Annotated in this window: 47 protein-coding genes; 15 read left to right on the forward strand and 32 right to left on the reverse strand. The window is 32.7% G+C overall.

What is annotated here, in order from left to right; genetic code table 11:
* Positions 1 to 357: 357 nt before the first annotated feature.
* The gene (locus HNQ90_RS13730; protein WP_144117922.1) at positions 358 to 2,793 is read left to right on the forward strand and encodes a helix-turn-helix domain-containing protein; all 2,436 of its coding nucleotides are present in this window, start codon (positions 358 to 360) and stop codon (positions 2,791 to 2,793) included.
* A gap of 43 nt (positions 2,794 to 2,836) precedes the next feature.
* On the opposite strand, the gene HNQ90_RS13735 is transcribed toward HNQ90_RS13730, so the two are convergent.
* From HNQ90_RS13735 to HNQ90_RS13750, 5 genes are all read right to left on the reverse strand, one after another.
* On the reverse strand, positions 2,837 to 3,691 hold the full coding sequence (locus HNQ90_RS13735) for a T9SS type A sorting domain-containing protein (RefSeq protein WP_144117921.1): 855 nt from the start codon (positions 3,689 to 3,691) through the stop codon (positions 2,837 to 2,839).
* A 12-nt stretch (positions 3,692 to 3,703) separates the two neighbouring features.
* Positions 3,704 to 4,432 (reverse strand): SUMF1/EgtB/PvdO family nonheme iron enzyme, encoded by a 729-nt coding sequence (locus tag HNQ90_RS17895; protein WP_338081404.1) that lies wholly within the window; start codon positions 4,430 to 4,432, stop codon positions 3,704 to 3,706.
* Positions 4,433 to 4,447: 15 nt separating this feature from the next.
* Positions 4,448 to 5,158: a hypothetical protein gene (locus tag HNQ90_RS17900; RefSeq protein ID WP_206669659.1), complete on the reverse strand. Its 711-nt coding sequence runs from the start codon at positions 5,156 to 5,158 to the stop codon at positions 4,448 to 4,450.
* 164 nt (positions 5,159 to 5,322) lie between these two features.
* Entirely contained in the window at positions 5,323 to 5,463 is a 141-nt protein-coding gene (locus HNQ90_RS13745; protein ID WP_172625922.1) for a hypothetical protein, read from the reverse strand.
* A gap of 137 nt (positions 5,464 to 5,600) precedes the next feature.
* Positions 5,601 to 9,494, reverse strand: a complete 3,894-nt coding sequence (locus tag HNQ90_RS13750; RefSeq protein WP_144117920.1) for a hybrid sensor histidine kinase/response regulator transcription factor — start codon at positions 9,492 to 9,494, stop codon at positions 5,601 to 5,603.
* A 231-nt stretch (positions 9,495 to 9,725) separates the two neighbouring features.
* On the opposite strand from HNQ90_RS13750, the gene HNQ90_RS13755 reads away from it, so the two are divergent.
* Positions 9,726 to 10,226 carry a DinB family protein gene (locus HNQ90_RS13755; protein WP_144117919.1) on the forward strand — a complete coding sequence of 167 codons (501 nt, stop codon included), beginning with the start codon at positions 9,726 to 9,728 and terminating at the stop codon, positions 10,224 to 10,226.
* 75 nt (positions 10,227 to 10,301) lie between these two features.
* On the opposite strand, the gene HNQ90_RS13760 is transcribed toward HNQ90_RS13755, so the two are convergent.
* From HNQ90_RS13760 to pepT, 10 genes are all read right to left on the reverse strand, one after another.
* Positions 10,302 to 10,538 carry a DUF6095 family protein gene (locus tag HNQ90_RS13760; protein ID WP_144117918.1) on the reverse strand — a complete coding sequence of 79 codons (237 nt, stop codon included), beginning with the start codon at positions 10,536 to 10,538 and terminating at the stop codon, positions 10,302 to 10,304.
* Positions 10,522 to 11,343 (reverse strand): N-acetylmuramic acid 6-phosphate etherase, encoded by an 822-nt coding sequence (gene murQ, locus HNQ90_RS13765; RefSeq protein ID WP_144117917.1) that lies wholly within the window; start codon positions 11,341 to 11,343, stop codon positions 10,522 to 10,524. Before murQ ends, HNQ90_RS13760 begins: the two co-directional genes overlap by 17 nt.
* A gap of 62 nt (positions 11,344 to 11,405) precedes the next feature.
* Entirely contained in the window at positions 11,406 to 12,221 is an 816-nt protein-coding gene (locus tag HNQ90_RS13770; protein WP_144117916.1) for a DUF4249 domain-containing protein, read from the reverse strand.
* 4 nt (positions 12,222 to 12,225) lie between these two features.
* Positions 12,226 to 14,601 carry a TonB-dependent receptor gene (locus HNQ90_RS13775; protein WP_144117915.1) on the reverse strand — a complete coding sequence of 792 codons (2,376 nt, stop codon included), beginning with the start codon at positions 14,599 to 14,601 and terminating at the stop codon, positions 12,226 to 12,228.
* A 73-nt stretch (positions 14,602 to 14,674) separates the two neighbouring features.
* Complete coding sequence (locus tag HNQ90_RS13780; RefSeq protein ID WP_144117914.1) at positions 14,675 to 16,885, reverse strand: NADP-dependent isocitrate dehydrogenase; 2,211 nt, start codon at positions 16,883 to 16,885, stop codon at positions 14,675 to 14,677.
* A gap of 832 nt (positions 16,886 to 17,717) precedes the next feature.
* Positions 17,718 to 18,068: a 50S ribosomal protein L19 gene (rplS, locus tag HNQ90_RS13785; RefSeq protein WP_144117913.1), complete on the reverse strand. Its 351-nt coding sequence runs from the start codon at positions 18,066 to 18,068 to the stop codon at positions 17,718 to 17,720.
* A gap of 281 nt (positions 18,069 to 18,349) precedes the next feature.
* Positions 18,350 to 18,679, reverse strand: a complete 330-nt coding sequence (locus HNQ90_RS13790; protein WP_144117912.1) for a hypothetical protein — start codon at positions 18,677 to 18,679, stop codon at positions 18,350 to 18,352.
* 14 nt (positions 18,680 to 18,693) lie between these two features.
* The gene (gene trmD / locus HNQ90_RS13795; protein WP_092853521.1) at positions 18,694 to 19,371 is read right to left on the reverse strand and encodes a tRNA (guanosine(37)-N1)-methyltransferase TrmD; all 678 of its coding nucleotides are present in this window, start codon (positions 19,369 to 19,371) and stop codon (positions 18,694 to 18,696) included.
* 98 nt (positions 19,372 to 19,469) lie between these two features.
* Positions 19,470 to 19,694, reverse strand: coding sequence for a hypothetical protein (locus tag HNQ90_RS13800; protein WP_144117911.1), 225 nt, complete (start codon positions 19,692 to 19,694; stop codon positions 19,470 to 19,472).
* Positions 19,695 to 19,776: 82 nt separating this feature from the next.
* Positions 19,777 to 21,021, reverse strand: a complete 1,245-nt coding sequence (pepT, locus tag HNQ90_RS13805) for a peptidase T (RefSeq protein ID WP_144117910.1) — start codon at positions 21,019 to 21,021, stop codon at positions 19,777 to 19,779.
* A 180-nt stretch (positions 21,022 to 21,201) separates the two neighbouring features.
* On the opposite strand from pepT, the gene HNQ90_RS13810 reads away from it, so the two are divergent.
* Positions 21,202 to 22,233 carry a quinone-dependent dihydroorotate dehydrogenase gene (locus tag HNQ90_RS13810; RefSeq protein WP_144117909.1) on the forward strand — a complete coding sequence of 344 codons (1,032 nt, stop codon included), beginning with the start codon at positions 21,202 to 21,204 and terminating at the stop codon, positions 22,231 to 22,233.
* Here the strand turns inward: HNQ90_RS13810 and HNQ90_RS13815 are convergent, their stop codons facing one another.
* Together HNQ90_RS13815 and HNQ90_RS13820 are read right to left on the reverse strand one after the other, a co-directional pair.
* A complete protein-coding gene (locus HNQ90_RS13815; protein ID WP_144117908.1) occupies positions 22,234 to 23,415 on the reverse strand; it encodes a zinc-dependent metalloprotease in 1,182 nt (393 codons plus the stop codon).
* A gap of 108 nt (positions 23,416 to 23,523) precedes the next feature.
* Entirely contained in the window at positions 23,524 to 24,459 is a 936-nt protein-coding gene (locus HNQ90_RS13820; RefSeq protein WP_172625921.1) for a T9SS type A sorting domain-containing protein, read from the reverse strand.
* 109 nt (positions 24,460 to 24,568) lie between these two features.
* On the opposite strand from HNQ90_RS13820, the gene HNQ90_RS13825 reads away from it, so the two are divergent.
* The 8 genes from HNQ90_RS13825 (at position 24,569) to HNQ90_RS13860 (ending at position 38,564) form a co-directional block, all read left to right on the forward strand.
* On the forward strand, positions 24,569 to 25,432 hold the full coding sequence (locus HNQ90_RS13825; RefSeq protein WP_144117906.1) for a hydroxymethylglutaryl-CoA lyase: 864 nt from the start codon (positions 24,569 to 24,571) through the stop codon (positions 25,430 to 25,432).
* Between the two features lie 183 nt (positions 25,433 to 25,615).
* Positions 25,616 to 26,812 (forward strand): DUF4856 domain-containing protein, encoded by a 1,197-nt coding sequence (locus tag HNQ90_RS13830; protein ID WP_144117905.1) that lies wholly within the window; start codon positions 25,616 to 25,618, stop codon positions 26,810 to 26,812.
* A 44-nt stretch (positions 26,813 to 26,856) separates the two neighbouring features.
* Positions 26,857 to 27,951, forward strand: coding sequence for an imelysin family protein (locus HNQ90_RS13835; RefSeq protein WP_144117904.1), 1,095 nt, complete (start codon positions 26,857 to 26,859; stop codon positions 27,949 to 27,951).
* A 111-nt stretch (positions 27,952 to 28,062) separates the two neighbouring features.
* Complete coding sequence (locus HNQ90_RS13840) at positions 28,063 to 29,424, forward strand: HTTM domain-containing protein (protein ID WP_144117903.1); 1,362 nt, start codon at positions 28,063 to 28,065, stop codon at positions 29,422 to 29,424.
* Positions 29,405 to 31,828, forward strand: coding sequence for a TonB-dependent receptor domain-containing protein (locus HNQ90_RS13845; protein WP_144117902.1), 2,424 nt, complete (start codon positions 29,405 to 29,407; stop codon positions 31,826 to 31,828). The genes HNQ90_RS13840 and HNQ90_RS13845 overlap by 20 nt, the downstream gene beginning before the upstream one ends.
* 88 nt (positions 31,829 to 31,916) lie before the next feature.
* Positions 31,917 to 34,673: an outer membrane beta-barrel protein gene (locus HNQ90_RS13850; protein ID WP_144117901.1), complete on the forward strand. Its 2,757-nt coding sequence runs from the start codon at positions 31,917 to 31,919 to the stop codon at positions 34,671 to 34,673.
* Between the two features lie 219 nt (positions 34,674 to 34,892).
* Positions 34,893 to 36,365 (forward strand): IMP dehydrogenase, encoded by a 1,473-nt coding sequence (guaB, locus tag HNQ90_RS13855; RefSeq protein WP_144117900.1) that lies wholly within the window; start codon positions 34,893 to 34,895, stop codon positions 36,363 to 36,365.
* Between the two features lie 342 nt (positions 36,366 to 36,707).
* Complete coding sequence (locus HNQ90_RS13860; RefSeq protein WP_144117899.1) at positions 36,708 to 38,564, forward strand: B12-binding domain-containing radical SAM protein; 1,857 nt, start codon at positions 36,708 to 36,710, stop codon at positions 38,562 to 38,564.
* Between the two features lie 156 nt (positions 38,565 to 38,720).
* Here HNQ90_RS13860 and HNQ90_RS13865 read toward each other — a convergent pair whose 3' ends face one another.
* From HNQ90_RS13865 to HNQ90_RS13920, 12 genes are all read right to left on the reverse strand, one after another.
* On the reverse strand, positions 38,721 to 39,425 hold the full coding sequence (locus HNQ90_RS13865) for a hypothetical protein (RefSeq protein WP_144117898.1): 705 nt from the start codon (positions 39,423 to 39,425) through the stop codon (positions 38,721 to 38,723).
* A 10-nt stretch (positions 39,426 to 39,435) separates the two neighbouring features.
* Entirely contained in the window at positions 39,436 to 40,443 is a 1,008-nt protein-coding gene (locus HNQ90_RS13870; RefSeq protein WP_144117897.1) for a DEAD/DEAH box helicase, read from the reverse strand.
* The gene (locus HNQ90_RS13875; RefSeq protein WP_144117896.1) at positions 40,428 to 41,993 is read right to left on the reverse strand and encodes an ATP-dependent nuclease; all 1,566 of its coding nucleotides are present in this window, start codon (positions 41,991 to 41,993) and stop codon (positions 40,428 to 40,430) included. Before HNQ90_RS13875 ends, HNQ90_RS13870 begins: the two co-directional genes overlap by 16 nt.
* A 300-nt stretch (positions 41,994 to 42,293) precedes the next feature.
* Positions 42,294 to 42,863 (reverse strand): type 1 periplasmic binding fold superfamily protein, encoded by a 570-nt coding sequence (locus HNQ90_RS13880; protein ID WP_144117895.1) that lies wholly within the window; start codon positions 42,861 to 42,863, stop codon positions 42,294 to 42,296.
* An 18-nt stretch (positions 42,864 to 42,881) separates the two neighbouring features.
* Positions 42,882 to 45,281 (reverse strand): TonB-dependent receptor, encoded by a 2,400-nt coding sequence (locus HNQ90_RS13885; RefSeq protein WP_144117894.1) that lies wholly within the window; start codon positions 45,279 to 45,281, stop codon positions 42,882 to 42,884.
* Positions 45,282 to 45,360: 79 nt separating this feature from the next.
* Positions 45,361 to 45,693, reverse strand: coding sequence for a hypothetical protein (locus HNQ90_RS13890; protein WP_144117893.1), 333 nt, complete (start codon positions 45,691 to 45,693; stop codon positions 45,361 to 45,363).
* Positions 45,693 to 45,995 carry a DUF6787 family protein gene (locus tag HNQ90_RS13895; protein WP_144117892.1) on the reverse strand — a complete coding sequence of 101 codons (303 nt, stop codon included), beginning with the start codon at positions 45,993 to 45,995 and terminating at the stop codon, positions 45,693 to 45,695. Before HNQ90_RS13895 ends, HNQ90_RS13890 begins: the two co-directional genes overlap by 1 nt.
* Positions 45,996 to 46,029: 34 nt before the next feature.
* Positions 46,030 to 46,467 carry a DUF6146 family protein gene (locus tag HNQ90_RS13900; protein WP_144117891.1) on the reverse strand — a complete coding sequence of 146 codons (438 nt, stop codon included), beginning with the start codon at positions 46,465 to 46,467 and terminating at the stop codon, positions 46,030 to 46,032.
* A 222-nt stretch (positions 46,468 to 46,689) separates the two neighbouring features.
* Positions 46,690 to 47,325 (reverse strand): DUF937 domain-containing protein, encoded by a 636-nt coding sequence (locus HNQ90_RS13905; RefSeq protein WP_144117890.1) that lies wholly within the window; start codon positions 47,323 to 47,325, stop codon positions 46,690 to 46,692.
* 125 nt (positions 47,326 to 47,450) lie between these two features.
* Complete coding sequence (locus HNQ90_RS13910; RefSeq protein ID WP_144117889.1) at positions 47,451 to 48,401, reverse strand: D-2-hydroxyacid dehydrogenase; 951 nt, start codon at positions 48,399 to 48,401, stop codon at positions 47,451 to 47,453.
* Between the two features lie 131 nt (positions 48,402 to 48,532).
* Positions 48,533 to 49,597, reverse strand: coding sequence for a 3-phosphoserine/phosphohydroxythreonine transaminase (gene serC, locus HNQ90_RS13915; protein ID WP_144117888.1), 1,065 nt, complete (start codon positions 49,595 to 49,597; stop codon positions 48,533 to 48,535).
* 180 nt (positions 49,598 to 49,777) lie between these two features.
* Complete coding sequence (locus HNQ90_RS13920; RefSeq protein WP_144117887.1) at positions 49,778 to 50,836, reverse strand: acyl-CoA reductase; 1,059 nt, start codon at positions 50,834 to 50,836, stop codon at positions 49,778 to 49,780.
* A gap of 99 nt (positions 50,837 to 50,935) precedes the next feature.
* Here HNQ90_RS13920 and HNQ90_RS13925 point away from each other — a divergent pair, with 99 nt between their 5' ends.
* The 3 genes from HNQ90_RS13925 (at position 50,936) to HNQ90_RS13935 (ending at position 52,582) form a co-directional block, all read left to right on the forward strand.
* The gene (locus tag HNQ90_RS13925) at positions 50,936 to 51,289 is read left to right on the forward strand and encodes a 4Fe-4S dicluster domain-containing protein (RefSeq protein WP_144117886.1); all 354 of its coding nucleotides are present in this window, start codon (positions 50,936 to 50,938) and stop codon (positions 51,287 to 51,289) included.
* 133 nt (positions 51,290 to 51,422) lie between these two features.
* A complete protein-coding gene (locus tag HNQ90_RS13930) occupies positions 51,423 to 51,923 on the forward strand; it encodes a hypothetical protein (protein WP_144117885.1) in 501 nt (166 codons plus the stop codon).
* A gap of 53 nt (positions 51,924 to 51,976) precedes the next feature.
* A complete protein-coding gene (locus HNQ90_RS13935; RefSeq protein ID WP_144117884.1) occupies positions 51,977 to 52,582 on the forward strand; it encodes a thiamine diphosphokinase in 606 nt (201 codons plus the stop codon).
* 2 nt (positions 52,583 to 52,584) lie between these two features.
* Here HNQ90_RS13935 and HNQ90_RS13940 read toward each other — a convergent pair whose 3' ends face one another.
* Positions 52,585 to 54,045 carry a carboxypeptidase-like regulatory domain-containing protein gene (locus HNQ90_RS13940; protein ID WP_144117883.1) on the reverse strand — a complete coding sequence of 487 codons (1,461 nt, stop codon included), beginning with the start codon at positions 54,043 to 54,045 and terminating at the stop codon, positions 52,585 to 52,587.
* A 199-nt stretch (positions 54,046 to 54,244) separates the two neighbouring features.
* On the opposite strand from HNQ90_RS13940, the gene HNQ90_RS13945 reads away from it, so the two are divergent.
* Positions 54,245 to 54,643, forward strand: coding sequence for an ACT domain-containing protein (locus tag HNQ90_RS13945; RefSeq protein ID WP_144117882.1), 399 nt, complete (start codon positions 54,245 to 54,247; stop codon positions 54,641 to 54,643).
* Between the two features lie 148 nt (positions 54,644 to 54,791).
* Here HNQ90_RS13945 and HNQ90_RS13950 read toward each other — a convergent pair whose 3' ends face one another.
* On the reverse strand, positions 54,792 to 56,015 hold the full coding sequence (locus tag HNQ90_RS13950; RefSeq protein WP_144117881.1) for a tRNA modification GTPase: 1,224 nt from the start codon (positions 56,013 to 56,015) through the stop codon (positions 54,792 to 54,794).
* Positions 56,016 to 56,192: 177 nt separating this feature from the next.
* Positions 56,193 to 57,407, reverse strand: coding sequence for an RsmB/NOP family class I SAM-dependent RNA methyltransferase (locus HNQ90_RS13955; protein WP_144117927.1), 1,215 nt, complete (start codon positions 57,405 to 57,407; stop codon positions 56,193 to 56,195).
* Positions 57,408 to 57,671 lie beyond the last annotated feature (264 nt).

Here is a 57,671-nt window from a genome sequence, read left to right on the forward strand (position 1 = left end):
ATTAGCGCCGATGGTACTACATTTGTGGGAGAGTAGGTCGTTGCCTTTTTTAATCCTCAACATTTATTTGTTGAGGATTTTTTTTGCGCTAAACTCAAGTAGAATTGGAATAGCTTAGCCTATCCACTAACTTGGGCGGATAGCTGCGGGAGCGATAGAAACGGCATCCTTTTTATGGCTCGATACGTACTGCTGTTTGTTGGGAGATAGGGTTTTACAGATGGCAACGCCGCTTACTCCTCTCAATTACATAATAAAAAGATATAGTGGATAGCGCGGTTTTAATTTTTATTTAGAACCCGCCATAATAATAATTCAATATTAGTATCTTAAACCTCTAAAAAAGTTAATTGTTTGATGAGTGAAAATAAGGAATTAGATTTGGCTTGGTCGTTTGTTAACGATACCAACCGATCCATTTTTTTAACGGGTAAAGCGGGTACTGGTAAAACTACGTTTTTACATCGTTTAAAAATGAGTTGCCTAAAGCGTTTAGTAGTAGTTGCGCCTACAGGTGTTGCGGCTATAAATGCAAAAGGTGTTACTATACATTCTTTTTTTCAGATGCCTTTTGGTCCTATTTTGCCAAATGAAGATTTAAATGCTGGTAAAGGTTTTAATAGGCGATTTAACAAAACTAAAATTAATATTATTAAATCGATGGACCTTTTGGTTATTGATGAGATTAGTATGGTTCGCGCCGATTTGTTAGATGGTATTGATAAAACGTTACGTAGGTTTAGGGATCGTAATAGGGTTTTTGGTGGTGTTCAAGTTTTAATGATTGGAGATTTACAACAATTATCGCCAGTTATAAAAGAGCAAGAATGGGAATTGTTAAAACCGTTTTATGCTAATGGTTTCTTTTTTAGTAGTTTGGCTTATAGACAGTGTAATGCTGTAACCATTGAGTTGAAGCATATATATAGACAGGAAAACCCCAAGTTTATTGAAATTTTAAATGAAATTAGAAACAATAGGCTAAGTGAAGCGGCTGCGGCGGAGCTAAATAAACGTTTTGTTCCTGATTTTACGCCAAAACCGGATGCTGGGTACATTTCTTTAACAACACATAATAATAAGGCTGAATCAACAAATAGGGCGGAGTTAGCCAAATTAACCACTAAAACACATACTTATAATGCTGTGGTGGATGGTAAATTTCCGGAATATGCGTATCCTAATAATGTGGCATTAGAGTTAAAGGTTGGGGCTCAAGTTATGTTTGTAAAGAATGATAGCAGCCCCGAAAAGCGTTATTTTAATGGTAAAATAGGTAAGGTTATTTTGTTGGATAAGGATGAAGTGGTTGTGCATTGTCCGGATGATGATTTTAACATAAATGTTACGACAGAGATTTGGGAGAATATTAATTATACTGTTGATGCCGAAACTAAAGCTATAACAGAGGAAAAGATAGGGAGTTATACCCAAATGCCTTTGCGTTTAGCTTGGAGTATAACCATACATAAAAGCCAAGGGTTAACTTTTGAAAAGGCCATTATTGATGCCCAGGGTGCTTTTGCACATGGGCAAACTTATGTGGCGCTTAGTAGGTGTAAATCGTTAGAGGGTTTAGTACTTAAAAGCAAAATTAATTCAAGCCAAATTATAAGCGATGGTAATGTTACCACATTTAATGAAAATGCAGAGCAGAATGCTCCAGATGATCTTGTTTTAGTTGATTCTCAAAAGAGTTTTCAGTTAGATTTAATTGCTGAAGTTTTTGGGTTTTACCCATTTCTATATCCTATAAATAGGATACTAGATATTTTTTATAAAAATAGAACTGTTATAAAAGGTGCTATTGATGATGCTTTTGTTCCTATAAAAGACACTGTTACTAATGTTTTAAAAGTAGCAAATGGATTTAATGCGCAATTAAAAACACTTGCAGAATCTGATACTTTACCGGAGCAGAGTGCTATTATACAAGAACGATTTATAAAGGGTGTACACTATTTTTTAGATATTTCGGAATCAAAAATAGCTGAGCCTTTACAGAGTTTTACTTTTACTACCGATAACCAAGCTGTAGGCAGCGAAATTACAAAGCATCTAGATGCTTTAGAGGATTTATTGGCTGTGAAATTGCATTACTTTAAAGGACTATCGTCTGGTTTTACTGCAAAAGAAATTTTAGAGCTTCGTGCTAAATCTGTATTTATTGGTAAAGAGAAGCCCAAGAAGGCTAGAAAAACGGTTGTTGAAGGGACTAGTAATGTTGAGCTTTTTGAGAAATTACGAATCCTTAGAAATGATATCGCTAAAGAGAAAGACTTAATTCATTACCAAATATTTGCACAAAAAACATTATACGAAATGTGTGAAGTTTTGCCTACTAATACTGCCGAATTATTGAAGGTTAATGGCATGGGTAAAACGCGTGTTGATAAATATGGAGCCGCTATTTTAAAGGTTATTAAAGCCTATTGTGATGAACACGATATTGAAACTTCTGAGGAAGTAGAATTGTTTGAGGAATCGAAACCAAAGCGAGTAAAGGGCGATACCAAAAAGGAATCTTTACAGCTTTTTAAAGCGGGTAAAACCATTACTGAAATTGCTAATAGTCGTGAATTGAATGAGAACACTGTTTTTGGACATTTAGCGAGTTTTATTGATACCGGTGAAATTAAGGTAACCGATTTAATGTCGAGAGAATTTTATAACGAACTAAAAGCAATAATCCCCAAAACTAAATTTGAAAACCTATCTGATTTAAAACATCAGTTAGATGATAAATATAGTTATGGAGAGTTGCGGTTGGTTATTAACGATATATCTAAGTGACATTTTAGTTTTGTAAACTGAATGTTTCTGTTAGTTTTGATTTTTACCGCTTAATTATTAACTTTTTTGAAACGCCTCCGTTTTCGGAGAAAATATTCAATAGGTAAATGCCATCTGATAAGTGACTAACATTAATAGTATTATCGTTATTTAAGTTAATCTTTATTTCTTGTCCTGATACATTGTACAAAGTGATAGAAGTAATACGAGTCTGGTTATTGGGCTTAATATTTACAATGTTACTTGCTGGGTTAGGGTAGAGTAGTACATCCATCTCTATAAGTTTCTCAATGATATCGAGAGTGAGTGCAGAGGTTAATTTGTTTACTGCAAAGCCATCTCCGTTACCACCATTGTAAAGTGTTAGCATAAGCCCAGATAGATAATTGTTAGAACTTAATAGGTTAGCAAAACCATCGCCGTTGCCACCATTAAAAATTTGTAGCATAAACCCTTTTAGGAATAGATTTTCTTTAACCAAAAATGTTGAGCCATCCCCACTATTTCCTGTGTATAGAATACTTAAATCGTTACCATTTAATATGGTTTGATATAGTTTATTGGAAAATCCATCGCCGTTATTTCCTTTGTATAGACTTGCAATTAAGCTTCCTTTTAATACCAAAGCAGCTGTTTTACTAGAAAATCCATCGCCTGTATTACCATTGTAAATTCGGAAATTTGAACTTGATAGTACCATTTGATTCCGTTGACTATCAAAGCCATCTCCAGAACTTCCTTGGTACAGCACCGAAAAAGAGGCGATTTCTCCGGAAAGCTTACTGCCAATAAGGTAAGAGTAGTCACTGCCATCATCTATTCCACCTGTATATTGAGCGTTAAGTTGATGCCCTATTAGTAGCAATGTGGTTATTGCAAATAATTTTTGAATTGTCATGTTTCCAATGAATTAATCTTCTGTTCTTACCCCACGAAATCCAAGTCTATTATTAGACCCTGCAAGTGATGAAGCAGCATCATATCTATCGGATACTCTAATAAATGCAATACCATTAAAAAATGAACCACCTTTATATCCTATACCTGTATTGTCTGTGGGCCATGAGGTAACATTGGCTAGTCCGTTTACTAATATTTCGCCATCTCCGTGTACGGATGTAAAAGCCCTACCTTCTGGGTTACCAACCGTTATACAACGCTCGTATAAATTTCCGGTTAATTCCATTATACCGTAATAACTACCACCTGTCTCTTCTCTTGTTTTATTTAAAGCACTTGCCGCTAAAGCTCCCACTCTTTTAGGGCCAGATGTAGTACCATTGGTACTACTATAATGAGCATTTCCGGTGTTTACTGCTGGATTTGTAACTAATTCATTGGGCTGAGATATATTAACTATATTATAATCATTGTCGGCAATATTACTATTTCCCCAAGCAAATTCATCGGCCTTTGGGGTAATAGGTCCTCTACAGGATTTTTCGTATTCTAATTCTGTCATGGGTCTAAGTCCAGACCAATCTAAATAGGCATATAATATATAATTGTTTACATAATTAAGTGGTAGGTCTGGCGATGTTGTTGTAGCCGCAGTACTGCCTTCTTCCCAAGCAATTGTATTCCTGTTAAACTCAGTGTCTTGGTTTTTACCGGAAGCTCCCGTAATATCATTTTCAATTTTCTGTGCAGGGGTTTACGTGTTAAAAAAACTAACATATTGGCCTTGAGTCATTTCATATTTCATGCAATAAAAGGATTGATAACCTTTTGGGAATGCTGCCGGAATAGGGCCTAATTGGTCACCAGGAGCTGATCCATCTGCAGGATTATTATAATAAAGGTTCCCTATGCCTCCATTTACTGTTATCGCATTTTCGGATTCTACTCGATATGGATTATTTGTGGTCCATGAATAAAATTTGCCCACCTCTGTTCCTGGGCTTCCTAGAGAAAATGGTCCTTCTGGTACGTATACCATCTCTAGAGCAAAAACTTGTATGTCTATTATATCGTTCGGGTCTATAGAACCGTAGTCCCAACGCAGTCTTATGCCTTGTAAATCTAAATCGCCACTACCATCGCTATCTCTATAAATAAAGGCACCAACACCATCTTCGGTGATATCAATAGTACTGCCGGATGCAGCCACAAAATCGGTTTGTGCTAATTGGGCGTGCTGCCAATCTCCACTATTTACTCGGTATTTAATAAATACCCATGCGGCATCCCAATTAGAAGGTCCTGCACTTAAGCGCCAAGAGTTCTCCCAACTTAAATCGAACTCGATTTGCACCCATTCTGGTTCGTTAAGATTTTCCAAAGAAATATTACTTACTGTAATATTGTTAGCATTACTTAATAGGCAAAAAAGCAATGCTAATGTTAATGTAAATTTTAATTTCATTTTAATAAATTTATTTGATTAATTTATATTTGAATATTAAAAAGTAGACTAGGGGGGAGAGTTGGAGCAAAAAAAGTGTTGTTGGTTTTAATTTTAAAAAAGGGAATAAATCCAACGGTTACATCTTCATTATCCCCAATTTCCTCACTTGATTAATAGCATCTTTATTTCTTCAATTTTATCGATTTTATAATTTTATTGTTAAGCATGATATTTAATAAATATTGTCCTTTTTTTAAATGATCTATACTTAAATAGATGTTTTGGTTTTCATCTGTATTTAAATCATTGGATTTATTAGTCATCACAATTATTAATTCATTTGTAAAAAAGCAATGATGTTAAAGACATCTTGGTTGTAAAATTATAAGTAAAGTAAATGTTTGGATATCAAATATGTAACAAAGTATGCTACATATGTAACATGGTCTTAAAACCCTTGTTACTGTTGGCTTGAAACGTATTCTGAAGGTGTGCAATTATACGTATCTTTAAAACATTTTATAAAATACGACGGTGTATTAAAACCAATTTGATAGCCAATTTCTGAAATAGATAGGTCTGAATTTAGTAGTAATTCTTTACCACGTTTTAAGCGTTCGGTTCTAATTAGTTCGGTGGTTGATTGTCCAGTAAGGGCTTTTAATTTTCTATGAAGTTGCATTCTACTCATAAGCATTTTGTCGCTAAAAACTGCCGATGTAAATGCTGAATCTGTAATGTTTTCGTTTAAAACGTTTTTAAGTTTAATTAAAAATTTTTCTTCAATTGTTGTGGTTGCAATATCTTTTAACTCTAAACTTTTGGTATAGCGTTGTTGCAGTTGTTGCCTTAATGTAATAAGGTTTTTTACCTTAATTTTAAGTGTTTCGGTGTTAAAGGGTTTTACAACATAATCGTCTGCTCCAGTTTTTAAACCTTCAATTTCATTGTCGTTTCCACTTTTGGCGGTTAGTAAAATTATAGGAATGTGGCTTGTGCGTTCGTCTTGCTTTAAGGTATTACATAATTCTATGCCGTTTGTTTTAGGCATCATAATATCACTTATAATAATGTCTGGTATAAATTTAATAGCTTTTTTAATTCCAGATTCGCCATGTATAGCTTCTTCAATGGTATATAAATCGTTAAATATGGATTTTAGAAATATGCGAATATCTTCATCATCTTCAACAATTAGCATTAATGGTTTGTTGGATGGTTTGGTTATATTATTTAAATGAGAGGCTGGTAATGTTTCATTTTTAGAAGGAAGACTATCTTCTGTAATTTCAGAAGAATTAAAGAAAGAACGCTCAATTGGAAGGGTGATTGTAAATTGAATGTCGTCTTTGTTTAATGCATTAGCAACAATGTTACCGTGCGATAGTACAATGAGTTCTTTTACTAAGGATAAACCAATACCAATGCCATCGGAAGATTTACTATTTTGGTAGTACCGCTGAAAAAGCTTAGCAATATCTTCAGTTTTTATAGTATTCCCGTTATTAATAACCGTAATAATAATTTGTCCTTTTTGAATAGAAACATCAAAATTAATAGTGCCATCCTTGGGAGTATATTTTATGGCGTTTGCTAATAAGTTAGTCACTATTTTTTCGATAACATCCTTATCGTACCAAGCATTTTCTATAGCAACTATATTATATGAGAAATTAATATCTTTTTCTTTTGCTTTAAATTGAAATGCTTTTACTAATTGTTTTAGAAAAACACCCAAATTACCTTGACTTACCGATAAGGTTAAGTTACCTGTTTCTAGTTTAGATAAATCGAGTAGCTGGTTAACTAAGTTTAAAAGACGTTTAGAGTTTCGTTGTACTAACTCTAATTCTGTTTTATCGGACTTTGATAGTTTTGGATTGCCTAATTGTTTTTCAATAGGGCCGGTTATTAAGGTGAGTGGTGTTCTAAACTCATGAGATATATTTGTGTAAAGTTTAGTTTTAAAGCCGTTTAATTGTTTTAAGCGTTCGGTTTCTTTATGTTCAAATTGCAATTGCATTTTTATAAGCCAGCGCCATTTAAGATATTTATAAACTGCAAACGCTATAAGAATACCTAAAATAACATATGCCATAATGGCTAAGTTGCTTAAATACCACGGTTTTTTTATGGTAAATGAATAGGTAGCAGGTTCGTAATTCCAAATGCCATCATAATTACTTGAGATCACTTGAAATGTATACGTGTTAGGAGGTAAATTGGTATAATGCGCTATGTTAGTGTTTCCTGAAGCTATCCAGTTTTTATCATGATTTACGAGTTTGTATTTAAAGGCATTACGTTCGGGTTGCGAAAAATGCAGGCTAGAAAAGGTAAACGTTATGGTATTATCGTTATGTTTTAATCTTAAATTTTCAGTGAGGTCTCTAGGTTTAGAGAAGATTTCTAATTTAGAAATTATAGTTTTAGGTTTTACCGTGTTAAAAGTTAGTTGCCCAGGATGAAACCAATTAATGCCTTCTAAGCCACCAAACATTAAAGTACCTTTTTTGTCTAAATAATACGCGCCTGTATTAAATTCTTTAGCCTGTAAGCCATCATAAGTACTAAAGTTTTCGAATTGTATTTTACCATTAATTTTTTTTAATTGGCTTAGGCCATTATTTGTACTTATCCACAAATTTTGGTGTTTGTCGGGTAGAATTCCGTAAATAACATCGTTAGGTAAGCCTTCGTCTACAGAATAAATGGTAACTGTATTTTTTAGGGTATTATATTTCTTTAATCCATTTCCAAATGTGCCCACCCAAAGTATACTATCGTTGCTGTAAAGTGATTTTATTTTGTTTGATATAAGGTCTATTTTGTTAATAGCTTCTGTTTTTGCGTTAAGCTTATATAAACCGTTATCATCTGTTCCTATCCAAATATCATTTTTATTATCAATAGTTAAATCTCTTATATTGTTGGACTTTAATTTTGAGTTTTTGGTGTTGTACTGTTTTAAAATGCCTCTTTTTTTATCGAATAATAAAACACCATGACGTTCTGTACATAACCAAGCTTGGTTGTTATTTGCTTTAATGATACGCCAAATTGTAAAATCTGAAATTTCGGGATAGAATTTATAATTCCCGTTACTTTCAATAATATTTAGTCCGTATCCTTGGTGCCCAATCCATAGGTTGTTTTCTATAAAGTTTAGGCTAATTATTCTATTACTGGCTAACGGTGTGTTTTTAGTTGTATAGGTTTTATAAGTATCTGTTTTTAAGTTTACAACGGTTAAACCTTTACCAGAAGTTCCAATCCAAATATTATCGAGACTATCTGTGGTTATGCATCTAACCATATTAACATTTACCGTTTTTGGAACTTGGTTATTTGTTAAAATATTGAATTTTATTAAGTGTGTATCGTAATAACTAGCCCCTGTACCATCGGACCCAAACCAAATAATTCCTGTAGCATCTTCGTATAGGCAGAGCATATCGTTATAATGAATTGCAAACGGATTGTTTTTGTTGGCCTTAAAGTTTTTTATGCTATTAGTTCTAAAATCTATAAGATATACACCGTTACCGTAGGTGGCAATCCATAGCCTATTTCTGCTATCAATTAATAAGTCTTCAATATTTAGGTTTTTGGGAAGTTCTGCCGATTTAAATTGGGTGAAAGTATCACTGTCTTTAGATTTAAAAAATAGACCTGAGCCAAAAGTTCCCAACCAAATGTCGTTCTTTTCGTTTGTTTTTAAAACGCTAAAGTTTGTGGATGGAGTGGTTGTAACCTTTATGTTGTTATAGGTGTTATCTTTATTTAAGCTATATACATTACCTGCGGTGGCAACATATAAGCTGTTTTCATGTTCGAGGATATTGTATACGGTTTTGTGTACTTCTTCATTTTTAAAAACTTGAAGGGTATCTTTAGTTTTTGCATCAATTTTATAAAGGCCTTTATCAAAAGAGCCAATAAATAAATTTAAGTCCTTATCTTGAAAAACGATACTCGCTTCAAATGGGAGTTTTATAGGTTTAAAATCGTCGGTATTAGGTTGGTAAAGTTCTAATTTACCCGAGTGTGTAATAATCCAGAGTCTGTTTTGTTTGTCTATGTAAAGTTTACCAAGTCTACTAAAAGTTGCTCTGGTAATATCTTCAAACTGTTTGTTGTAATGTTTAAAGTCTCTACCGTTATATTTATTTAAACCATCTTGGGTAGCCAACCATAAATATCCAATACTATCTTGTGCGATACTAATAACGCTATTTTGAGATAAACCATCATTGATAGATAAGGTCTTAAAAGAAAATTGTTTTTGAGGATAAATAGGGTTTAAATACGAATCAATACTATCTTGTGCATTTAAAAAACAGCAGCAAAACATTACCAGTACAAAGGGTATATAAACGATTGTTTTATAACAATGACTTACCAAACCAGAGATAGAATTAGAGTTTTATTGTTTTGTTAACTAGCTGTTTTTATTCAAAACAAGGTAGTGATATTTTTTAACTAAGTAAAATTCAGTTATTTAAAATTTAGTGTAAGGAAATAGTAAAAGGAAGACTAAAGGCGCATTAGATTATTTAAATTTATTTTAACTATTTTAGTGTCCATGAACGTTATTGTTGAATCTACTTTAAAAACTCTCCTAAAATCACAAATTTTATTAGATAATTTATCTAATGAGCAATTGTGTAATGCTTCGGTACCGCCTTATCATTCTAGTATTGGTACACACATTAGGCATATTTTGGACTTTTATGATTGTATTTTAAATGTGAATTCTGAAAACCAAATAGATTTAACAGCAAGAAGTAGAAATAAGGCCGTGGAAGCCGATTGTTGTTGTGCGAGAGATTACCTTAATTTTATTATTGATAAATTGAATACTATTGCGTTTAATATAGCGGACAATGTAATTGTTATTGATGATTTAGGATTAGGAAAAACAGAAATACCCTATACTTACGGCGCATTATTAGCACAGGCCAATAGCCATACCATACACCATTATGCTATTATAAACTATATTTTTGATAGTCTAGGAATTGTTTTAAATGATTCTGATTTTGGATATAACCCAACAACACCTAAACAAGTTACTTTAAAGTGATTTTTAGCAAAAGAATGTTTTCGATACGCTTTTTTTTAAATAGCAGTCGAACTGAAAACACGAAATAAACTAAGCTTACTTCTTTTTGAACATACTGTTCATTATTAATTTGATGCCTTTAAAAATTAGAAAAATAGCAAAGGCACAAATTAAACATCCTATTACCAAAAGCGGAATGTAAAGTTTATCATCTGGTTTACTAAAAGCAAAACTTAGTAAAACAGGTCCCATAAGCAGACTTAATGCTGCAAAAATTAGTGTTTTTATGCCTTGAAATAATACGGTTTTATCTGTTTTATGCTCTTCCATCATTATAATATTTTACAGCGTTTCTAACGCTTTTATGTTCGTTTAATAGTTTTAAAGCTTCGGTTTCAGAAACATTAATTTCTTTCATAATCATTCTAGCACCTCTGTCCACAAGCTTGTTATTGCTTAGTTGCATATCTACCATTTTATTACCTTTTACATGACCTAATTGAATCATGGTTGAAGTGGTAATCATATTAAGTACCAATTTTTGTGCTGTTCCAGCTTTCATTCTAGAACTGCCTGTTACAAATTCTGGACCGACAACCACATCTATAGGGAATTTTGAAACATTAGAAAGTGGACTATTTTTATTACAAGAAATACAGCCAGTAATAATGTTGTTTTCATTACACTTTTCTAAAGCAGAAATAACATAGGGTGTTGTTCCTGAGGCAGCAATACCAATTACTACATCTTTAGAGTTTATTTGATGTTCCTGTAAATCTTTCCAACCTTGAGTTTTGGAATCTTCAGCAAATTCTACCGCTTTTCTTATAGCCAAATCGCCGCCAGCAATTAGCCCGATAACTAAATCGTAAGGTACCCCAAATGTAGGAGGACATTCTGATGCATCAACAACCCCAAGTCTGCCACTTGTCCCAGCGCCCATATAGAATAAGCGTCCGCCATTTTTTAGTTTATCTACAATTTGAACAACAAGGGCTTCTATTTGCGGCAATGCTTGCTCAACAGCATACGGTACGGTTTTGTCTTCCTTATTGATGTTAATTAGCAATTCCGAAACACTCATTTTTTCTAAATGGTTGTGATTGGAATCTTGCTCGGTGGTTTTTATGAAATTCATGGGTTAAAAATACATAAAAATTTAGTGGACTAAATAGGAAATGGTTATAGTTTTATACAAGGTTATTGAACAACGTAGTTAAATGTATCCACTCTTGAAACTCTAAAATAACCCAATGGATAGTTATCCGGATTGGTTTGATTTATGCAATTACCTCTTACAGTTGCAGGTTGGGTTTGAAAAGGATCTCCAGAATCATCATCGGTTTGTTGTAATAAAATATTAAAAAACTCGTAGGTGCGTTGAGAAATACCGGAATTTCTAATAACAAGGGTATCCCCGGCTTTTAAATCTTCATCAGAATAAAAAGCGAAAATTTCATTACCATCTGTAAACTCATCATCATAAACTTCAAGAGACGCTGTTTCTCTATCTACAACAAAAAAGTCGAACAGGTAGTAGTTTTGTACATCTGCCGGATCTTGATAATAGGCTTTTATTTCTATTTCTTCTCCAGAAAAACCGCCATCGTTTTTTTGCTCTACATATTCAATAGGCACAACCGAGGTCATGGTTTCTGTGGCCATGTAAGTTTCGTTGTTATAAAGGATGGTTAGCGTATAGTCTTCGTTTTCTTTAGGTTTAAAATCAATATTTATATATTTTCCAGTGGCGTCTTCTTCGGTAAAATTAAATACTTCATTGCTTGAATCTGTAACTGTTACTGTGGCTCCGGTTGCAGGAGGAATAGTATCGCTAAAATAAGGCGCTGTTAGGCTAAGTTGTATTAACTGTGTACTTCCTGTTGTTTCAGTATTCCAGAGTATGGACGCATCAATTACTAATCTTGGGTCGGCTGTATTTAAATTAACATCAATTACATCTTCACAGGATGTAACTAGTAAACTAATAATGAATATTATAACTATTTTTCGCATATTCTTAAAGTTTAAAATTATATGATATTGATGGAACAATACCAAAAATAGATAATCTGGTTGCTTCATTAGCATTTGTAGTCTCGTTTTGTCCAAATGAAATGGAAGCCGCATTTCTTCGGTTATAAATATTATAAAAGCCAAATACCCATTCGCCTTGCCAACCTTTAGTTTTATTAGGTTTAGGTTTGTAATTTAGAGCTATATCAAGTCTGTGGTATGCCGGAAGACGATCTGAATTTCTGTTACTGTAATTGGGGATACTTAATCCGTTGTAACTATATTGGCCATTTGGAAAAGTTGCAGGCTGTCCTGTTTGAAACAAAAAATTACTACTTATTTTCCATTTTTCATTCCATTGATAATTACCTGTTATGGAAATATCATGGGTTTTATCAAAAGGTGTTTTATACCAATTTCCGTTATTTATACCTATTTCGTTAGCTGTTCTTCCTGGAGTTTGTTGCTCAGACCTAGATAGTGTATAGGCCAACCAACCTTTAAATCGACCTTCGTTTTTTCTAAGTAAAAGTTCCAACCCGTAGGCTCTAGATTTTCCGTTTAGTATAACCTGCTCAATAGCATTATTAGCTATTAAATTTGCACCATCAATGTAGTCTATTCTATTTTTAACATCTTTATAAAAGCTTTCCAGTTCTAAAGAATAGGCATTATCATTAAAGTTTTTAAAATACCCAACAGCATATTGGTCAAGTAATTGCGGTTTTACATATTTACCACTTGGTGTCCAAATATCCAAAGGAGTAGGAGAGCTGGTGTTAGAAAGCAGATGTATATATTGAGCCATACGGTTATAGCTCAGTTTTACAGAACTTTTGGTATTTAGTTGGTAGGATAAAGAAGCTCTAGGTTCAAGATTATAGAAACTTTCAATAACATCGCTACGTTTATAAGTTTCTGTTGCTATAGGTTCTGCTTTTTCATAAATTTTAAAATCGTCATTAAATAAAACAGCTTGGTCATTCTCGTATATATTTAATTCATCCTGTCCTAAACGCGTAAAACTACTAAGTCTTAGGCCGTATGATAGGGCTAATTTATCTGAAACCTTATGTTCGGCATCTAAATAAAGCGCATTTTCAAAGGCGTATTTGTCTGTTAGCTTAAAAGGATTAATTCCTGAAGATTCTACTGTTGGAGTAATTTCACCTGGATTAAAACGGTAATAAATACTGTTTAAACCATATTGTAGTTTAATTTTATTGCTTAGGTAATGCTTAAAATCATATTTTAAATTGAAATTCTGAATGCCAGAAACCCAATCGAATTCAACAAAATTCAATCTTAAATTATAGTCGTAATCCGAATAAATTAACGAAAGGTTTGAAAATAATTTATTTGAAAATAAATGATTCCAACGAAAGTTTATAACGGCATTACCGTAAGTATTCTCAAAAGTATCTTCAATTTTAAAAACATCTCTTCCAAAGTATCCAGAAAGGTAAATGTTATTATTATCGTTTAATTTATAGCTAAGTTTTGTGTTAAGGTCATAAAAGTAGGCCTTGTTATCAATATCGAAAAGTGGTAAAAATAAGTGTGCGTAACTAGAGCGTCCGCCTAAAAGAAAGGAACCTTTATCTTTTTTTATAGGACCTTCAACAAGTAGTCTGCTAGATACAATACCAATACCACCGTTTGCATGAAACTCTTTGCTATTACCTTCTTTTTGATAAATATCTAAAACCGATGAAACCCTACCGCCATAACGCGCAGGAATACCACCTTTATAAAGTTTTAAATCTTTAATAGCATCTGGATTAAAAACAGAAAAGAAACCAAATAAATGCGAAGAGTTGTAAATTATGGCTTCGTCTAAAAGAATTAAGTTTTGATCGGCTGCACCACCACGAACATTAAAGCCCGAGGCACCTTCGCCGGCAGAAGTAACTCCGGGTAGTAAGGTAATGGCTTTTATAATATCGGATTCGCCAAGTACAACCGGAATTTCTTTAATGGTACCAGAAGTGAGCTTGTTAACACTCATTTGTGGCGTTCTAATATTTAGTTTTTCAATGTTTTCTGTAATAACAACTTCGTCTAAGCTCTCTAAGGCATCAGCAAGATTAAAATTTTTAGTAATGTCTTCTGTTAAGGTTATGGTTTCAGATATTGTTGAATAACCTAGATAACTAATTACTATAGTGTAGGTACCTTCAGGAACGGTTATGGAGTAAAATCCGTACTCGTTTGTGGTTGTTCCTGCGGAAATTTCGGGGAAAATAATATTTACACCAATTAGGGTTTCATTGCTTTTTTCTTCGGAAATGGTTCCGCTTAAGGTATATTTTGATTGTGCATTAAGAGGATTGATAGCTAAACTTAGTGCGCAAATACACCAACAAAAGAAGTATTTCATTTAACAGCTTTTTTTATAAAAGTATAAAAAAAGCTCCTAAAAGGAGCTTTTTTGAAATTACATTAAGATTAAATTAACTTAAGATAGCATTAAATGTCTTGCTAGGTCTCATTACATTGTTAATTAAATCTTCATTAGGTTCGTAATAACCACCAATATCGGCAGGTTTACCTTGAATATCGTTTAGTTCTTTAACTATTGTATTTTCGTTTTCTACCAGTTGTTTAGCAATAGGTGTAAACTCAGCTTTTAAATCGGCATCATCGTTTTGATTTGCTAATTCTTGGGCCCAATACATAGCAATGTAAAAATGACTCCCTCTATTATCTAACTCGCCGGCCTTTCTTGATGGGCCTTTGCTATTTTCTAATAATTTATCGGTAGCATCATCTAATGTTTTACCTAAAACTTTAGCTTTTGCGTTGTTGTTTACTAAACTAAAATGCTCTAAAGAAACGGCTAATGCTAAAAACTCTCCTAAAGAATCCCAACGTAAATGGTTTTCTTCAACTAACTGTTGTACGTGTTTTGGAGCAGATCCACCAGCACCGGTTTCAAATAAACCACCACCATTCATTAAAGGCACAATAGATAACATTTTTGCACTAGTACCTACTTCTAATATTGGGAATAAATCTGTTAAGTAATCGCGTAATACATTTCCAGAAACAGATATAGTATCTTGTCCCTTTATTAATCTTTCGCAAGTAAACTTAGTTGCTTCAATAGGTGTTAAGATTCTTAAATCTAAACCAGAAGTATCATGGTCTTTTAAATATGTATTTACTTTTTTAATGATTTCTACATCATGTCCTCTGTTTTCATCTAACCAAAATACAGCAGGAGTATTAGAAGCTCTTGCACGTGTGACAGCTAATTTTACCCAATCTTGGATTGGTGCATCTTTAGTTTGGCACATTCTCCAAATATCACCTTCTTCAACTTTGTGCTCTAATAACGTGTTTCCAGAAGCATCAATTACTTTAACTGTTCCATTTGATGGAATTTCGAAAGTTTTATCGTGAGAACCATATTCTTCAGCTTTTTGTGCCATAAGACCAACATTAGGAACAGTTCCCATAGTTGTAGGATCGAAAGCACCATTCTTTTTACAGAAATCAATAGTTGCCGAGTAAATACCAGCATAACTACTATCTGGAATTACAGCTTTTGTATCTTGAAGTTTACCATCGGCATTCCACATTTGTCCAGAAGTACGAATCATTGCAGGCATAGAGGCATCAATAATAACATCACTAGGTACATGAAGGTTGGTAATACCTTTATCTGAATTTACCATGGCTAAATCAGCACCATGATCTAAAGCGTATCTTATATCCGTTCTTATTTCTTCGCGTTTATCTTCAGATAATTCACCTAATTTTTCAAGCAAGTTTCCAAAACCATTATTAACATCAACTCCAATCTCATCGAATGTTTTTCCATGTTTTTCAAATAAATCTTTGAAGAACACACGAACGGCATGACCAAAAATAATAGGGTCACTTACCTTCATCATGGTAGCTTTCATGTGTAATGAAAATAAAACACCTTTATCTAAAGCATCTTCTACTTGTTCTTCTAAAAATTCTAATAACGCTTTTTTGCTCATTATTGTAGCATCAATAATTTCACCTTTAAGTAAAGCAAAACTATCTTTTAAAACTGTAGTGTTTCCGTTATCGTCAATATGCTCTATAGTAATACTAGTGGCATCGTTTAACGTAACCGACTTTTCGTTACTAGCAAAGTCACCTTCGCTCATAGTAGCTACATGAGTTTTAGAATCGCTAGTCCAAGCCCCCATAGAATGTGGGTTTCTTTTAGCGTAATTTTTAACTGCTTTAGGAGCACGTCTATCACTGTTCCCTTCACGTAATACAGGGTTTACAGCACTTCCTTTAATTTTATCGTAACGTGACTGGATATCCTTTTCGGCATCAGTACTAACTTCGTTAGGATAATCAGGAATGTTAAATCCTTTGTCTTGTAATTCTTTAATCGCAGCCTTTAATTGCGGAACCGAAGCACTAATATTAGGTAATTTAACAATATTAGCTTCTGGCTTTTTAACAAGCTCACCTAGTATTGCTAAATCGTTTGGGACACGCTGGTCTTCATTTAAAAAATCTGGAAACACAGCTAAAATTCGTGCTGCTAAAGAGATATCTTTAGTTTCAATATTAATACCCGAAGATTTAGCAAACGCTTGAACAATAGGTAATAAAGAGCGTGTTGCTAAAGCTGGAGCTTCATCAGTTTTTGTGTAAATGATTTTAGACATTGGTGTCGCTTTTTTTTGAATTATTATTTTAGTTAAGTCTCGAAAACGTAGTACGATAACGTTTTCGCGTGCGAATATACAAAAAATGACCTTTTAAAATGGTCAATTTTGAGTTGAAAATAAAGAAAACAATAACTTTTAAAGTAAAATCAATATAGCGTAGTGTGAGTGCTAATTTGATAAAAAACAAAAGCCATATCACTGCAGAAATTAATCTCCTTTGATATGGCTTTTTAGAAATAACTTTACAAGTCCTAATAAGTAATACTACTTACTTGTGTTTAAAATATTCATCTAAACCCCTTCGGTACAAGTATTTGTTATTTCAATGAAACATAATTGTAATTTTCAAAATGTATTGACCTATTACTACTATGTTTCTGTAATTGTTTTCTTGATGCTATTAACGTATTCTTCACTTTCGTGTTAAATCTGCTATTAGCATTGCTTGCATTACAGTAATCACTTTCGGTTTTACTGCTTTTTAAGCTTTCCATTATACTAGTTTGCATCTGCTTGTACGAATGCCACTTTTTATAATGTCATGGTTTTTTATAGTCTCACGAATACACGTGGTATAATTAAACCTCAAAAACAATTTTATAAGAACGTTACCTTATTTAGAAAGTTATGCAAATTCGTTGTTGAAGCGAAACCAACCAAGGTTGTCATTTATTTCTGTAGTAAATATACCATCACAATTCAATAAAAACAAATTATTAACAATTTAGATATCAACTAGTTATCAACCGTACTTATTAACAATAGTTAATAAAAAAAGCCTTGAGAGGTCTCAAGGCTTTTAAATACTGCTAATGCAGGTAAACTGTTATTAACGTCTACGCTCTGTAATTCTAGCTTTTTTACCTGTAAGGCCTCTAAAGTAGAATATACGTGCTCTACGTACTTTACCACGTTTGTTAACTTCTATTTTTTGTAATGCAGGTAAATTAACTGGGAAGATACGCTCTACACCAATAGTTCCTGACATTTTTCTAATTGTAAAAGTTTCTGAAGTTCCAGATCCTCTTCTTTGTATTACAACACCTCTAAAAAACTGCGTACGTACTTTTTCGCCCTCTCTAATTTCGTAGAATACTGTTATTGTATCACCAGCTGAAAATTCTGGTAAATCTTTTCTTGTTACAAACTCGTCTTGTACAAATTTTACTAAAGATTCCATATCTTTAAATTTAATTATAATTAATTCAGAACAACATTCACGATTCTCGCCAGAGGTTAACCCGAAATTGGGTGCAAAAATAACTATTAATTAGTAACCTGCAACGTTTTATTTATATTTTTTTTGGGTGTTTCTTTTTGCATTATAATACGTGTAAACTTTATGTTTGGTAAAAGCAAAAAGTCAGGCTATCCGCTATATCTTTTGGTTTTTTAGTAAACCAAAAGGATGCCGCTACTATCCTTAACACAGTGTAGCACAGAAAAAAAGCCTTTAGTTGCTTAGTTAAGTCTATCTGTGCTATGCTTACCAAAATGATTTAAAGCTAATAGTAATAAACCAACTCCAAAAATAAAAATAGAAAAGGCGTTAAAAAAATGCAGTGTAACTTGGGCATTAAGTATGGCTTCTGTTCCGTTTTGGGCGGCAATTGCATTATAAATGTATCCGCCAACAAAACCAATAATATTAAGTAAACTTCCAACACATAAGAATACTGTTGCTGTACTCTTTTTTTTAACTAGAATAATTATGCTTGCTACTAGTATAATGAGTTGTACAAGACCATTAATTATACCTGCTATAGCAAATTGCATTTGTATATTATCCATGTTTTCTGGTTGGTTTAATCGTCCAATAAATCTGGTCTGCGCTCCTTAGTTCTTAGGTAGGCTTGTTCTTCCCGCCATTTTTCAATTTTTGGTAAGTTACCGCCAAACAATAATTCGGGTACTTTCCAACCTTTATAGTCTCTAGGTTTTGTATAAATAGGTGGTGCTAATAATCCATCTTGAAACGAATCGGTTAGGGCAGAGGTTTCATTGCCCAATACACCCGGTATTAAACGTATAATAGAATCGCACAATACAGCAGCTCCTAACTCGCCACCAGATAATACATAATCGCCAATAGAAATTTCGCGTGTTATAAAATGATCGCGCACACGTTGGTCCACACCTTTATAATGACCGCATAAAATAATTATGTTTTCTTTCATCGATAAATGGTTGGCAATACCTTGTTTTAAAGTTTCGCCATCTGGAGTCATATAAATGACTTCGTCGTAATGGCGTTCTGCTTGTAAAGCCGAAATACATTTGTCTATAGGCTCCACCATCATTACCATACCAGCGCCACCACCAAATTGTGTGTCGTCTATAGATTTATAGTTGTCTGATGCGTAATCCCTTAAGTTGTGAAAATGGACTTCTACCAAACCAGCATCAATAGCACGTTTTAAAATAGAAGCTTCAAACGGACTTTTTAGTAATTCTGGTAAAACGGTTATAATATCTATGCGCATGTTTGCTTTTTAAAAAGGCAAAGATAATTTAATTGTTCTATACCTATTATAATTTGAATTGAGATTACGAGAAAAAGTACGTTTTATTGGGCTTTAGTTTACTCTAAAATTTCATAATCTATATCTAATTTTCGTAAAGCTCTTAACGCAGATCCCGAGTTTTTATCCTTAACCTCGATATCGACCGCGTCGCCTTCTAAAAGGATATCTGTAAGTTCATGTGATAAAGACGCACCTATACTTAATGAAATCTCTTCAATACATTTGGCTATTGCCCTTTTATCTGGCCTTTGAGCATCGCATGATAGTAAGTTTAATTTCATAGTAATAGTTTATTAGTAAAAATTGAAATAGTTGGGATTATCTTTTTATGGCCTCTGAAATCTTTTTAAAGACGCGTTTAAATCATTTATAATCCTCTAAAGCCACTAACTCCGCAATTTTACAAATCACTTCGGTTGCTTTTATCATACTTTCTACTGGTACATACTCAAAACGTCCATGAAAATTATGTCCGCCAGCAAAAATATTAGGGCAAGGTAAACCCATATAACTTAATTGAGAGCCATCAGTACCACCACGAATGGCTTTAATTAAAGGCTCAATGTCTAGTTGTTTCATGGCTTCTTCGGCAATATCAACAATATGCATTACAGGTTCTACCTTTTCGCGCATATTAAAGTATTGGTCTTTAATTTCGGTAAAAATAACTTCTCTGCCATATTGGGTATTTAACTCGTTGGTGAGTTTTACCATAACCTCTTTACGTGCCTCAAAATGTTCCATATCATGATCGCGAATAATATAATGTAAGGTGGTTTCTTCTACATCACCCTCAATATTATGCAAATGGAAAAAACCTTGGTAGCCTTCGGTATGTTCTGGGGTTTCCAAGCGGGGTAAGGAATTTATAAACTCGGTAGCAATATACATGGAGTTTATCATTTTATCTTTGGCATAACCAGGATGCACAATTTTACCTTTTATTTTTACAACCGCTCCTGCGGCGTTAAAATTTTCGTATTCTAATTCGCCAATTTGACTACCATCCATGGTGTACGCCCAATCTGCGCCAAATTTTTCAACATCAAATTTATGTGCACCTCTACCAATTTCTTCATCTGGAGTAAAACCAACTTTAATGGTGCCGTGTTTTATTTCTGGATGCTGAATTAAATATTCCATAGCCGAAACTATTTCGCAAATACCAGCTTTATCATCGGCACCCAATAGCGTAGTCCCATCGGTAGTTATTAAGGTTTGTCCTTTATATTGTAGTAAGTCTTCAAAATAATCTGGCGATAGAATTATGTTTTCAGCTTCATTTAAAATAATATCTTTACCGTCGTAAGTTTCAATAATCTGAGGGGTTACATTTGCCCCGGTAAAATCTGGCGACGTATCGAAATGAGAAATAAAACCAATTGTTGGCACATCGTGATCTACATTACTTGGTAAAGTAGCCATTATATATGCGTTCTCATCTATGTTTACATCTTGCATGCCAATAGCCTTAAGCTCTTCGGCAAGTTTATTTGCTAAATCCCATTGCTTTTCTGTGCTTGGTGTTGTTTGGGAGTTAGGATCGGATTCTGTATCAATTGTAACGTAACTTACAAAACGTTTTATAATGTGTGCATTCGAAATCATGTACATGAATTTTTTAGAAAGAAAAGAGTTATTTTTCAAGCAACTAATTTACAATTATTACGGTTGATTAACTTCGTGTTGTCTAATTTTTTATTTAGAAGATTTCAACCTATTTTTGCATGAAATTATCTTGGTTTTTGTGTTTCTGCAAAAGGAAGATACCTTCAAATAAATACATTGATGTACAAATTATTACTTCGCCCTCTGTTTTTTGCTTTCGATCCAGAAAAAATTCATCATTTCACATTCGATTTAGTAAAGTTTACGTCTAAAATACCGGGTTTTAAAAGTCTTTTTAGACGCTTATATGTGGTTGAAGACGAAAGATTAGAACGAAAATTATTGGGACTTACTTTTAAAAACCCAGTAGGACTAGCAGCAGGATTCGATAAAAACGCAGTTTTGTACAACGAACTAGCCAATTTTGGTTTTGGTTTTATTGAAATTGGTACGGTAACGCCAAAAGGACAAACCGGAAACCCGAAAAAACGATTATTTAGATTAAAAGACGATCAAGGCATTATAAACCGTATGGGGTTTAATAATGAAGGGCTTGATGCGGCTATTGTTCAGCTTAAAAAAAATAAAGGTAAACTTATTATTGGAGGTAATATTGGTAAAAACACCGATACCAAACCAGAAGATTATACCAAAGATTATTTAACGTGTTTTAATGCGCTGCATCCTTATGTAGATTATTTTGTGCTTAATGTTAGTTGCCCAAATGTTGGTAGTCATGCTAAACTTAACGATAAAGATTATTTACTAGAGTTAATTGGTGCTGTGCAAAACGCAAACAAAACGTTTAGTAAACAAAAGCCAATTGTTTTAAAAATAGCTCCAGATTTAAATAATATTCAACTAGACGAAATTATCGATTTAGTAAAAGAAACCAATCTTGATGGTGTTATAGCAAGTAATACATCTACCGATAGAAGTGGTTTAAAAGCATCAAAAGAAAGATTAGAAGAAATTGGAAACGGTGGTTTAAGTGGACAACCCGTAAAAGAAAAAAGTACTCGAGTTATAAAATATCTTTCAGAAAAAAGTAATAAGGCTTTCCCAATTATAGGTGTTGGTGGTATTCATTCGGCAGAAGGTGCGCTTGAAAAAATTGATGCTGGTGCAGATTTAGTTCAGGTTTATACAGGCTTTATCTACGAAGGACCAAGTCTTATTAAATCAATTAACAAAGCACTACTTAATAGATAATTATTTAATAAATCTTTTAATTACTCTAGATTTAGAATCCTCTAAAATTAACAAATAAGCTCCTGCGGCTAGTTCGTTTACATTAATGGCTTTATTGGATGTGATGCCCTTAGCAAGGATTTGTCCTTGATAATTAATAATTTGATACCGGAGTGCATTATCATTAAGAGACCCTTTTATAAAAATAGAGCCGTTAGCCACTGGGTTTGGGTATAATGTAACTTCCGATAATGCATTTATAGTGGCATCGTTTACAGGATCTGAATCTGTTATAGGTGTTGTAATTCTATCTTTAATAAGCTTGTAATAGGCATGCATTCTGGCAAATTGCTGTTCGGTAAAATGATTCCGGCAACCTCTTCGTGAATAGGACATGATGTTTCCCGTATCTGGTTTATAATAATCGCCATTAGCATCGGTTAGATTGCCTGTGTACTCACAAAAATTATTAACAGTATTATTAGAGAGTTTTGGGTCTGCAGGTGTATCGCATATACCATCGCCATCGGTATCACAGTTGCTGCCATCAACCAACTCGGTAGTTTGTTTGGTATTACTAGTACCATGTGTATGCTCTAAAGAGAAAAAATGTCCCATTTCATGAGCCAAAGTAGAATCGTTGGTAGCACAACTGTTTTTAATAACAATTACGTTGTTTTTTCCAATACTATTGGTGTAGCCACAAAGACTTTCTTCTAGCTCGTTTTCAACATAGTCAATAAAATATATATTAATAATGTTAGAAACATAATTTGCTTCTATTAAGCTTTTCTCATTTTTCTTATTAAAATGTTCTAATGCATTGTTGTCAATAAAATTAATGTCTTCAAACAAATAGAACTGCATATATGCCTTTGCATAGATTTCGTTAAGATTGGCCATTGTATTTTCAAGATTAGAACTATCTAGTCCGCCAGAACCATCAGAATTTCTAATAATATGGACTTTAATGGGAATTAAGTTTAAGAGCTCTTTTGAAGATTCTTTTTTACTTAATTTCTTTTGAATGAAATCTTGTTCTAACGCCTTTAGTTGAGGTTTTATACTGTTATAAAAGTTTATAGATTCTGTTGTAGAAACAGTTCCACACTGATTTTCTGTCTCATTTTGAGTGTAGGCAATAGACGTAAGCAGAACTATTGAAAGGAATACGAGGTAATTTCTATGGATTAAAAGTTTCATTGGGGCAAAACATTTTAATCAAATGTATGTGCTCCTTCCGTTACCAAAGAATAAAAACGGTGAACGCTAATTTATAATCGTTTAGGTTAATAAAAACTACAAAACATATTAGTTAATTATCAATTTTCGAGTTGTATGGTTACCATTAATAATGGTTACACGTACTAAATAGATGCCTTTTTTTAAGTTTGATAAGTCGAAATCTAGTTTTGATGGACTATTTTCAACTATTACCTCCTGAATTTTACTTCCCAAAACACTGTAAATTTTTACCGTATTAATTGCTAAATTTTGAATATTCGAAATGGTGATTTTTCCATTGGAAGGATTTGGGTATATTTTTATATTTTCAGGTAAAGCTTTTTGTGAACTGCTTAAAGTGGATGTATTATATTGAAATGTTATACTAGCCATTCTATTACCATTAATAGGATAACCCGAAAGCATGAAAATTGGTTCCCTTGGGTTTGTAATGATATTATTTGATGTGTATTCTGTTCCAGAATCGGTACCAGCATCGTAAGCAAAAACATCTAAGGTAAACGTGTCTTTCCAGCCGTTATTTATACTGTTCTTGCCAGAGCGCAGGTTTAAACTGTTAATAGCAATAAACCAATCGGGACTAGGTGCAACCATAGATGCCAATGTAATTAACGGGAAATCTTCACTAATTTCAATATTATTTAAAGAAGCCGTACTATTATTACCAGCAAAAGGAGCAAAAGCCTGTTCTAAATATTGATTAGCATTTCCGGCGGAAATTAAGGTGTTTATTTCATTTTCAAAATTAGTGTTAACGCCAATTTCGGCAACATCTTTTATACCGTTTGTTGAAGGTGCAGGAACTCCAAACTCTATAATATCATTGGGGTTTTTATGGGTAGCACCAACCAAAGGCGACCAATGCGCATTATTGGGTAATGTGGTATGTTCGGTAGTATTCCATATGGTGGTTATGGAAATATTATAATTTGCTACGGACTGCCCAAAGGCATCATTTAGGCTAATTAAAAAAGGTATTAGTAAGAGTATAGTATTTCTCATAAAATTAGATTTTAGTAGGCGTAACATAATATTGAGTCGTATTTATATTTTAAAACTTGCATTCTTAAAAATAATAGTATTTTTAACCGTTGAATTCTGATAGGAAATAATGAAAAAACCAGTAAAAATAATTGAATGTCCTAGAGATGCTATGCAAGGTATAAAGCAATTTATACCCACAGCTAAAAAGATACAGTATATTCAATCGTTATTGCGTGTAGGTTTTGATACTATCGATTTTGGAAGTTTTGTTTCGCCAAAAGCCATTCCGCAAATGGTGGATACAGCTGAGGTTTTGGCACAATTAGATTTAAGTAAAACAAATAGTAAATTACTTTCAATTATAGCGAATACGCGTGGTGCTAATGATGCTTGTAAACATCCTGAAATCGACTTTTTAGGGTATCCGTTTTCCATTTCCGAAAATTTTCAGATGCGTAATACCCATAAAACCATTGCCGAATCTGTACATACACTTCAAGAGATCTTAAACATTGCAGATGCTTCCAATAAGCAAGTGGTTGTGTATATTTCTATGGGATTTGGAAATCCTTATGGCGATCCGTGGAATGTAGACATAGTAGGCGAGTGGACCGAAAAACTAGCAACTATGGGTGTTAAAATTTTGTCTTTAAGTGATACTGTTGGCACCTCTAACCCAGAAAGTATCGATTATTTATTCTCTAATTTAATTCCTAAATATCCAAACATAGAATTTGGTGCACACTTGCATACTACACCAACAACATGGTTTGAAAAAGTTGATGCCGCCTACAATGCCGGATGTTATCGTTTTGATGGCGCTGTGCAAGGGTTTGGTGGCTGCCCAATGGCAACCGATGAGTTAACTGGTAATATGCCAACCGAAAAACTACTTTCCTATTTTACATCAAAACATAACAATAGTTTAAATGCTATGAGTTTTGAAAGTGCCTATAACGAAGCTTCTAAAATTTTCAAGAATTACCATTAATTAAAAAAAACATTACAGACAAGTGTAGTTTACTGGTAATTAGAAGGATACATATAGTTTTGAATTCTTATTTTAATTTATTCTAAATAAAACTTGAATAAGTGTGTTTTGAGATTTATATTTGCAACTTCAAAAAATCTATTTATAATTAGTCTAAATTAAACAGGCGGTAAATTACATAAAATGAAAAAAGTATTATTAAGTCTATTTGTAGTGTCAGCTTTATTTCAATCATGCTCAAATGACGATGATGGAAATGTAGAAACTAAAGTAACAGCACCTTCAACTTACGAGTTTACAAGAGAAGGTAATTCAACAGTAAGCTATAGTGGTCAAACTACCAGAATTAAAATGGCAGACGAAGTAGTAACTGCATTAAAAGTAGAAACTAATACAGAAGCAACAATAGATGCTATGTTTGCTCACGTTGAAAATGCAAACGATTTTAGCGATGCCGATTTAAACGCTTCAGATAAAAGTGTAAGAAGTAAAGTAGCAGCGTCAACCGATTATTTTTCAGCAAATACTACAGAGGCAAATGAAATTAAAGCCGATTTTGATACTTGGATTGAAGAGCAAGTAAACGATGTTTTTCCTAGCTGGAGTGTAACTGCCGAAGTTGGAGTTGCAGGAGCTTTACAACAAGCAGGTGGTGGAACAGTACGTTATATAAACGCCAAAGGATTAGAATATAATCAAGCTTTTGCCAAAGGTTTAATAGGTGGTTTAATGATCGATCAAATAGTAAATAACTATTTAAGTTCGGCAGTATTAGATGCTGGTACTAATGTAGAAGATAACAACAACGCAGTTTTAGAAGAAGGTAAATCATACACCACAATGGAGCATAAGTGGGATGAAGCTTTTGGATATTTATACGGAGCTGAAGCCGATGCAACAAACCCGGTTTTAGATGTCGATCAATTTTTAAGCGAATATTTAGATCGTGTTGAAGCCGATGAAGATTTTGCTGGAATAGCATCTACTATTTACGACGCCTTTAAATTAGGTCGTGCTGCTATTGTTGCTGGAGAATATGATGTTCGTGATGCACAAGCAGAAATTATTAAAGGAAATATTTCGGTAATACCAGCTGTAAGAGCCGTGTATTACTTGCAATCTGGAAAAAATAAATTAGGTGTAGATGATGCTTCTGCATTTCACGCTTTATCTGAAGCTTACGGATTTATTTATAGCTTACAATTTACAAGAAAACCTAATACAACTTTACCATATTTAACAAAAACTGAAGTAGATGCTTATTTAGCGCAACTTATGGAAGGTAATGGTTTTTGGGATGTAACTGCAGATACTTTAGATACCATGTCCGATGAGATTTCTGAAGCATTTGGATTTACAACAGAAGCAGCGGCTAATTAATATTCCTTATTTTTGCAACCGTTTTTAATTTAAAGCAAAACAAAATGATTAAAAAACTTTTTTTAGCAACAGTAGTTCTTGCGCTTGTAGTAGCTTGTAGTTCATCGTCGTCTGATGATAGCCCTACGGTAGCAGATAATTTTAATCGTGGTGCTTTATTAACCAATTTGGCCGATAATATTATTATTCCAGCGTTTCAAGATCTATCATTAAAACTAGAAACATTAAAAACGGATAAAGATGCCTTCATAGCAGATGCAAATCAAACGAATCTTGATGAATTAAGAGCATCTTGGTTAGAGGCTTACAAAGTTTGGCAACATGTTGAAATGTTCAATATTGGTAAGGCTGAAGAGCTTTTGTATGCATACCAAATGAATATTTACCCAGTTTCAACAACCGATGTTGAAACTAATATTTCTAATGGTTCTTACGATTTAACACATGCTAATAATAATGATGCCGTAGGTTTTCCTGCAGTAGATTATATGCTAAATGGTGTTGCCGGTAATGATGCAGATATTTTAGCTAAATATGAAGATGAAAAGTACAAAACGTATTTATCAGATTTAGTTAACCAAATGGAAAGCTTAACTAATACCGTTTTAACCGATTGGACGTCTACATATCGTTCAACGTTTATTAGTCAAACGTCTAATACAACAACAAGTGCTGTAAATAAATTTGTTAACGATTTTATTTTTTATTTTGAAAAAGGACTGAGAGCTAATAAATTTGGAATTCCAGCAGGTGTGTTTTCTACAGATCCTTTAGCAGAGAAAGTGGAAGCTTTTTATAACCAAGAGGTTTCAAAAACACTGGCTTTAGAAGCTTTATTGGCAACTCAAAATACATTTAATGGAACATACTATTCCTTAAGTGTAAAAGGTGAAAGCTTTAGCTCTTATTTAAATGAGTTAGATAGAAGTGATTTAGCCGTCCTAATAAATACTAGGTTTGATAATGCTAGAGAAAAAATTAATCTCTTAGATAATAATTTTTATAGTCAAGTTACTACAGATAACACTAAAATGACTGAAGCTTATGATGCACTTCAATTAGCAGTTGTATCTTTAAAGGTTGATATGCTGCAAGCATTTAATATTAATGTAGATTACGTTGATGCCGATGGCGATTAAATAAAACATAAACATTATTAAAAAGGTTGTCTATTAAAAAAGGCAACCTTTTTTTGTAATTTCATAACCTGTAAGGTTTCTAAAATCTTGTAGGCTTCATTTTATAAAAGCGTGTTAAACATAAAAACATATCTAAACAAAACTACAAATGCAGCTCAATTGGCTGTATTTCGTGTTTTATTTGGTGTTATGATGTGTTTTAGCATAATTCGTTTTTGGTATCATGGTTGGATAGAAACACTTTACATCCAACCAAAATTTCACTTTACGTATTATGGTTTCGAATGGGTTAAGCCACTAGGCGTTTACACTTATGTGGTTTTTGTTATTTGTGGACTTTCGGCTTGTTTAGTGGCACTTGGTTTAAAGTATAGGTTGGCTATAATCACGTTTTTTTTGAGTTTTACCTATATTGAGTTAATGGATAAAACCACGTATCTAAATCACTATTACTTTATATCCTTATTAAGCTTTTTAATGATTTTTTTACCGGCCAATGCTTATTTTTCGGTAGATAGTTTGTTACGTAAAAAGAGCTATAACAATATTCCTAAATGGACTAATGATAGTGTGAAACTCTTATTGGGCATAGTCTATTTTTTTGCAGGTTTAGCCAAATTAAATAGCGATTGGTTACTAAAAGCACAGCCTTTAAAAATCTGGTTGCCTTCAAAATACGATTTACCGTTTATTGGCGATACTTTAATGCATCAAAATTGGTTTCATTATGCCATGAGTTGGAGTGGTGCTTTATACGATTTAAGTATTCCGTTTTTATTACTTTACAGAAAAACGCGTGTTTTTGCCTTTGCTTTAGTGGTTATATTTCATGTGTTTACTCGCGTGTTATTTCCAATTGGCATGTTTCCGTTTATTATGATTGTGTCTACCTTAATTTTTTTCGATGCCGGTTTACATCGTAAAATTATCAGCTTTATTAAACGTATAGTGCCGTTTAAAAATTCTAAATATTCAATTGAACAACACAGTGTTTATTATTATAATTTCAGAAAATCCATAACTGCAGTTTTGGGATTGTTTTTTATTGTACAGTTGTTGCTTCCTTTTAGGTATATGTTATACCCAAACGAATTGTTTTGGAGCGAGGAAGGCTACCGCTTTTCATGGCGTGTTATGCTAATGGAAAAAATGGGTATTTCAACATTTAAAATTGTAAACTCAGAAACGGGCGAGTTTTTCTACGTGAATAACAAAGATTTTTTAACTCCATTTCAAGAAAAGCAAATGAGTGCCCAACCCGATTTTATATTGGAGTACGCACACTACTTAGGCGATCATTTTACGGGGCAAGGGCATAAAAATGTACAGGTGTTTGTAGAAAGTTATGTGGCTTTAAATGGCAGATTAAGCACCCCTTTAATAGATAAAACCGTAAATTTGTACGCCGAAAAAGAATCATTTAAACCAAAACATTGGATTTTACCATTTAAGGATGACATTAAAGGACTTTAAAATTATAATAGCACTACTTTTTAGTGTTTCTGTGTTTTCTCAACAAGAAGTTTCAGGAACGGTAATTTTTTCAGAAACAAAGCAACCCATTACCGATGTTAAGGTTTACGATAAGGCTTCAGGTGTTTTAGCAACAACCAATGCTTCAGGCTATTTTCAGTTTCAAACCAATAAAAAAGAATTAACTCTAGTGTTTTTTTCTTTTGAATATGAGGTTGAAGAAATTACAATTACTCCCGAAACTACTTCAGAATTACAAATTATATTAAAGGATTTAACTCAAAATTTATCCGAAGTTGAAATCACCGCAAGAAAGCAACGTGTTTTCGAATTACAACGCTTAAAGGATGTTGAAGGAACAGCTATTTACGCAGGTAAAAAAACCGAGGTGGTTTTGGTAGAGCAATCTATGGCTAATTTGGCGGCAAATAATGCGCGACAAATATACAGTCAGGTAGCAGGTTTAAATATTTATCAAAACGACGATGCTGGCTTACAACTTAATATTGGTGGCCGTGGGTTGGATCCTAACCGAACTGCAAATTTTAATACGCGCCAAAATGGATACGATATTAGTGCCGATGTTTTAGGGTATCCAGAAAGCTATTATACGCCAGCTTCCGAGGGATTATCGGAAATTCAAGTTATTCGTGGTGCAGCATCTTTGCAATACGGTACCCAGTTTGGTGGCTTAATAAACTTTAAAATGAAATCGCCTAACCCAAACAAACCTTTAGAGGTTATTACCCGAAATACACTGGGGAGTTTTGGGTTGTACACTAATTTTACGAGCTTTAGTGGTACACAAGATAAATTGAGTTATTATGCCTTTGTTAATTATAAGAAAGGTGATGGTTTTAGACCTAATTCAGAATTCGAGTCGGTAAACACCTATGCGCATATTGGCTATCAATTTAACGAGAAAACAAAATTAGAAGGCGAAATAACTTATTTAGATTACTTAGCGCAGCAAGCAGGTGGTTTAACCGATGCTATGTTTAATGAAAATCCATTACAAAGTAACCGCGAGCGTAATTGGTTTCAGGTAAACTGGCTACTTTATAATTTAAAATTTGCCCACGAATTCTCAGAGCAAACAAACTTTACCTTTAACTTTTTTGGTTTAAATGCGTCTAGAGATGCATTAGGTTTTAGAACCAATAGAGTAAGCCAAGTAGATTCTGGTACCGAACGCGATTTAATAAAAGGCGATTTTAATAATTTTGGTTTCGAGTCTCGCTTACTCACAAAATACAAAGCGTTTAATAAGGATGCCACCTTTTTAATTGGTGCTAAATTTTACAAAGCCAACAACTATCAGCAGCAAGGTCCAGGAACAGATGGTAGTGATGCTAATTTTTCGTTTGCTTCAGATGAGTTTCCTAATTACCCAAGCCAATCGCAATTCGATTTGCCTAACTTAAACACTTCTGTTTTTGGTGAAAATATTTTTTATGTAACCGATAAGTTTTCGGTAACCCCAGGTTTTAGATTCGAATATATAAAAACGCAAAGTGAAGGGTTTTATAAAAACATAAATACCGATGCGGCTGGCAATGTTATTTTTGAGGAAACAGTTGAAGATAATCAAAACTTCGAGCGTTCGTTTGTTTTATTAGGCCTAGGACTAAGCTACAAGCCTAATACCAATTTTGAAGCCTATGGTAACGTGTCTCAAAATTACCGTTCGGTAACCTTTTCAGATATAAACATTGATAATCCTGCATTTTTAATTAGTCCAGATATTACAGATGAAGAAGGGTTTACAACCGATTTTGGTATTCGTGGAAACTATAAAAATACTGTGTCATACGATTTAGGTGTTTTCGGTCTTTTCTATAAACAAAGAATAGGTTTTGTAACTATTGTTGATACCGATGGTAGGATAAAAAATGAGCGTGGTAATATTGGAGATGCTGTTATGTATGGTGTAGAATCTTTATTTGATTTTAATTTGAAGAAAATTATAGGTTTAAATAACAATTTTAAACTTAATTATTTTGTGAACACCTCGGTTATAAACTCGGAATATACAGCTTCAGAAAAAGGAGGTATAAAAGGAAATAAAGTAGAATTTGTTCCAGATTTAAATTTAAAAACGGGACTTAACGGTGGCTATAAAAATATCTTAGCCAATATTCAATACAGCTATTTAGGTAGCCAATTTACCGATGCTACAAACTCGGTAACGGCTAGTGAAAGTGGCGTAGTAGGCGAAATTCCAGAATACGATATTTTAGATGCATCGGTGTCTTACAGCTACAAAAATTTTAAACTAGAAACGGGAATAAATAACCTGTTAGATAATAGTTATTTTACAAGACGAGCAACCGGTTATCCAGGTCCTGGAATTATTCCTTCGGCACCAAGAAACTGGTATACTACTTTGCAAATAAAATTCTAAATCGCTTTAAGTTTTTTTTAACATAATTAAGGTTAAACCTTTTCTCACTGTAGTGGTCTAATTTTCCAACCATTACAACTAAACCAACTTGAAGAATTTTTTAATTTTATCAGTATTATTCTTTTCCACCACTTTATTTGCTCAAAAATTTACCGCCGAAGGTATTGTTAAAGATCAATCGGACTATGTACTTGAGGGCGCAACCGTATACTTTCAAAGTATAAAAGATAGTGTACCTATAGCTTATGGTATTACTAATAAAGACGGAAAGTTTTCTATAAATGTAAATACCGAAGAGGACACTAAAACAATTTTTAATATTGCATATTTAGGTTATAAACCCTATAAGAAGGATATTAATGTTCCTACAGAAGATGCTTTAAATATGGGTATTATAACTCTAGAAGATCAAGTTGAAAGTTTAAACGCAGTGTCCATTATTACACGGTCGCCTCCTGTAGTTATAAAAAAAGATACTATAGAATATAATGCCGATAGTTTTAAAACATTACCTAATGATAAGGCCGAAGATTTACTTAAAAAATTACCCGGTATAGAAATAGATTTAGACGGTAATATAACTTACAATGGGGTTGAGGTAGAAGCTATTAATGTAGATGGGATGAGTTTTTTTGGCGAAAAGAATGGCGAAATAGCTTTAAAAAACTTACCAAGTGATGTGATTAGTAAAGTTCAAGTTTCAGATTATAAAACCAATATGCAGAAGTTTACTGGTGAAGAATCTGATTCTGGTACAAAAGAAATTAACCTTAAAATTAAAAAGGGTAAAAATAGAGCATCATTTGGCGATGTTAAAGCAGGCTATGGCACCGAGGATAAATATCAGGCTAATGCTAACATTTTTCAAGTTATAGATGGTAAACAGGTAGGTATTATTGGCGGTACCAATAATATAAATATGTCTCGTGGCTTTAATGCGTTGCCCGATACCGATACGAGTAACGGTTACATGAAATCGGATTTTATTGGAGCCAACTACACCAAAGGAAAATGGAATGAAACCCGAGTAAACGGAAATTATAGATACAGTGCCCAGAATAACGATCGTGCACAGGTAAGTTACCGAGAGAATTTTTTACCCGATTTAAACTATAATACTAATTCTGAAAGTACGAGTTTTAATGACTCCGATAAGCATCAAGCTGGAGCCGATTTAAAATTTATTATCAAGCCTAAAAATAAGTTGTCTAAAAAAAGGGTACAGCTTTCAAACGAAATCGATTTTAACACATCAAGTAACGATTCGGGTTCAACATCTTCAAAAACTTCCGAGTCTACGGATGGCGATTTAATTAGCGATTATACATCACAAAATCAATCAAGTTCTTCTAGTTACAATCTTAATAATGAGTTTAGGGTAACTACAATTACGGGGCAAGGGCGCGATTATTTAAACATAAGACTAGATACCGATTTTAGTAAAGGCATGTTCGATAGCGAAAAATTTTCAGAAAACATTTTATACAACAGGAATGAAACCATTACGCAAAATCAAATAACTAATAACGATAATAATAGCAGTAACATTAGGTTAAATGCACTTTGGAGTAAAGAGTTGTTTACCGATTTTAGAATTATGCCGCGTTATTATGTGGCTGTCAACACTCAAAATAATGAGAAGTATGTTTATGATTATAACGAAGTTTCAGAATCATTCGATGATTTTAATAACATATTAAGTTCAGAAAGTAATTACACCACTACCACGGTAAGACCCGCTTTAAAATTAAGATACGAGTTTAAAGATTTTCGTTTTGAGGTAGAAGGGGCGTTTACAAACACCTACCGTAATTATAGAGATCGTTTAGTTGTGGCACGAGATTTTAAAGCCGATTTTGAATATGCAACCTATTCGGCAAGAATACGATACCGCGATAAAAACGGTTATAAAAATATTAATTTAAGGTATAATCAAGGTATCGATTTGCCTTCTGTAAGTCAGTTACAACCTGTTGAAGATTTTAGCGACATTACACATATTCGCGTGGGTAACCCGTTTTTAAAACCAGAATTAAGTCATAATTTAAGATTCGATTATCAGAATAATTTAGCCTTTCATAACATCAATATTACGGGTAACGCTAGGGCAGATTTTGTTCAAGATAAAATAATAAATTCCACCACCACCGACGACGATTTAAACCGATTTACAACCTATAGTAATACCAATGGCGATTATTCACTATCTGGAAATGTGGCGTTTTCTAAATCATATTTTAGTAAAAAGACCAATATTAATCTTAATGTGCGTTTAAACGGAAGTTATAAAAACACGATATCTCAACAAAACGGTATTTTATTTACCGCTAAAACAACCAATATTAGGCCATCGGTTTCTTTTAAATATTCCTATGATAAAAAGGTAGATTTTAGTGCAGCCTATAGTTACTCGACTACCGAAAGTGTTTTTGATACCGATGTTTTTAATGGCAATGACTTCTTTGTTCAAAATTTAGATTTTGAAGCATCTATATTTTTCTTAAAAAATGCGTTTCTAACCAATAAAGTGTCTTACCGTTATAACAGCAGAGTAGGCGATGCTTTTGATGGCGATGCTGTATTCTGGAATGCTGGTTTGGGTATCGAACTTTGGGATAATCAGGCTACTTTAACTTTGGTTGGTTACGATATGTTGGGTAAAAATAATGGCTACAGACGTACCGTTACAGAAACCTATATTCAGGATGTAGAAAACAAAATTTTAGAGCAGTATTTCATGCTTAACTTTACTTATAAATTCGGAACTTTTGCAGGTCAAAAAATGAATGTAAACGGTAATCGTGGAGGTGGTCGCGGTTATAGAGGTGGCGGCGGACGTGGGTAATTAACGCTTTAAGCTTAAAGTAACATTAATTTTAGTTAGCTATAGTATTTAGTAATGTCCTTGTTTCAAACATTACTATGATTTATAGTTTACATATTTTAGCACTAGAGCTATATAATAAAGGATTTAAAACTACAATGAAAAAACAGATACAAAACTTAACACAATATCTTATAATTTAGTCGTATATTTGCATGCAATTATAATTATAATTGCAACATGACTGCACACGAAAACAAAATTGTCGGAGAAGGTTTAACTTATGACGACGTTCTATTAGTTCCAGCTTTTTCTGAAGTACTTCCAAGAGAAGTAAATATACAAGCAAAATTTACACGAAACATTACTATTAATGTACCAATTATATCCGCTGCTATGGATACGGTAACCGAAAGTAAAATGGCTATTGCCATGGCGCAAGAAGGTGGTATTGGTGTATTACATAAAAATATGTCTATTGAGGCTCAAGCACAAAAAGTTAGAAAAGTAAAGCGTGCAGAAAGCGGAATGATTATAGACCCTGTTACTTTGCCACTTACAGCAAAAGTTAAGCATGCCAAAAAGTATATGGCGGAATATAGTATTGGTGGTATTCCAATCGTGGATGAAGACGGGACTTTAAAAGGTATTGTTACCAATAGAGATTTACGTTTCGAGCACGATAACAAAAGACCAATTGTTGAGGTAATGACAAGTGAAAACTTAGTAACTGCATCCGTTGGAACTTCTTTACAAGATGCCGAATTAATTCTACAAAAACATAAAATTGAAAAGTTATTAATTGTTGACGATAACTTTAAATTATCTGGTTTAATTACGTTTAGAGATATTACGAAATTGAGTCAGAAACCAAATGCTAATAAAGACCAATATGGTCGTTTGCGTGTTGCAGCAGCATTAGGTGTTACAGCAGATGCGGTTGAAAGAGCAGAAGCTTTAGTAAATGCAGGTGTGGATGCTGTTATTATCGATACAGCACACGGACATACCAAAGGTGTGGTTGATGTTTTAAAGGCCGTAAAAGCGAAGTTTCCTAAATTAGATGTTATAGTTGGAAATATAGCAACAGGTGCAGCAGCCAAATATTTAGTTGAAGCAGGTGCCGATGCTGTAAAAGTTGGTATTGGGCCAGGATCTATCTGTACAACTCGTGTAGTTGCAGGCGTTGGATTTCCTCAATTTTCTGCAGTATTAGAAGTTGCCGCAGCTATAAAAGGAAGTGGTGTGCCGGTAATTGCAGATGGTGGTATTCGTTATACAGGTGATATTCCTAAGGCTATTGCTGCTGGTGCAGATACCGTTATGTTAGGATCGTTATTAGCAGGAACAAAAGAATCTCCTGGAGAAACTATTATTTACGAAGGTAGAAAGTTTAAGTCGTATCGTGGAATGGGATCGGTTGAAGCTATGAAAAAAGGTAGTAAAGACCGTTATTTCCAAGATGTTGAAGATGACATTAAAAAACTAGTACCAGAAGGTATTGTAGGTCGTGTACCTTATAAAGGTGAACTAAACGAAAGCATCCACCAATTTGTTGGCGGTTTACGTGCCGGAATGGGTTACTGTGGTGCAAAAGATATTGAAACACTTAAAGAAAAAGGACAGTTTGTAAAAATTACTTCTAGCGGAATTAATGAAAGTCACCCGCACGATGTTACTATTACAAATGAATCGCCTAATTATTCTAGATAGGTTTCGTAGTAATACATTAATATGAAATAAAAGCTACACCGTTTGGTGTGGCTTTTTTGTTTTGGAGCGGTTTGTTTATTGTTTTTCAAAGATAAGAAACCGTTTAAAATGTTTTATATCCGACGTAAAACGAAGTTAGTATTATTTAAAATTAGAAGTAAACCAAAGGGTTGTTATTAAGAGATATACCAACATGTTTTTTGTTGAAACACTTTTTGTTCTTTTCGTATTTGTTTTAGCATTCAGCAACTAATTCCTCTAGAGTAAAACAATACGGTGTTCTAGTCTATAAAAGCATACTATTTACACGTATTTATTTTTAAAGTACTATATCTTTGCAGCATGCAATCTAAAGTTCTTTTTATTACGCCTCCTTTTACACAGTTAAATACTGTGTATCCTGCAACGGCATACCTTAAAGGGTTTCTTGAAGAACACGACATAGATTTTACGCATTGCGATTTAAGTATAGAACTTTTTACCTCTGTTTTTAGAAGTGATTTTCTGCGTTCTATTTTTCAGGAAGCAAGAGATTTAGAGAATTATCATTACCCAGAAGTGAGCAAAAATAAAGACTTGTATATTTCTAGAGTAGATGTGGTTCTTGGCTTTCTTCAAAAACAAGATATTAAAACAGCAAACAAAATATTAGATCCTCAATTTTTACCATTGGGGCATCGCTTATCTAAAGTGAATACTACCATTACATGGGAAGCTGGAGATATTGGTGTAATTGATAAAGCAAAGCATTACGCCACGCTTTTTATTGAGGAAATAGGCGATTTTATTCAAGCCAATGTAGATGAGTTTTTTGCATTTACTAAATATGCTGAGCAAATAGCCACTTCGGCCAGTAGTTTTGACGACTTAGATACCTTCTTAAGTTATCAGCCAACTATTATAGAAGAGGAAATGCTAGATATTTTAGTTGCAAAAATTGAAAAGGAAAAACCCAATTTAGTTTGTTTTACCATTCCTTTTCCTGGTAATTTATTTGCAGCTTTACGCTGTTCTCAATTTATTAAACAGCTTTTTCCAGATATTCACGTCGCTTTTGGTGGTGGATATTGTAATACCGAATTACGTTCGCTTAAAGATTCTAGGATTTTTGAATTTGTTGACTTTATTTCTTTAGATGATGGTGAAGGGCCATTACTTAAAATTGTTAGTTATCTAGAAGGTAGAGTAGATGCTAATCAATTAGAACGCACTTTTGTATTAGAAGATAAACAAGTGGTTTACAAGAATAAAATTCCGAATACCATTTACCACCATAGAAATTTGCCTGCGCCAGATTATTCAGGCTTGCCTTTTAATAAATATGTTTCTTTTTTAGATTTAGTAAACCCGATGCATCGTATGTGGACAGATGCCAGGTGGAATAAACTAACCATTTCTCATGGTTGTTACTGGAAACAGTGCTCGTTTTGCGATGTAAGTTTAGATTATATTGGGAATTACCAAAATACAACAGCCGAAGATTTAGTAGATAAAATTGAGAAAGTCATTAAGGATACCGGAATTACTGGTTTTCATTTTGTAGATGAAGCTGCGCCACCAAAAATGCTAAGGGCTTTATCCAGAGCCTTAATTGAAAGACATGTGAAAATTACATGGTGGACCAACATTCGCTTTGAAAAAACATTCGATTTCGAATTATGCGAGGTCATGGCAAAATCGGGTTGTATAGCTGTAACTGGAGGTTTAGAAGTCGCTTCAGATAGATTATTGGCTAAGATGAAAAAAGGTGTGGATATTGCACAGGTTACGCGAGTAACTAATAATTTTTCTAAAAATAATATCATGGTTCATGCGTATCTTATGTATGGATTTCCAACACAAACCGAACAAGAAACTATTGATTCACTAGAGGTAGTAAGGCAATTGTTTGAAAGTAATTGTATTCAGTCTGCATTTTGGCACCAATTTACAACCACTATTCACAGTCCTATTGGTAAGAATCCAGAAGCCTTTGGAATTGAAATTACAGGACCCGTTTTTGAAGGTTTTGCGCAAAACGATTTATATCACGTAGATCCGCAAGGCGCAGAGCATCCTAAGTACACAAAGGGTTTAAACTTAGCATTACATAATTATTTAAATAGTGCAGGTTTTGAAGAAGAATTGCAAAACTGGTTCGAATTTCCTGTTCCTGCACCCACTCATCCTAAAGGTTTAATTGAAAGTTTTTTGTCTTAGATAGTATCTAGCGATTCGTTTGATTTTATTTTTAGGAATGTTCGTTTAACGTGTTTGTATATGGTTTGTTGCGTGGTTAAGCAACTAAGTTAACAAATAAAAACCGAATAGAAAATCCGCGAGGATTTTCGTAAGTAGGCTAGAACTAGCAATAAATTATATACGGTGTTGGGCATAGTTTTTTTCTATTAAATTTAAATATTTGTCTTGTTCATTTTTGTCGATAAAATAATTGACAAAACCAGTAATTGCTCGTGTAAATTCAGATAAATTTAATTCAAATAATTCATCAGATTTTTTTTCGGTTTTGTCAAAAATATTGTCCAAGTCCACTATTTTGTAATCTATATCAGATTTTTTTTCGTTTCTAGAAGAGCCAAAGAAATATGAATCATATTCTATTAAAATATCATTTTCTGTTGTTCTGATTAAATCCTGAATGCAATCTTCTAAAAAAAGATTAAAATTTAATATTTCAGATAACCTGTTACGATATCTATATTCTTCTATTTCTGGTGATTTTCTGTTTTTTTTCTGATTTTCATTTTTTAGAATGCTATTACTTAATTGATGTATTTGTTTAAGAGAATCGGAATAAAGGCTATTGTGTGAAACATAAATCCAATCATTTAAATAATTCAGGTCTTCTGTTTTTATACCATTTTCTCTGTTTTTACTGTATTTAATGGCTGTATTTAAAGTAGGCAATTTCAATTTTTTGATTAAAGAATAATTATAAAGATAATTTTCTATTTTGCTTTCTGAATTGAATTTTGGAATTCTAAACACAAAATGTTTTGTTTTTAGAGTGTTTTCAAATCTATAGATATCCCAATTTCCTCCTTGACCAATATGTTCCAAATGTAGTTTTTTACTTAATTTTATTAATTATCTTATTAGGAACAAAATAAAGATTATTCCTTGTCCTTGAACAAGCAACGTAAAATTTATTCCGAGTTATATTTGATTTGAAATTGATTAAACCTCCTGATTTAAATTCTTTTAAAAGTTCATCGTTTATTGCAATACAAACATTGTCAAAACCAAGTCCTTTACAAGCTCCCCAATTATCAGAACGACATTCATAATTATAATGTCTTGTTAGAAAAAGTTTTACAATATTATCATCTTCAAATATTTCTTTTACGTTTTCTTTATTTTCAATTAGTTCACATTCTGTAATTCGATTTTCGTTTGATTCTATTTCAATACCTATTCTATTTTGAATGAAATCGCAAGTAGTTTTGCTACATCTACGACTTTTAATTAAAGTTGAATCATCAAAAATAAAGCCTGATGACTTAAATCGCTCTTTGAATTTATCTAAACTACTATGCAAAGATTGATTTGTTTTTCTATCTCTACTCGTATCAAAGGTGTGTTGGAAAAAATCACCAACTAGAAGAAAATTTACATTTGCTTGAGCTAGTTCTAGCAAGAAATTAAAATCATTACCTCCAAAATCTTGTATTTCATCAAATAAAACATAATCATAATATTTCTCAACTCTTTCTTTGACTTCTTGAAAATGATTTTTGTCTAATAATAATTTTGAAATTCTGTTGTGATATAAGTAATTGTTTTTAGTGAAAAATGAAGTGTCAAAAAAACTTTTAGGATAATTCCAAGTTATTCCTTTAACGTTATGTTCATCAGCAAAGAATGGTTTATAACAGAATGAATATAAAAACGAAAAATAATTTTTAATCTTAATGTTCTTAGGTAGATATCCGAATTGATTTATAACTTCATTTTTAATACTTCTAATGCCACTAATAGTATAAGTTACTAAAAGATATCTTTTTTCTAAATCGAGTTCTTTTACTATGTGATATGTTTTCCCTGAACCTGCTACTGCTAAAATTAGTTGTTTATCCATTCAAATGCTTTTTCAATGTATTCGGGAATTTTCAAATCATTAGATTTATTTTCTAATAATTGAAATGCTACTTCTGCTTTATCTTTAAGCATATATTCTTGAACAGAGAGTTTTCTTCTTTTAGTTGAAAATAATTCTTCACAAATTTCAACGTTATCTTCATAGATACAGATTTCAAACGTATATCGTTTCTCATCTTTGTCTGCAAAAACAGATATGTTGTCAATATTGTATTTAGAGTATCTATTTGTTATTTTCTCCTTGTAATTTTTATCATTATCCGTTATTACTGCTGTTTTTATATCTAAAAGTTTTGCTATGTCTAGATATCTAGGAAAGCTTGTTCCTCCAACAGAAATAACGTGAATATTGTTTTCAATTAGACTCTTATTCGTTTTCTTTTTATAAAGTGCCTCAAGTAAAATAAACTCAGCATCTCCTTCTACAAGAATTACTTTGTCCGATAATATGAATTCTAAAATATTATTGTCTGGTGCTTTTATAAAAAATTTAGCGGTATCCTCAGATAAATCTTCTAACTTAATTCTATTTTTAGAACTACTATTTAATAATATTGACTTTCTTAAATCAAGTCTAGTGCTAACTAAATCACTATGTGTGGCAACAAATATTTGCTTACCTGTTGAATTTACAACTTCTTGAATAAGATTTTTCATATTGGTATGACTCAAATGATTTTCAGGTTCTTCTAAAAGAACAGCATCAAAGTCTTCTGCAGATTTGCTTAATGCAAGTGATGTTTTTATTATAGATTGTTTTCCTTTTCCTTTATTATCAATCGAAATATCTCCTTCGTAAATAATTAAATCACTCTCTACATTTGATTTAGAATTTGATTTAATTGCAAATTTATAATCATTCTCTAACCGTTCATTTATGTTTTTAAAAGCCTTGTTTTTAAAATCTTCTTTATGGTTTCTGTATTCGTGTTGGTGTTGAAATTTTTCGGAAGTATTTAATAGTTTACTATTATATATGTCCTTTACATATTCTTTCATAGCATACTCATTACTTGTTAGTGAGTTGTCTATTAATATATGTTTTAAGTGTTTATTGTAACCATTATAAGGTATGTCATTAAATGTTGTGAAGGATATCGAGTAATATTCGAAAGGGAATAAACATTCTGTTTTTTTAAGCACATCTTTTATAGATTCGCTATATTCCTCATTTGGTTTACAAACTAGTCTAACTCCATCATTAGGTTTTTTATCGAGATTGTTATTGCCGTTAGTTATTTCGTTGTTTTGTTCATTTAAATAGAGTTCAACTCTTAATTCGGGCAATTTGTTAAGATTTCTATCAGAATTAAGAAATTCATTAATAACTTTGGTGTTAAATAAAGAATCGAGACCAATGGTTTCTACTTTATTTCTACTTCCCCTCATAACTAAATCTAAGGCGGTTAGAATAGTGCTTTTTCCTGATTCATTATCTCCAATTAGAAGATTAATTTCATCATCAAAACTGACTTCAAATGTTTCAAACTTTTTAAAATTTAGTAATCTTATTTTTTTGATTATTTTCATATGTAGTGTTCAGTTCGAAATTATGCCCAATGTTTTTACGGATATGAAATCGTTTTAATGTTTTATATCTGACGTTAAACGAAGGTAGCTGAAATTTTTTACAAAATCAAGTTTGAAATTTAAATGAATGTGTGCAGAAATCAGCTTTAGGTTTTAAGCGATACCAATGAATATCAGGTTTTAATATCCCATAACGGTTTGTCTTTTGGATGGCTTAAATAATTTTCATAAAAAAAGCTACACCAAAATAGTGTAGCTTTTTTTTGAATGGTATTATTTCAAAAAACCATGAAATTATACTTATTCTACAGAGATGTTAAATACAGCTTGAATATCTGTTTCTCCTCCTGCATTTGTAATATCGCCGTCACTAACACCCGAAGCACTTTTATTAGGTTCGTGTCTTAAGGTAATAGTTAATGTTCCTGTTCCTGGTGTTGCACTAGTTGTTAAAGTAAACGCTAAACCAACAGGGTTGCTATCTTCATCAAAATCTTCGTAAGTAAAAGTTGCAAGACTGTTAGTTACTTGGTAGAAAAATTGGTGTTCGTCATCTTCTTCTTCAATTTCAACATTTATCGATTCGGCAGGCGATTCCGTTTCATTTAAAAGAGAAAGTGTTCCGTTATACGTTGTATTGGCCGCTAAAGCTCCAGATACAGTTACTACAGGTGCAGTTGGTCCGTCGCCATCTGAATCTCTTGTTTGTAATGTAATAGTAGAACCATCTGTAGTTGGCACTAAAGTAGCAGTTAGGGTTGTTATAACTTCTTCTTCGTTTACTGGTTCTGGGTTATCATCGTCGTTAGAACATGCAGTAAATACTAATGCTGAAATAAATAATAGTGATAAATTTTTTAAAGTTTTCATTCTTGTGTTTTTTAATTATTAATAATTTATTTTTAATTGTAACATAAAATTTCTTCCTAAATCATCGGCAAAATATCTTAATCTGTTAAGGTATTCTCTATAAGAAGTATTAAAAATATTTGTAATATTAAGACCTATATTTAAATCTGTTTTTTCAAAAAGTTTTACTGTAATATCACTTTCAAAATGCATTAAATGATAGGTAGGAGGTGGTGTGCTAATATCTAATAATACAAATTCTTCGGTGGTTGGAATAAACACCTCAAAATTATTATCAGGATAATCGTTTTGCTTTAAAACCAACTCGCTTTGTAATTCGGCATTAAAATTCAGCCATTTTTTATTTGAGTATCCTATAGTATTAACCGTTTTAAAAGAAGGCATATCAATTAAGGCTTCTTTTTTAGTAACATCCCTACCTTTTATAAAAGCCGTTTTGTTATTTAAAAACCAGTCATCATTAAATTTATAATTAGCACTTACATCTAAGCCATATAACAAGGCATTAGTTTGTTCATACTCCCAAACAGGAAAAGCACCTCTTATGGTTAACTCTGTTCCTGTAGGTTTTATAAAAATATAATCGTTAATATGATTTAAATAGCTTTCTAGATTTACGGACAGTGTCTCATTTTTAAACAAATACGACGTACCAATACGATTTGATGTTTCTTGTTTTATACGTAAATCGCCTAATTCAATTCGTGCAGCAGAGTGGTGTAAACCATCGCTAAACAACTCGGAAGGGTTTGGCGCTCTGTTTGCTAATCCGTAATTAAAAATCACAGAGTTATTAGCATTAAATTGATAGGTAATTCCGGCGGAAGCCGAAACATTATGATACGTAAGCACAGGGTTTGCTAAAAGTTGCGTACCTAAATCATCAATTACAATATCGGCAAAATCCTCATCGTAACCGCGTTCTTCCCAACGGCTTGTTATGTAAAACTTTTTGGCGTCTATTTTACTAAAGTCGTAACGTAAGCCAAAATCTAAATTGGTGTTATCGCCTAGTTTAAAATCTGTAATGGCATAAACTCCAAAATCATATTTGTCATAATCTGGGATTAATCGTCTCACACCAGTTTCTGGGTTTGCAAAATTGTTTTGGAAACCAACGTTTATACCAAACTTATAAATAGCATTGGTGTTAGAATCTATTTTTAAATCAGATTTTAAGGTGTGCGTTTTCAACGTTAAATCTAAAGCAGCTTTATCTTTATCGTCGCCAACACGAATATCATACTCAAACCTTCGGTTATTTTGGAAATCGTATTGCACCTCTAAGCGTCCAAATGTTTTGAAACGTTTAAAAAAATCGGCTTTAATAACCTGATGCGTTACCTCTTGTCTTGGTGCGCTAATAGCATAACTAAAATCGTCTTGAACCAGTGGTTTTTGGTTGTTTATAGCATTTACCAAATCTTCTACACTACCAATATGCGAGGCTCTTAAAATGCCTATTTCATTATTTAAGTAACTGTAAAAAATATTGAATCCTTTTTCGAAAGTTTTAAAACCTGTATTTAAGGATACTCCTTTTGAGTTCATACCCGTATTGGTTAAGTAATAATCTGGAGCTTTAAAATCGCCAAAGCGTTTGTACGATGCTTGCCCTGTTGCATACCATCCTTTTTCCCAGGATTTGGTTAATGAGGAGGATATATTATAACCGCGACCATTACTTTGGGCTCCCAAAATTGTTTTTCCGTAAAGGGAATCTTTTAAACTAATGTTTTTAGGTTTTAGCACAATAACACCACCAATAGCATCGCCACCATAAGCTAAAGCATTGGCACCTTTAATAACGTTTATTTGTCCTGCCGAATTTAAATCGATGCTAGGTGCATGTTCAATACCCCATTCTTGATCTTGTAAGCGTACGTTATTTGTCATAACAACAATTCGGCTACTATGCAAACCATTAATTACGGGTTTTACAATGGTATTACCTGTGTTAATGGACGATACACCACTTACTTGTTTTAAGGCATCACCAAGACTAAAAGCACTAAAGCGCTCAAGTGTTTTTGCTTTTAACTGTGTTTCTTGAGACGTTTTTGTGAGCTTAGAGTTACCACTGGCATCAATTTTAATTTCATTGAGTTCTTCAATATGGTGTTCCATATTAATTTCATATTGAGTATTGCCATTAATTTGAACGTTTATTCTTTTAGTCTCGCATCCAAGATGGGATATTTCGAGAGTTAAAAGTCCATTACAAAGATTGCTAATACTATAGTTTCCCTCAATATCAGATGTTGTATATCTGTCTAAGGTTTCAATATATATGGCAGCACCAGTTATTGCAGAACCATCATGGAAATCGTGCACGTTACCAGAAAGCTTGTAATTACAGTTTTGACCATAAGCAATGCCGAATAAACAACATGCTATAATCAGTATATAGTGTTTCATTACTAAATTTTAGTTTAAAAATAAATGCTATCACCATGTCTTATTTTATAAGTTTTTAAAATGAGACATGATATGATTTTTAAACTAAAGCTGGTGGGCCTCTTAAAGAGAAAGATAAAGGCCGATGATTATTAAGAAATTTGTATGTTAAATTATAAGTACGAGTAGGGGATAACGTTTGAAAAAACTCGATAAATTCTACTGGTAATTGAAAGTGATGGGTGATACTAAATTTTTGAAACTCACAATCCAAATCTACCTCATGAATATGTGTTCTATCTTCACCTAAACAAACTTTGTGATTATGGTGTTCGAAAACGTGAGCAAATTTAACAGCAGCAGGAATCAATAGCGTTAGCACCAACACAATGGTTAGTAATCTAAAAACGATATGTTCCTTAATAAGTTTCATTAATCTACAAAACGTTTTAAACCTAGTCTGCGTAACATTTTCTTTTCGAAATCCCAGAAAAATTTATGCTGACCAAATACCCAACCAAAAAATACAAGTAAAAACTGATACACTACAAATAGCAAAACAATACGAACTACCCAATAGCCTACACTACCAAAACTTTCTGTAGAGATATTAAGAAAACTTAAAATAGGCTTGCCAATATAAGATGCCGTCGATCCGGTAATAGCAAATACACAAAATATGACAACAACTTGCCAATTATGCTCAATACCCCAACGTGCTTTTAGTTTTTCCAAGTTTGCAATTTTACGCAAAAATATTAAAAGGGATTTAAATACGAGGAACAAAAGCGCCTAATCTTTGTTTATAGGTTAATTGAAAGTAAATAAAATAGTTATATAGCATATAATTAACCTCGTAGCCGTAATCTATACCAGGTTGATAATCGATTTGTAATTCGTATAAGCTAGAGTCGAACCTTTGCGGTTGTGTTACGCGTTGGTTCCATTCTATAACATATTGGTAGTTTCGGTTTTCTAAATAGGTTTGTGAGTAGTACCCACGCTGTCTAGCTCTGCTAGCTAACCAAAAGTTAAATCCGGGTTCAATTATAATAATTTCGTATTCAATTTCATCATTAGCAATTTTAACGGTATCGTTTGCTTTAAGGTTTTCTAATCGCTCGTTTGTATTAGAAGTTGCGGTTTTAGAACTGTTACAGGAGTAAACGAAAATGGTTGCTAGTAATACAAAGATTAGTTTTTTCATAATTGACACTTAGTTTTAATGTTTAAAGTAAAAGTAGTACCGATTACTTTTTAATAAAAACCAGAATGAGTTAACACGAGGTTTTGTTGAGTATTAGTGGTGCTTTTAATTATAAATTTACAAAATACAATAGGGAGTTGCGGTGTATCTGATAGAATTTAACAAAAAAAAGAGCCAAACATAAGGTTTGGCTCTTTTACTATTTTATATGTATTAGGTATCTTATTTTCCAAAAAGACCTCCTAAAAGACCTCCAATACCGCCTTTTTTACTAGCATTTCCAAGTACCATTCCTGCAACATCATCAATAACGCTACCGTCACCATCTGCATCAAGAATTTTTTCTAAGAAGCTTTGCTCTTGAGTCGCTGCGCTTCCACCTAACATACCGCCTAATAAATCGCCAATACCGTTTGAAGCACTTACGTTTTGTTGTTTAGCTTGGTTGCCTAAAACACCCATTAAAATTGGTGCAGCAACTTTTAATATGTTAGCAACAGAACCTGCATCTAATCCAGATTTTTCACCTATTATTTTTTCAACACCTTGTTGTTTTGCTCCTAAAACGTGTCCTAATATTTTTTCGCCGTCTTGTTTAACATTATCGTCTACACCACCACCAAATAATCCACCAAGATTATTTAAAATACTACCATCATGTTTTCCTTGAAGCGCACCCATAAGTCCTGCAGCACCTTCTGGTGTAGAGGCATTACGTTCCATAGCTTTCATTAATACAGGCAACGCCATTGTTAATACACTACTTGTTTTACTTGAGTCGTTTCCTGTAGAACCTGCTACTCCGCTAATAATAGTTTTTCCTAGGTCGCTGTTTAATAAATCTAAAATTCCTGCCATGATGTTTTGTTATATTTTGTTAATTAATAATTCTGAATAAAAATTGGAAGCTTAATGTACAAAAAAAGTCCCAACTTATATAGTTAGGACTCTAATTTTATGATTTGGTCACAATTTGTTTATTACTATCCTAAGATACTAATAATTTGTGATGCTAATTCTGTACCAATTCTATCTTGAGCTTCGTTAGTTGCAGCACCAGTATGTGGTGTTAACGATAACGCAGGATTCATTAATAATTGCATTTCTGGTTTTGGTTCTTTTTCAAAAACATCTAAAGCAGCTCTAGCAACTTTTCCGCTTTCAATAGCTTTTACTAAGGCTACTTCATTAAGAACACCACCACGAGCAGCGTTAGCTATAATAACACCATCTTTCATCATGTTAAATTCTGCTTCGTCAATAACGTAATCTTTTTGAGCAGGCACGTGAAGTGTAATAAAGTCTGATTGTTTTAAAACTTCTTCTTTTGAAATGGTTTTAATTTCGAAACTTACTTTTTGTCCATCAAAAAACTCTAATTCTAAATCTGTTTTTTCTAAAAATGGATCGAAAGCTATAACTTTCATTCCAGCACCTAAAGCTACTTTTGCAGTGGCTTGACCAATACGACCAAAACCTAAAACACCTAAAGTTTTTCCTTTAAGTTCGGTTCCTTTAGCATAAGCTTTTTTAAGTCCTTTAAAGTTATTATCTCCTTCTAGTGGCATATCTCTGTTTGAGTTATGTAAAAAACGAGATAAACCGTAAAGGTGTCCAAATACTAATTCGGCAACAGAGTGAGAAGATGCTGCAGGCGTATTAATAACACTTAAACCTTTTTCGCGAGCATATTCAACATCAATATTATCCATACCAACACCACCACGGCCAATAATTTTTAATCCTGGGCATGCATCAATTAAATCTTGACGTACTGTTGTAGCACTACGTACTAATAATACAGCAATATCTTTTTCGTTGATGTAGTTAATTAATTGTTCTTGCGCTACGGTTGTTGTAATCACTTCGTATCCACCTTTGGTTAAGGCATCGATACCGCTTTGTGAAATTCCGTCGTTTGCTAATACTTTCATTTATCTAAGTTAAAAGTTAAAAGTTAAAAGTTAAAAGTTCTGTGAACAATTAATAATTCAACTTATAATTAAATTTTATTTTTTGGTTTGAGGAAGCACTGAAAACTGTTACGACCTACTGCCAACTAATTTTAAGCCTTACTTTCTAATTCGCTCATTACTTCTACTAATGCTTTAACACTATCAATAGGCATAGCGTTGTACATAGAAGCTCTGTAACCACCAACACTTCTGTGTCCATTAACACCACTAATACCAGCTTCTTTAAGCATAGTTTCGAAAGTGTCTTTTAAGTTTTCGTTTTCGAGTGTGAATGTTGCATTCATGTTAGAACGATCTTCTTTGCTAGCAAACCCTTTAAATAATGGGTTTAAATCTACTTCAGAATACATTAAACGTGCTTTCTTTTCGTTTTCTTTCTCGATAGCTTGAATTCCACCTAAACCTTTTAACCACTCTAAAGTTAACATGGTTGTATATATTGGGAATACAGGAGGTGTGTTGAACATACTTCCTTTATCGATATGGATTTTATAATCCATCATTGACGGAATTTTACGAGATACTTTTCCTAAGATATCTTCTCTAACAACTACTAAGGTTGTTCCAGAAGGTCCCATGTTTTTTTGAGCTCCAGCATAAATTAAACCAAATTGAGTAAAATCTAAAGTACGAGAAAAAATATCGCTACTCATATCACAAACTAATGGAATATTAGTTTTTGGAAACGATTTCATTTGTGTCCCATAAATGGTGTTGTTTGATGTACAATGGAAATAATCATAATCATCAGGTATTTCGTAACCTTTAGGGATATAATTGTAGTTAGCATCTTTAGAAGATCCTACTTCGTACACATCGTCATAAATTTTAGCTTCTTTAATTGCTTTTGCTGCCCAAGCTCCAGAATTTAAATAACCCGCTCTTTTTTCTAAAAGATTTAAAGCGACCATTAAAAATTGTGTACTTGCTCCACCTTGTAAAAACAAAGCTTTGTATCCTTTACCTTCTAAACCTAAAAGTTCTAAAACTAACGATCTAGCATTTTCCATAATATCAACAAAAGCTTTACTTCTGTGTGATATTTCTATTAAAGATAACCCGCTGTTGTCTAAATCGACAACGGCTTGAGAAGCTTTAAGTAATACTTCTGGTGGTAAAATACTTGGTCCGGCACTAAAGTTATGTTTTTTCATTTTTTTTCTACCCCTAAACTTTCTTTTAATGGAAAGTGAATTTTCGGGCTAAATTTAATTAATACTCCGTTTTTACTATGAATCCTTAATTTTTAAAAAGGATGAAATGATATAAAATTTAAAGAAACAAAGGTGCTAATTAATTGGGTAAATTTTGTTAAATTATTAATAATTTTTTCGTCAAATTGCTAACAAAAATTCAATAGAATCTACATCATCCGCATAATCCCAAAGTTGAGGTTTTTGAGTAGCTCCAAATGCGATTTCGTTTTTATCGAATCCTTTCGAAACTATACATTGAATTTGATCTTTTTTTGAATCTAAAATTGCTTTTAATTCTGAAGCATCTTCATAATATTCATAAAATAGTGTTGCAATAGGCGAAGCAAAACTTTCATCTTCTTTTATCATGAAGAATCCGTTTTCTAACATATCAAACTCACTCATTAAATAAACAGCTTTGTTATAGTCGTAATTATTAGCATATTTTGCTTTTTCAACAATAGGGTGCCAATGGTAAATAGACTCGAAAAAGCCTTTAAAATCGTAGTTTTTAGGTACAAATAGTTTAGAAACATTTCTGCAACCTAAACCGTAATATCTAAAAATATCTTCCGAGAGGTTTTTTAGGTCTTCGGGCGTTTCGTTTCCTGATAAAACTGATATAGAATTTCTGTTTTTTCTAATTATTGAAGGTTTATCTTTAAAATAAAACTCGAAATATCGCGCCGTATTATTGCTTCCTGTAGCTATTACGGCATCGAAGTTTTCAATTTTAGCCTCTGTAAACGTTATGCTTCCTTTAAACTGAGGTTCTACATACTCCAAATACTTCGCTAAATATGGTAACAAGTGTTTATCGTTTGATGACTGCTTAACTAAAACATGATGTCCTGTTATTAAAACCGATAAAAAATCGTGGAATCCCACTAATGGAATATTTCCAGCCATTATTATAGCGACTTGTTTTGGCGTCCTATTTTCAATTTGGTACGACGATAACCACGTGCTTAAATTGTCTGTAGTTAGTGCATCAGACCAAGATTTCAGAGCAAAACTAATATTTTCTTCGGTAAACCAGCCATTGTTTTCTTTGGCTAATTTTAGTTGATGCTTAAAACCATCAAAGAATAATTCGTTATGTTCAATATTTTCGGCTTTATGGAATACTTCATTAGAAAATTGTCTTAAAAAATCTCCTAACTTTACAAAAGCATTAATTCTTTCCTGTAATTGCATCCTTTATTTGGTTATGAATAGTTTTGGCTTTATTTTTGCAGCTACAAATTTAAGGAAACTCAAATAGAGTTCTTTAATTTTAAAAGATAAAATATTACTATGGCAATAATAATAACAGACGAGTGTATAAATTGTGGGGCATGTGAACCGGAATGTCCTAATACGGCAATATATGAAGGTGCTGACGACTGGCGCTATAAAGATGGTACTAGTTTAGATGGTACTGTAGTTTTAACTAATGGAAAAGAGGTGGATGCTGATGAACCACAAGAACCTGTAAGCGATGAGCTTTACTACATTGTTCCAGATAAGTGTACGGAGTGTAAAGGTTTCCACGACGAGCCTCAATGTGCGGCGGTTTGTCCGGTAGACTGTTGTGTACCAGATGAAGATGTTGTTGAAACAGAAGAAGAATTATTAGCGAAGCAAAAATTTATGCATCCAGAAGGATAGAATAATAATTTTCTAAATATATAAGAATCCTGAGCTTTATGCTTAGGATTTTTTTATGCTATTTTTTTTTTTTTTTGAATTCAATTAAACCTTTACACAATAGCTTAGTCCAACCCCATTAAAAAAAACAGTTATGACAAGAAAATGGATGCGTATTATACATCGTTATTTAGGGTTTTTTCTAATAGGAGTAATGATTGTATACTCATTAAGTGGTGTTATTTTAATTTTTAGAAATACCGACTTTTTAAAAAGTGAAACCGTAGTAGAAAAAACAATTAAGCCAAATTTAAGCGGAGAAGCGCTTGGTCGTGCTTTAAAAATGAGACGTTTTAGAGCAGAAAAAACAGAAGGAGATATAGTGTTATTTAAAAACGGACAATACAATAAGGCTACTGGTTTAGCTAAATATACTAATAAGGAGTTGCCGTATGTGTTGGATAGAATGACACATTTACATAAAGCCACATCTGCCGAACCTTTATTTTATTTAAACGTGTTTTCTGGGGTGTCGTTATTTTTCTTTTCAATTTCTTCGTTTTGGATGTTTATGCCTAAAACTAAAATTTTTAAAAAAGGATTGTATTTTACAGCATTTGGTTTGGTGTTAACGCTTATTATGTTGTTTTTATAAAGTAGTGTTTTTACAGGAACTAAATGTTCTTTAACTTTCCTATTTTTGTTTAGATGAATACAAAGCAAGTATGTTTATTTTTAAATGGAGAGTCACCTAAATCTATTCCAGATTTAAAAAACTATAACATGGTTTGTGCCACAGATGGTGCGTGCACCTTTTTAAAGGCTAATAATATTGTACCCCATTTTATTAGTGGCGATTTCGACTCTATTAAAACCATTCCAGATAGTATTGAAGTTATACATACGCCAAACCAAGATTTTACAGATTTTGATAAAATTTTACAAATTCTGTTTGATAGAGGTTTTAGCGATATTCATGTTTATGGTGCTAGTGGGCAAGAGCAAGATCACTTTCTAGGTAATTTACATACTGCTTTGCAATGGAAAACTAAGTTGAAAATCACCTTTTTTGATAACTACGGCTTTTATTTTCTTGCAGATACCAAGGTTACATTAACACAATGTTTAGGTAAACATGTATCTTTATTTCCTTTTCCTGAAGCCAATGGCATTATTACAAGAGGGTTGCAATATGCGTTGAACGACGAATCTTTGTTTTTTGGCGGACGTATTGGTACGCGCAATAAGGCTATTGAAGATACTATTGAAATTAGCTTTAAAACAGGTAATATGTTTCTGTTTATAAACGATTAGTTTTAATCGCCTTTAAAAGCTTTCATCTCTAAAGTAGGTTCTATAATTTGTTCGTTGTCCCAAAGCGTTTTTTCAAATTTATTTAGCTGTTTGTAGGGTACAACAGAATCTTGCTTGATGCTCTTAAATTCTTCCAAGTTTAACTTGCTGTGCGATGTAAATAATAGTTCTTCCTTATTTCTATTATTGCCTTCAATTTTAAAGCTAAAACTCACCTTGTTTTTATCGCGACTATTTTCAATAAACTTAACGTCTCTTTTTACATAAAAGTAACTGCCAGAAGTTCGTTTTAAATATTTAGGATAGTAAACGTTGTTGCTGTCCCTTTCAAATAAAAGGGTGCCTTCGCTAATATTTTCTATATATTTTACGCCTAAAACAAATTTTAAATTTACTTTTTGTCCATGTCTGTTTTTATAATATTTATAATGCATTTGTGTAATGGCATAGGTATCTTCGCTAACATATAATTGCCCTGTATACTTTGCTTTTCCTTTTTTAGGAGTAAATGCGATAATATGTGTTAATTCGTTGGCATTAAATACAGCATCAGTATAGGTGTATTCATATAAATTTGTATTTAAAATAGTACTTAAAAAAGAATCTTCGAAAAATTTAGTTTGATTTAAAACAATACGCGTGCTTTTATTTAACAAAGGCACATCATATTCCTGCTTGTGTTTTTCTTGGTGGTCTTCATTTTTTAAAGACAGGGAGTCTTCTATTTTAAAGAGACCAGATTTAAGTTTATAGGTTTTTGTACTGTCTAAATATTTTAAAACAATGTTTTGAGCTTTTTCTTGTATTTGCTCGAATGAAAAATCGTTTTTAGCATCCAATAACGAAGTTGCTTTTTGAACCACTAATTTACTGCTATCTTGGTTTAAGGTGTAAAATTCGCCTTTAAAATCTCTAAAGTTAACCATATCGCTTTCTTTAATTGTTTTAGATAGCACTTTTAAACTGTTGTTTGCCGATTCTAGGTTGCGTTTTTTTACATGCGATGCCTTTTCAATTTCAAATTCTAAATTTGTGAAATCGGCATAATCGGTATCGCGCTTAAATATATGGTGTTTATTTAATGCACTGCTATAGTTAACACTTAGCTGCAGCTTTACTTTATAAATAATACTATCGGCATTTGGGTTTTTATTACTAATATAAATTTCACCAAGTTGGTTTATGGCTTCTTCAAGCTCAATAGTATAGTTAAGAGTTTTTATATCTAAAGGCGATAGCGTTTTGCTTTGGTAACCCATACAAGAAATTTTGAGATTTTGGTTTTTTGCGCCAATGGTAAAGTAGCCTTCGTCGTTAGAAATCATCCCAGAATTGTTCCCTGTTTTTATAGTTGCGTAAGGTATTGGTGTCTTAGTGTTTTTGTCTATAAGTTGTGCTGTGATATTTTGAGATATCGCATTTAAACTTACCAGTAAAATGATTAAAGTAATTTTTAATTTCATATATTATAGGAGTTATACTTAGTAAACGAGTGAAATTAAAAATTGTAACAACGCCATAAAGTTAATGCCATGTTATTTAACTTTTAATTAGCTTAAAAATATTGTAATTGTGAATGTTGCGTTAAATAATTTGATATTGTAAGATTATATTTTAATGCTTATTATAGTGTTTTTACTTTATTGAATGAAATTTTAAGTTATGAACGGAGAGAAGAATTTAGAAAAGTTAGTAAGAAGCATGAACCCTAAGTTAAACGAAGGCGAATATGTTTTTGTAACCGTGAAGCATTTTGGAGAAATTAAAAGGGAAGATACTATTTGTGAGTTTAAAGAAGAGGAGGGTATAACCCTTGTAATGGCTAAAACAAAGGCAGATGGGTTAGGTCTTAAATATAGTTTTGTAGCGAGCTGGATTACTTTAGAGGTACATTCGGCTTTAGATGCCGTTGGTTTAACTGCATTATTTGCCGATGTGTTAACTAAACATAATATAAGTTGCAATGTTATAGCTGGGTTTTATCACGATCATATTTTTGTTGATAAAAACGATGCGGAACAAGCTGTTAAGGCTTTAACTACACTTTCTAAAAGTTATTAGTACTTTGCTTTTTAGATTTACTTTATATATGAAATAAAAAAAATCCTGATAGTTGTTTGTCAGGATTTTAAGGTTTGCCTTCTTGTTCTAAACCAGTTTCATATTAATCAAATCTATTTTTTTCTAAATGCAATATAATACGTTCTTTTTAGAATAAAGAATATCCAAAAATCATAGATACTGTATTGTAGTCCGCAATCCAACCTGTGTAGGTAGCTAAAAGATCTCTCTTTGTTTGATATCTTAAGCTCAAACTGTAAGTTTCGTTTAATTTGTAACCAACTGCAATAGCTAAATTACTTGAGGTCATAATATCTAAGTCATAGAGGCTTGATCCGTCATTTCTTGTAATATCGATTGTTGAATTTGAACTAAAGTCAAATACCAAAGAAGCATCAACGAAAATTTTAGACTTTTCATTTAAAAATATATAGTGCCTTATACTTACAGGTACTTCTATTGAAGTGTAATCTAGATTAGCTATTATTTTTCCGCCATTAATATTTCTAGCGTCTGCTGATTGCTCAGCCTTAAATTTTTGGTAAGTAGGTTCTGCCACAAGTGCCCATTTATTTTTATTAAAAGGTAAAATAAATTCAGCTTCTAATCCAAACCTAATACCTGACTCCTTATCAAAATTTATGGTGCTAAAATCAGGATTGGTACTTTTTATTGATAGAGTAGAACTATAAAATTGAGGTCTAATTGTTAGATTAAATAAATCTCGTTTTTGTTTTGGTTCTAAACTGTATACTTCCTTATTATGACATGTACTATAATCATTAAAAAAATCAATCAAATCTTTTTTTCTATAATTGAGTTTTTCAACGCGATTCATTTTAAAATTTGGACATTTCAAATCATTCCATAATTGTTGTCTAAATCTATTATTCTTTCGAATATCATTATTTTCTGTTTTGTAAACTTTAAAGACTAGTTGCTCAATATTTGATACATCATTGCCATAAAAGTATCTATTTAGTTTGCCATCAATATATTGATATAAGTTAGATTTGCCTTCAACTAATACTTTTAAAAATAGAGTTTCTTTATTGAAAACAGGGTTTTTATCGGTGGTCAAGTTATTGATGTTATCATCAGATCTATCAATGTTTACTAAACTTTTTATATATTTTGAAATGTTATAAATGCCAAACTCTTTTGCGGTTTTAAAAGTTGCTATTTGGGGTTCGCTATTTTCTGATGTTTTATATTCAAATTGAGTTGGGGAGTTTCTCCAATCTATATTTTTAATTAGACAATTAATTTTTTTATCATTATTGTCAATATAATATCCTTTCTCATAAGAAATTTGTGAATAACAACTTAAGGTTAGTATGGTTATTAGTATAATTAAAAACGTTCTTTTCATCTGTTACAAATAGTTTGTGGTTAAATAGATTGACAATCAGTAGCTTGGTATTTTGTTTGGTTGTAGCATACTTTAATTGGTTATTACTAAGTAAATATAGATGTTTTTTCTTATAAATAAGGATAAAAAAAATCCTGATAGTTGCCTATCAGGATTTTTAAATTATCTAAGTTTATGCTATGCTTTACGCTCCAACAAAGCCATATAAAAACCATCGAATCCAGATTTATGAGATAGTAGTTTTTTGTCTTTTAATAATTCGAAGTTTGCTCCAGCTTCCGAAGCTAAAAAGGTTTTAACTTGATTTTGATTTTCTGAAGGTAATACAGAACAAGTAGCGTAAACTAGTTGCCCGCCAACTTTTACCATTCTAGAATATTGCTGTAAAATGTCTTGCTGAGTTTCTTTTATTTTATCTATAAACTCGGGTTGTAATTTCCATTTTGCATCAGGGTTACGGCGTAACACACCTAAGCCAGAACATGGCGCATCAATTAAAACACGATCTGCTTTGTCGTATAATTTTTTAATTGGTTTTGTAGATTCTATAACGCGGTTTTCAATATTATGAGCACCGTTTCGCTTAGCACGACGTTTTAATTCGTTTAGTTTATTGCCGTAAATATCCATTGCAATAATTTGCCCTTTGTTTTCCATTAAGGAAGCTAGGTGCAAGGTTTTTCCGCCGGCACCAGCACAAGTATCTACAACACGCATACCGGGTTGCACATTTAAAAATTCGGCTACTAATTGCGAGTTCGCATCTTGAACTTCAAAATGACCATTTTTAAAGTTTTCGGTAGCAAATACATTAGCACGTTCGCGTAATTTAAGTGCGCTTGGGTGACCGTCTATAAATTCGGTTTCAATATCTAAATCGAATAATTCGGTTTGTAATTTTTCTTTAGTTGTTTTAAGGGTGTTTACTCTTAAAATAACATCGGCTTGCTCGTTTAAAGCTGCTATTTCTTTGCTCCAAACGGCATCGCCTAATTCTTTGCGTCCAATTTCGTCCATCCAATCTGGAATAGATTCTTTTAGGCGGCGCACTTTAGAAAGCTCGTCGTAACGTCCTTTAATTTTACGTAGTGGTGTACCTTCAAAATATTTCCAGTCTGGTAATTTTATACCTTTTAAGGTTGCCCAAACGGCAAACATGCGCCATAGGTTATCACGATCAAAAGGTTCTTTAACTTCGGCAATTTCGGCATACAGGCGTTTCCAACGTACCATTTCGTATGTGGTTTCGGCAACAAAGCCTCTATCGCGAGAGCCCCAACGTTTATCGCGTTTTAATAGTTGTTGTATAACTTTATCGGCGTATTTACCTTCGTTGAAGATTAATGTTAGGCCGTCTATAACTGCAAAGCAGAGGTTTCTGTGTAATCGCATGGTATTTAAATAAGGCTGCAAAGGTACGTTTTTAAATGGTTAATTTTTAACTTGTTTACAGGTTTTAAAGTGGTTTGTTTTACACCATGGGTGTTTTTGTTTTGGCTTTTAAAATACGAGTGCTAGCAGATGTGTATTAATATGGTTTTATGTGTAATATTAGCTGGTTTGCCCGCGTTAAGGATTGCAGTGGAAAGCCCACAGGGAGGTACGACCGAGGACTTGCAACGTAAAGCCAGACCCGATAGGGGAACGCCCAAATTC

It is taken from the genome of Algibacter amylolyticus, from assembly GCF_014202225.1.
Lineage (GTDB): Bacteria > Bacteroidota > Bacteroidia > Flavobacteriales > Flavobacteriaceae > Algibacter_B > Algibacter_B amylolyticus.

Excerpts from the sequence above, each read along its gene's own strand:
- HNQ90_RS13955 (WP_144117927.1), bottom strand. The coding sequence starts at position 57,407 with ATGCGATTACACAGAAACCTCTGCTTTGCAGTTATAGACGGCCTAACA.
- HNQ90_RS13735 (WP_144117921.1), bottom strand. The coding sequence starts at position 3,691 with ATGACAATTCAAAAATTATTTGCAATAACCACATTGCTACTAATAGGG.
- HNQ90_RS13935 (WP_144117884.1), top strand. The coding sequence starts at position 51,977 with ATGAATACAAAGCAAGTATGTTTATTTTTAAATGGAGAGTCACCTAAA.
- HNQ90_RS13775 (WP_144117915.1), bottom strand. The coding sequence starts at position 14,601 with ATGAAATACTTCTTTTGTTGGTGTATTTGCGCACTAAGTTTAGCTATC.
- HNQ90_RS13930 (WP_144117885.1), top strand. The coding sequence starts at position 51,423 with ATGACAAGAAAATGGATGCGTATTATACATCGTTATTTAGGGTTTTTT.
- HNQ90_RS13790 (WP_144117912.1), bottom strand. The coding sequence starts at position 18,679 with ATGGATAATATACAAATGCAATTTGCTATAGCAGGTATAATTAATGGT.
- HNQ90_RS13945 (WP_144117882.1), top strand. The coding sequence starts at position 54,245 with ATGAACGGAGAGAAGAATTTAGAAAAGTTAGTAAGAAGCATGAACCCT.
- HNQ90_RS13910 (WP_144117889.1), bottom strand. The coding sequence starts at position 48,401 with ATGAAAGTATTAGCAAACGACGGAATTTCACAAAGCGGTATCGATGCC.
- HNQ90_RS13920 (WP_144117887.1), bottom strand. The coding sequence starts at position 50,836 with ATGCAATTACAGGAAAGAATTAATGCTTTTGTAAAGTTAGGAGATTTT.
- HNQ90_RS13830 (WP_144117905.1), top strand. The coding sequence starts at position 25,616 with ATGAAAAAAGTATTATTAAGTCTATTTGTAGTGTCAGCTTTATTTCAA.
- serC (WP_144117888.1), bottom strand. The coding sequence starts at position 49,597 with ATGAAAAAACATAACTTTAGTGCCGGACCAAGTATTTTACCACCAGAA.
- HNQ90_RS13950 (WP_144117881.1), bottom strand. The coding sequence starts at position 56,015 with ATGAAAAGAACGTTTTTAATTATACTAATAACCATACTAACCTTAAGT.
- HNQ90_RS13905 (WP_144117890.1), bottom strand. The coding sequence starts at position 47,325 with ATGGCAGGAATTTTAGATTTATTAAACAGCGACCTAGGAAAAACTATT.
- HNQ90_RS13770 (WP_144117916.1), bottom strand. The coding sequence starts at position 12,221 with ATGCGAAAAATAGTTATAATATTCATTATTAGTTTACTAGTTACATCC.
- HNQ90_RS13880 (WP_144117895.1), bottom strand. The coding sequence starts at position 42,863 with ATGAAAACTTTAAAAAATTTATCACTATTATTTATTTCAGCATTAGTA.
- HNQ90_RS13820 (WP_172625921.1), bottom strand. The coding sequence starts at position 24,459 with ATGAGAAATACTATACTCTTACTAATACCTTTTTTAATTAGCCTAAAT.
- HNQ90_RS13835 (WP_144117904.1), top strand. The coding sequence starts at position 26,857 with ATGATTAAAAAACTTTTTTTAGCAACAGTAGTTCTTGCGCTTGTAGTA.
- HNQ90_RS13760 (WP_144117918.1), bottom strand. The coding sequence starts at position 10,538 with ATGATGGAAGAGCATAAAACAGATAAAACCGTATTATTTCAAGGCATA.
- HNQ90_RS13875 (WP_144117896.1), bottom strand. The coding sequence starts at position 41,993 with ATGAAAATAATCAAAAAAATAAGATTACTAAATTTTAAAAAGTTTGAA.
- HNQ90_RS13825 (WP_144117906.1), top strand. The coding sequence starts at position 24,569 with ATGAAAAAACCAGTAAAAATAATTGAATGTCCTAGAGATGCTATGCAA.
- HNQ90_RS17900 (WP_206669659.1), bottom strand. The coding sequence starts at position 5,158 with ATGAAATTAAAATTTACATTAACATTAGCATTGCTTTTTTGCCTATTA.
- HNQ90_RS13810 (WP_144117909.1), top strand. The coding sequence starts at position 21,202 with ATGTACAAATTATTACTTCGCCCTCTGTTTTTTGCTTTCGATCCAGAA.
- HNQ90_RS13925 (WP_144117886.1), top strand. The coding sequence starts at position 50,936 with ATGGCAATAATAATAACAGACGAGTGTATAAATTGTGGGGCATGTGAA.
- HNQ90_RS13755 (WP_144117919.1), top strand. The coding sequence starts at position 9,726 with ATGAACGTTATTGTTGAATCTACTTTAAAAACTCTCCTAAAATCACAA.
- HNQ90_RS13745 (WP_172625922.1), bottom strand. The coding sequence starts at position 5,463 with ATGACTAATAAATCCAATGATTTAAATACAGATGAAAACCAAAACATC.
- HNQ90_RS13780 (WP_144117914.1), bottom strand. The coding sequence starts at position 16,885 with ATGTCTAAAATCATTTACACAAAAACTGATGAAGCTCCAGCTTTAGCA.
- HNQ90_RS13845 (WP_144117902.1), top strand. The coding sequence starts at position 29,405 with ATGACATTAAAGGACTTTAAAATTATAATAGCACTACTTTTTAGTGTT.
- pepT (WP_144117910.1), bottom strand. The coding sequence starts at position 21,021 with ATGATTTCGAATGCACACATTATAAAACGTTTTGTAAGTTACGTTACA.
- rplS (WP_144117913.1), bottom strand. The coding sequence starts at position 18,068 with ATGGAATCTTTAGTAAAATTTGTACAAGACGAGTTTGTAACAAGAAAA.
- HNQ90_RS13860 (WP_144117899.1), top strand. The coding sequence starts at position 36,708 with ATGCAATCTAAAGTTCTTTTTATTACGCCTCCTTTTACACAGTTAAAT.
- guaB (WP_144117900.1), top strand. The coding sequence starts at position 34,893 with ATGACTGCACACGAAAACAAAATTGTCGGAGAAGGTTTAACTTATGAC.
- murQ (WP_144117917.1), bottom strand. The coding sequence starts at position 11,343 with ATGAATTTCATAAAAACCACCGAGCAAGATTCCAATCACAACCATTTA.
- HNQ90_RS13890 (WP_144117893.1), bottom strand. The coding sequence starts at position 45,693 with ATGAAACTTATTAAGGAACATATCGTTTTTAGATTACTAACCATTGTG.
- HNQ90_RS13870 (WP_144117897.1), bottom strand. The coding sequence starts at position 40,443 with ATGGATAAACAACTAATTTTAGCAGTAGCAGGTTCAGGGAAAACATAT.
- HNQ90_RS13730 (WP_144117922.1), top strand. The coding sequence starts at position 358 with ATGAGTGAAAATAAGGAATTAGATTTGGCTTGGTCGTTTGTTAACGAT.
- HNQ90_RS13900 (WP_144117891.1), bottom strand. The coding sequence starts at position 46,467 with ATGAAAAAACTAATCTTTGTATTACTAGCAACCATTTTCGTTTACTCC.
- HNQ90_RS13885 (WP_144117894.1), bottom strand. The coding sequence starts at position 45,281 with ATGAAACACTATATACTGATTATAGCATGTTGTTTATTCGGCATTGCT.
- HNQ90_RS13815 (WP_144117908.1), bottom strand. The coding sequence starts at position 23,415 with ATGAAACTTTTAATCCATAGAAATTACCTCGTATTCCTTTCAATAGTT.
- HNQ90_RS13750 (WP_144117920.1), bottom strand. The coding sequence starts at position 9,494 with ATGTTTTGCTGCTGTTTTTTAAATGCACAAGATAGTATTGATTCGTAT.
- HNQ90_RS13940 (WP_144117883.1), bottom strand. The coding sequence starts at position 54,045 with ATGAAATTAAAAATTACTTTAATCATTTTACTGGTAAGTTTAAATGCG.
- trmD (WP_092853521.1), bottom strand. The coding sequence starts at position 19,371 with ATGCGCATAGATATTATAACCGTTTTACCAGAATTACTAAAAAGTCCG.
- HNQ90_RS13800 (WP_144117911.1), bottom strand. The coding sequence starts at position 19,694 with ATGAAATTAAACTTACTATCATGCGATGCTCAAAGGCCAGATAAAAGG.